The organism is Cellvibrio zantedeschiae (assembly GCF_014652535.1).
Lineage (GTDB): Bacteria > Pseudomonadota > Gammaproteobacteria > Pseudomonadales > Cellvibrionaceae > Cellvibrio > Cellvibrio zantedeschiae.
Window position 1 is genome coordinate 978,538 of sequence record NZ_BMYZ01000001.1, and the last position, 57,671, is coordinate 1,036,208.

The 57,671-nt window shown below is 45.1% G+C and carries 51 protein-coding genes and 1 riboswitch (2 of these 52 only partly in view); of the genes, 35 read left to right on the top strand and 16 right to left on the bottom strand.

What is annotated here, in order from left to right; translation table 11 throughout:
- Both IE104_RS04340 and IE104_RS04345 read left to right on the top strand, forming a co-directional pair.
- A protein-coding gene (locus IE104_RS04340; RefSeq protein ID WP_189416306.1) for a YeaH/YhbH family protein crosses the window boundary here: on the top strand, window positions 1-674 show its 3' portion. The gene continues 601 nt to the left of window position 1, outside the view; only the last 674 of its 1,275 coding nucleotides appear in the window; its start codon lies off the left edge, out of view; it ends in the stop codon at window positions 672-674.
- A complete protein-coding gene (locus tag IE104_RS04345; protein ID WP_189416308.1) occupies window positions 671-2,188 on the top strand; it encodes a SpoVR family protein in 1,518 nt (505 codons plus the stop codon). Before IE104_RS04340 ends, IE104_RS04345 begins: the two co-directional genes overlap by 4 nt.
- Before the next feature lie 42 nt (window positions 2,189-2,230).
- Here the strand turns inward: IE104_RS04345 and trxB are convergent, their stop codons facing one another.
- Window positions 2,231-3,178: a thioredoxin-disulfide reductase gene (trxB, locus tag IE104_RS04350; RefSeq protein ID WP_189416310.1), complete on the bottom strand. Its 948-nt coding sequence runs from the start codon at window positions 3,176-3,178 to the stop codon at window positions 2,231-2,233.
- A 112-nt stretch (window positions 3,179-3,290) separates the two neighbouring features.
- Between trxB and IE104_RS04355 the strand changes: the two genes are divergently transcribed.
- On the top strand, window positions 3,291-3,581 hold the full coding sequence (locus IE104_RS04355; RefSeq protein ID WP_229837607.1) for a DUF1289 domain-containing protein: 291 nt from the start codon (window positions 3,291-3,293) through the stop codon (window positions 3,579-3,581).
- A 3-nt stretch (window positions 3,582-3,584) separates the two neighbouring features.
- On the opposite strand, the gene IE104_RS04360 is transcribed toward IE104_RS04355, so the two are convergent.
- The 3 genes from IE104_RS04360 to IE104_RS04370 are packed head-to-tail and all read right to left on the bottom strand — an operon-like array spanning window position 3,585 to window position 9,102.
- Window positions 3,585-5,345: a putative bifunctional diguanylate cyclase/phosphodiesterase gene (locus IE104_RS04360; protein WP_189416311.1), complete on the bottom strand. Its 1,761-nt coding sequence runs from the start codon at window positions 5,343-5,345 to the stop codon at window positions 3,585-3,587.
- 18 nt (window positions 5,346-5,363) lie between these two features.
- Window positions 5,364-5,822 (bottom strand): response regulator, encoded by a 459-nt coding sequence (locus tag IE104_RS04365; protein ID WP_189416313.1) that lies wholly within the window; start codon window positions 5,820-5,822, stop codon window positions 5,364-5,366.
- Window positions 5,815-9,102, bottom strand: a complete 3,288-nt coding sequence (locus tag IE104_RS04370) for a PAS domain S-box protein (RefSeq protein ID WP_189416314.1) — start codon at window positions 9,100-9,102, stop codon at window positions 5,815-5,817. Before IE104_RS04370 ends, IE104_RS04365 begins: the two co-directional genes overlap by 8 nt.
- A 509-nt stretch (window positions 9,103-9,611) precedes the next feature.
- On the opposite strand from IE104_RS04370, the gene trmJ reads away from it, so the two are divergent.
- The 21 genes from trmJ (at window position 9,612) to IE104_RS04475 (ending at window position 30,822) form a co-directional block, all read left to right on the top strand.
- On the top strand, window positions 9,612-10,445 hold the full coding sequence (gene trmJ, locus IE104_RS04375; RefSeq protein WP_189416316.1) for a tRNA (cytosine(32)/uridine(32)-2'-O)-methyltransferase TrmJ: 834 nt from the start codon (window positions 9,612-9,614) through the stop codon (window positions 10,443-10,445).
- 179 nt (window positions 10,446-10,624) lie between these two features.
- Window positions 10,625-11,113, top strand: coding sequence for a Fe-S cluster assembly transcriptional regulator IscR (gene iscR, locus IE104_RS04380; protein ID WP_189416317.1), 489 nt, complete (start codon window positions 10,625-10,627; stop codon window positions 11,111-11,113).
- A 33-nt stretch (window positions 11,114-11,146) separates the two neighbouring features.
- Window positions 11,147-12,340, top strand: coding sequence for an aminotransferase class V-fold PLP-dependent enzyme (locus IE104_RS04385; protein WP_229837608.1), 1,194 nt, complete (start codon window positions 11,147-11,149; stop codon window positions 12,338-12,340).
- A gap of 9 nt (window positions 12,341-12,349) precedes the next feature.
- On the top strand, window positions 12,350-13,786 hold the full coding sequence (gene sufB, locus IE104_RS04390) for a Fe-S cluster assembly protein SufB (protein ID WP_189416319.1): 1,437 nt from the start codon (window positions 12,350-12,352) through the stop codon (window positions 13,784-13,786).
- A 428-nt stretch (window positions 13,787-14,214) separates the two neighbouring features.
- Window positions 14,215-14,955, top strand: a complete 741-nt coding sequence (sufC, locus tag IE104_RS04395; protein WP_444542199.1) for a Fe-S cluster assembly ATPase SufC — start codon at window positions 14,215-14,217, stop codon at window positions 14,953-14,955.
- 3 nt (window positions 14,956-14,958) lie between these two features.
- The gene (sufD, locus tag IE104_RS04400; RefSeq protein WP_189416321.1) at window positions 14,959-16,260 is read left to right on the top strand and encodes a Fe-S cluster assembly protein SufD; all 1,302 of its coding nucleotides are present in this window, start codon (window positions 14,959-14,961) and stop codon (window positions 16,258-16,260) included.
- Window positions 16,260-17,483, top strand: coding sequence for an aminotransferase class V-fold PLP-dependent enzyme (locus IE104_RS04405; protein WP_189416322.1), 1,224 nt, complete (start codon window positions 16,260-16,262; stop codon window positions 17,481-17,483). Before sufD ends, IE104_RS04405 begins: the two co-directional genes overlap by 1 nt.
- A gap of 56 nt (window positions 17,484-17,539) precedes the next feature.
- On the top strand, window positions 17,540-17,902 hold the full coding sequence (locus tag IE104_RS04410; protein WP_189416323.1) for a HesB/IscA family protein: 363 nt from the start codon (window positions 17,540-17,542) through the stop codon (window positions 17,900-17,902).
- A 29-nt stretch (window positions 17,903-17,931) separates the two neighbouring features.
- Window positions 17,932-18,468: a putative Fe-S cluster assembly protein SufT gene (gene sufT, locus IE104_RS04415; RefSeq protein ID WP_189416324.1), complete on the top strand. Its 537-nt coding sequence runs from the start codon at window positions 17,932-17,934 to the stop codon at window positions 18,466-18,468.
- 66 nt (window positions 18,469-18,534) lie between these two features.
- Window positions 18,535-18,954, top strand: coding sequence for a SufE family protein (locus IE104_RS04420; protein ID WP_189416325.1), 420 nt, complete (start codon window positions 18,535-18,537; stop codon window positions 18,952-18,954).
- A 130-nt stretch (window positions 18,955-19,084) separates the two neighbouring features.
- Complete coding sequence (ndk, locus tag IE104_RS04425; protein WP_189416326.1) at window positions 19,085-19,510, top strand: nucleoside-diphosphate kinase; 426 nt, start codon at window positions 19,085-19,087, stop codon at window positions 19,508-19,510.
- Between the two features lie 30 nt (window positions 19,511-19,540).
- The gene (rlmN, locus tag IE104_RS04430) at window positions 19,541-20,755 is read left to right on the top strand and encodes a dual-specificity RNA methyltransferase RlmN (protein ID WP_189416327.1); all 1,215 of its coding nucleotides are present in this window, start codon (window positions 19,541-19,543) and stop codon (window positions 20,753-20,755) included.
- Between the two features lie 35 nt (window positions 20,756-20,790).
- A complete protein-coding gene (gene pilW / locus IE104_RS04435; RefSeq protein ID WP_189416328.1) occupies window positions 20,791-21,582 on the top strand; it encodes a type IV pilus biogenesis/stability protein PilW in 792 nt (263 codons plus the stop codon).
- Window positions 21,583-21,655: 73 nt separating this feature from the next.
- Window positions 21,656-22,531: a RodZ domain-containing protein gene (locus IE104_RS04440; RefSeq protein WP_268247520.1), complete on the top strand. Its 876-nt coding sequence runs from the start codon at window positions 21,656-21,658 to the stop codon at window positions 22,529-22,531.
- 28 nt (window positions 22,532-22,559) lie between these two features.
- Window positions 22,560-23,684, top strand: a complete 1,125-nt coding sequence (gene ispG / locus IE104_RS04445; protein ID WP_189416330.1) for a flavodoxin-dependent (E)-4-hydroxy-3-methylbut-2-enyl-diphosphate synthase — start codon at window positions 22,560-22,562, stop codon at window positions 23,682-23,684.
- A gap of 30 nt (window positions 23,685-23,714) precedes the next feature.
- Window positions 23,715-24,986: a histidine--tRNA ligase gene (hisS, locus tag IE104_RS04450; protein ID WP_189416331.1), complete on the top strand. Its 1,272-nt coding sequence runs from the start codon at window positions 23,715-23,717 to the stop codon at window positions 24,984-24,986.
- A 35-nt stretch (window positions 24,987-25,021) separates the two neighbouring features.
- Entirely contained in the window at window positions 25,022-25,723 is a 702-nt protein-coding gene (locus tag IE104_RS04455; protein ID WP_189416332.1) for a YfgM family protein, read from the top strand.
- Window positions 25,720-26,931 (top strand): outer membrane protein assembly factor BamB, encoded by a 1,212-nt coding sequence (gene bamB / locus IE104_RS04460; RefSeq protein ID WP_189416333.1) that lies wholly within the window; start codon window positions 25,720-25,722, stop codon window positions 26,929-26,931. Before IE104_RS04455 ends, bamB begins: the two co-directional genes overlap by 4 nt.
- A gap of 163 nt (window positions 26,932-27,094) precedes the next feature.
- The gene (der, locus tag IE104_RS04465; RefSeq protein WP_189416334.1) at window positions 27,095-28,489 is read left to right on the top strand and encodes a ribosome biogenesis GTPase Der; all 1,395 of its coding nucleotides are present in this window, start codon (window positions 27,095-27,097) and stop codon (window positions 28,487-28,489) included.
- A gap of 69 nt (window positions 28,490-28,558) precedes the next feature.
- Entirely contained in the window at window positions 28,559-29,452 is an 894-nt protein-coding gene (locus IE104_RS04470; RefSeq protein ID WP_189416335.1) for an AEC family transporter, read from the top strand.
- 20 nt (window positions 29,453-29,472) lie between these two features.
- On the top strand, window positions 29,473-30,822 hold the full coding sequence (locus IE104_RS04475) for an HD-GYP domain-containing protein (RefSeq protein WP_189416336.1): 1,350 nt from the start codon (window positions 29,473-29,475) through the stop codon (window positions 30,820-30,822).
- 27 nt (window positions 30,823-30,849) lie between these two features.
- Here the strand turns inward: IE104_RS04475 and IE104_RS04480 are convergent, their stop codons facing one another.
- The 4 genes from IE104_RS04480 to xseA form a co-directional block, all read right to left on the bottom strand.
- Complete coding sequence (locus IE104_RS04480) at window positions 30,850-31,656, bottom strand: thiazole synthase (RefSeq protein WP_189416337.1); 807 nt, start codon at window positions 31,654-31,656, stop codon at window positions 30,850-30,852.
- A 2-nt stretch (window positions 31,657-31,658) separates the two neighbouring features.
- On the bottom strand, window positions 31,659-31,862 hold the full coding sequence (thiS, locus tag IE104_RS04485) for a sulfur carrier protein ThiS (RefSeq protein ID WP_189416338.1): 204 nt from the start codon (window positions 31,860-31,862) through the stop codon (window positions 31,659-31,661).
- An 11-nt stretch (window positions 31,863-31,873) separates the two neighbouring features.
- Window positions 31,874-32,965: a glycine oxidase ThiO gene (gene thiO / locus IE104_RS04490; protein WP_189416339.1), complete on the bottom strand. Its 1,092-nt coding sequence runs from the start codon at window positions 32,963-32,965 to the stop codon at window positions 31,874-31,876.
- 54 nt (window positions 32,966-33,019) lie between these two features.
- Window positions 33,020-33,142: riboswitch (TPP riboswitch) on the bottom strand.
- A 39-nt stretch (window positions 33,143-33,181) separates the two neighbouring features.
- On the bottom strand, window positions 33,182-34,567 hold the full coding sequence (gene xseA / locus IE104_RS04495; RefSeq protein WP_373298455.1) for an exodeoxyribonuclease VII large subunit: 1,386 nt from the start codon (window positions 34,565-34,567) through the stop codon (window positions 33,182-33,184).
- 150 nt (window positions 34,568-34,717) lie between these two features.
- Between xseA and guaB the strand changes: the two genes are divergently transcribed.
- The 3 genes from guaB (at window position 34,718) to IE104_RS04510 (ending at window position 38,749) form a co-directional block, all read left to right on the top strand.
- The gene (gene guaB / locus IE104_RS04500) at window positions 34,718-36,193 is read left to right on the top strand and encodes an IMP dehydrogenase (RefSeq protein WP_189416341.1); all 1,476 of its coding nucleotides are present in this window, start codon (window positions 34,718-34,720) and stop codon (window positions 36,191-36,193) included.
- A gap of 89 nt (window positions 36,194-36,282) precedes the next feature.
- Window positions 36,283-37,860 (top strand): glutamine-hydrolyzing GMP synthase, encoded by a 1,578-nt coding sequence (gene guaA / locus IE104_RS04505; RefSeq protein ID WP_189416342.1) that lies wholly within the window; start codon window positions 36,283-36,285, stop codon window positions 37,858-37,860.
- 211 nt (window positions 37,861-38,071) lie between these two features.
- On the top strand, window positions 38,072-38,749 hold the full coding sequence (locus IE104_RS04510) for a hypothetical protein (RefSeq protein WP_189416343.1): 678 nt from the start codon (window positions 38,072-38,074) through the stop codon (window positions 38,747-38,749).
- A gap of 108 nt (window positions 38,750-38,857) precedes the next feature.
- Here the strand turns inward: IE104_RS04510 and IE104_RS04515 are convergent, their stop codons facing one another.
- The 4 genes from IE104_RS04515 to IE104_RS04530 are packed head-to-tail and all read right to left on the bottom strand — an operon-like array spanning window position 38,858 to window position 43,135.
- Window positions 38,858-39,379, bottom strand: a complete 522-nt coding sequence (locus tag IE104_RS04515) for a GNAT family N-acetyltransferase (RefSeq protein ID WP_189416344.1) — start codon at window positions 39,377-39,379, stop codon at window positions 38,858-38,860.
- Window positions 39,380-39,393: 14 nt separating this feature from the next.
- Window positions 39,394-39,855, bottom strand: a complete 462-nt coding sequence (locus IE104_RS04520; protein WP_189416345.1) for an EVE domain-containing protein — start codon at window positions 39,853-39,855, stop codon at window positions 39,394-39,396.
- A gap of 40 nt (window positions 39,856-39,895) precedes the next feature.
- Window positions 39,896-41,065 carry an FAD-dependent monooxygenase gene (locus IE104_RS04525; protein WP_189416346.1) on the bottom strand — a complete coding sequence of 390 codons (1,170 nt, stop codon included), beginning with the start codon at window positions 41,063-41,065 and terminating at the stop codon, window positions 39,896-39,898.
- Window positions 41,066-41,119: 54 nt separating this feature from the next.
- On the bottom strand, window positions 41,120-43,135 hold the full coding sequence (locus IE104_RS04530; protein ID WP_189416347.1) for a VacB/RNase II family 3'-5' exoribonuclease: 2,016 nt from the start codon (window positions 43,133-43,135) through the stop codon (window positions 41,120-41,122).
- Window positions 43,136-43,328: 193 nt separating this feature from the next.
- Here IE104_RS04530 and IE104_RS04535 point away from each other — a divergent pair, with 193 nt between their 5' ends.
- Window positions 43,329-45,044, top strand: coding sequence for a potassium/proton antiporter (locus IE104_RS04535; protein WP_189416348.1), 1,716 nt, complete (start codon window positions 43,329-43,331; stop codon window positions 45,042-45,044).
- A gap of 113 nt (window positions 45,045-45,157) precedes the next feature.
- On the top strand, window positions 45,158-46,801 hold the full coding sequence (locus IE104_RS04540; RefSeq protein ID WP_189416349.1) for a methyl-accepting chemotaxis protein: 1,644 nt from the start codon (window positions 45,158-45,160) through the stop codon (window positions 46,799-46,801).
- Window positions 46,802-46,869: 68 nt separating this feature from the next.
- On the opposite strand, the gene IE104_RS04545 is transcribed toward IE104_RS04540, so the two are convergent.
- Window positions 46,870-47,340 (bottom strand): Lrp/AsnC family transcriptional regulator, encoded by a 471-nt coding sequence (locus IE104_RS04545; RefSeq protein ID WP_189416350.1) that lies wholly within the window; start codon window positions 47,338-47,340, stop codon window positions 46,870-46,872.
- Window positions 47,341-47,666: 326 nt separating this feature from the next.
- On the opposite strand from IE104_RS04545, the gene adk reads away from it, so the two are divergent.
- The 5 genes from adk to IE104_RS04570 all read left to right on the top strand — a co-directional run bounded on the left by adk (window position 47,667) and on the right by IE104_RS04570 (window position 53,064).
- On the top strand, window positions 47,667-48,320 hold the full coding sequence (gene adk / locus IE104_RS04550; protein WP_189416351.1) for an adenylate kinase: 654 nt from the start codon (window positions 47,667-47,669) through the stop codon (window positions 48,318-48,320).
- A gap of 294 nt (window positions 48,321-48,614) precedes the next feature.
- Entirely contained in the window at window positions 48,615-49,322 is a 708-nt protein-coding gene (tsaB, locus tag IE104_RS04555) for a tRNA (adenosine(37)-N6)-threonylcarbamoyltransferase complex dimerization subunit type 1 TsaB (protein ID WP_189416352.1), read from the top strand.
- A 26-nt stretch (window positions 49,323-49,348) separates the two neighbouring features.
- Window positions 49,349-50,674 (top strand): M18 family aminopeptidase, encoded by a 1,326-nt coding sequence (locus IE104_RS04560; RefSeq protein ID WP_189416353.1) that lies wholly within the window; start codon window positions 49,349-49,351, stop codon window positions 50,672-50,674.
- Between the two features lie 238 nt (window positions 50,675-50,912).
- Window positions 50,913-51,950, top strand: a complete 1,038-nt coding sequence (locus IE104_RS04565; protein ID WP_189416354.1) for a cyclic nucleotide-binding domain-containing protein — start codon at window positions 50,913-50,915, stop codon at window positions 51,948-51,950.
- A gap of 106 nt (window positions 51,951-52,056) precedes the next feature.
- Window positions 52,057-53,064, top strand: coding sequence for a tryptophan--tRNA ligase (locus tag IE104_RS04570; RefSeq protein WP_189416355.1), 1,008 nt, complete (start codon window positions 52,057-52,059; stop codon window positions 53,062-53,064).
- A gap of 99 nt (window positions 53,065-53,163) precedes the next feature.
- Here the strand turns inward: IE104_RS04570 and bioA are convergent, their stop codons facing one another.
- The 3 genes from bioA to IE104_RS04585 form a co-directional block, all read right to left on the bottom strand.
- A complete protein-coding gene (gene bioA / locus IE104_RS04575) occupies window positions 53,164-54,450 on the bottom strand; it encodes an adenosylmethionine--8-amino-7-oxononanoate transaminase (protein WP_189416356.1) in 1,287 nt (428 codons plus the stop codon).
- Between the two features lie 170 nt (window positions 54,451-54,620).
- Window positions 54,621-56,192: a methyl-accepting chemotaxis protein gene (locus tag IE104_RS04580; protein ID WP_189416357.1), complete on the bottom strand. Its 1,572-nt coding sequence runs from the start codon at window positions 56,190-56,192 to the stop codon at window positions 54,621-54,623.
- Window positions 56,193-56,310: 118 nt separating this feature from the next.
- Window positions 56,311-57,141, bottom strand: a complete 831-nt coding sequence (locus tag IE104_RS04585; protein WP_189416358.1) for a flagellar brake protein — start codon at window positions 57,139-57,141, stop codon at window positions 56,311-56,313.
- Between the two features lie 340 nt (window positions 57,142-57,481).
- Here IE104_RS04585 and ttcA point away from each other — a divergent pair, with 340 nt between their 5' ends.
- Window positions 57,482-57,671, top strand: partial view of a tRNA 2-thiocytidine(32) synthetase TtcA gene (gene ttcA, locus IE104_RS04590; RefSeq protein WP_189416359.1) — the 5' end (the start) only. 713 nt of this gene lie beyond the right edge of the window; 190 of the gene's 903 nt are visible here — the first part of the coding sequence; its start codon is at window positions 57,482-57,484; the stop codon falls past the right edge of the window.

Consider the following 57,671-nt stretch of genomic DNA (forward strand, 5'->3'; position numbering starts at 1 on the left):
AGTCCAAGCGCGATTTATTGTTGCGGCAAGAAATATTGCATGAGATGACCAAGCTATCTCATGCAATTAAACGTACGCCCTGGTTGGATACTTTTGATTTAAAATACAACTTACAAATTAAACAACCTATCCCGCGCTCAAAAGCCGTTATGTTTTGTATTATGGATGTGTCTGGCTCTATGGATCAGGCCACTAAAGATATCGCCAAACGGTTTTTTATTTTGCTGTACCTGTTTTTGCAACGTAATTACGAAAAAACCGAAATTGTTTTTATTCGTCATCACACCAGCGCCAAAGAAGTGGATGAAGATGAATTTTTTCATTCGCGTGAAACGGGCGGAACAGTCGTTTCCAGTTCACTTAAACTTATGCAAGAAATAATTGAAGACCGCTATTCTCCCAATGAATGGAATATCTACGGTGCCCAGGCATCTGACGGTGACAATTGGGGCGATGATTCTGCTAACTGCAAAGAATTAATGAGTGAACATCTATTGCCGCTTTGCCAATATTATTCTTATATAGAAATCACGCCTCACGATCATCAAGCGCTATGGCGCACCTATGAGGAGGTTCAAAAGGAGCATTCCGATAAATTTTCTTTGCAGCACATTATTGGTATTGAAGATATATATCCTGTCTTTCGTGAGCTTTTTCATAAGAAGGTCGCATGAAACCAACAGATCCCCTTAAAAAGTCCCCGCTGTTTACTTCTTCAGAATGGAACTTTGAATTAATTAGAGAATGCGATCAGGCTATTGGCGAAATTGCACAAGAGTTTGGCCTCGATACTTATCCCAATCAAATTGAAGTTATTAGTTCAGAGCAAATGATGGATGCTTACGCTGCAGTGGGCATGCCGATTGGCTATTATCACTGGTCATATGGGAAACAATTCCTGAGCACAGAAAATTCCTACAAGCGTGGGCAAATGGGTTTGGCTTATGAAATTGTGATTAACTCAAATCCATGCATTGCGTATTTAATGGAAGAAAATACCATGACAATGCAAGCATTGGTCATCGCCCATGCGTGTTATGGTCACAATTCTTTTTTTAAAGGAAATTATTTATTTAAAACCTGGACCGATGCGGACTCCATTATTGATTATTTGGTGTTCGCGAAAAATTACATTAGTAAATGTGAAGAGCGCTATGGCATAGCTGAGGTAGAGGCCATTATAGATTCTTGCCACGCGCTAATGAATTACGGTGTTGATCGTTACAAACGGCCATATCCTATTTCTGCGCACGATGAAGAGCAACGACAAGCGGAGCGGGAAGAATATTTGCAAAAACAAGTAAATGATTTGTGGCGCACAATACCTAAAGCAATTAGCGGAAAAGCAGAGAAAAACGCACCGCGCTTTCCGCCAGAACCGCAAGAAAATATTTTGTATTTTCTGGAAAAAAACTCACCTTTGTTGGAGCCTTGGCAGCGCGAAGTAATTCGCATAGTGCGCAAGATTGCCCAATATTTTTATCCTCAACGCCAAACCCAGGTAATGAATGAGGGCTGGGCGTGTTTTTGGCATTATACCTTGCTCAACGAAATGTATAACCGTGGTTTGGTGACTGACGGTTTTATGTTGGAGTTTTTACAATCGCACACCAGTGTAATTGCGCAGCCCGCGTACGATAGTCCTTATTTTAGCGGTATTAATCCCTATACATTGGGTTTTGCAATGATGATGGATATTCGTCGAATTTGTGAAAATCCTACTGCGGAGGATCGTGATTGGTTTCCGGATATTGCAGGTAGTAATTGGAACGAGACGTTGCATTTTGCAATGCGTAACTTTAAAGATGAAAGTTTTATTTTGCAGTTCTTGTCACCCAAAGTTATGCGCGATTTAAAATTGTTCAGCATTGTGGATGACGATAAAGAAGACAAAATAGAAATATATGCGATCCACGATGAGGACGGATTCAAAAAACTGCGCGAGACTTTGGCAGGACAATATAATCTGGGCAATCGCGAACCCAATATTCAAATTTACAGTGTCAATGTTCGTGGGGATCGTGCATTAACCTTGCATCACACCATGCACAATCGTAAGCCTTTGGCAGATTCAGCGGAAGAAGTGTTGAAGCATTTGCATAGGCTATGGGGATTTGATGTGCATTTACACTCGATGGATGGTGATGAAATTATGCAAAGTTTTCATTGCCCACCTAAACCAGAATAAAAAAAGGCCGCTCTATTGAGCGGCCTTTTTCACACATTACATTTAGAGATCATCCAGATATTTTTCTGCATCCAATGCAGCCATACAGCCTGCACCTGAAGAGGTAATCGCCTGGCGATAAATATGGTCAGCAACATCTCCTGCCGCAAATACGCCGGGAATGTTGGTTGCAGTGGCATTACCATTCAGGCCGCTTTGTACTTTGATGTAGCCGTCTTTCATATCCAGTTGGCCGGCAAAAATATCAGTATTGGGTTTGTGGCCAATCGCGATAAATACGCCCGCAACATCAATTTCCTGGGTTGCGCCATCCTGGGTGCTCTTTAAACGTAAACCAGTTACGCCTGCATCGCTACCCAATACTTCTTCCAATTGATGATTCCAAATGATTTTGATATTGCCATTCGCCGCTTTAGCAAATAATTTATCTTGCAGAATTTTTTCAGACTTCAATTTATCGCGACGGTGAATCAAAGTAACTTCACTGGCAATGTTAGATAAATAAAGTGCTTCTTCAACTGCTGTATTACCACCGCCCACAACAGCAACTTTTTGGCCGCGATAAAAGAAACCGTCACAGGTTGCACAGGCACTTACTCCGCGACCCTGGAACGCCTCTTCAGACGGCAAACCCAAATATTGCGCCGATGCTCCTGTAGCGATAATCAACGCATCACATGTATAAGTGTTCGAACCGATAAGCTTGAAAGGGCGTTCGGTCAGCACAGTTTCATGAATATGATCGAAAATAATTTCGGTATTAAAGCGCTCAGCGTGTTCTTGCATTTGCACCATCAAATCTGGACCTTGCAAATCGTGTACGCCACCTGGCCAGTTTTCAACTTCGGTGGTGGTTGTTAATTGACCACCTTGCTGCATGCCGGTAATGATGACCGGTTTCAGGTTGGCGCGCGCGGCGTAAATAGCGGCGGTATAGCCTGCTGGGCCTGAGCCGAGAATGATTAAACGGTGATGTTGTACGTCGCTCATGGGTATTTCCTTAGGCTGTCTTAAATAGTGTTTTACTAATGTGGGGCATGATAGGCGAATACCAAGGTCGGCGCAAAATTGTCTGTGTTAATACCGGATATTGCGGAAAGCTATGAATATGGATGGTCGCTGTGATCAGCAGCAGATAAACTGGGTGTTTCTTCTATTTGCCTATTTGCCGAGGTTACGAGCTCCAATGTCTCCACCGGGTTCCAAGATTATTGACTCTCCCTGCGTGCGCAATTGTTGTCTGAATGATGATGACATTTGTTTAGGCTGCGGGCGCAGCCTGCAAGAAATTACGCGCTGGAGTACAAGCACCGATGCTGGTAAGGAAGCAATACTTCTCGCTGCAGCTGAACGGCGGCAATTAATCTGGCTGCGCCAACATAATCAGGATTAATAATCAATTCGGAATAATTCGGCTGTCCATCGAAAGTAGGGTTTTCCATGCATCTGGATTATGTGAGCTCAACAATTGTTCGAAAGCCTCGCTGGAAACCGGTTTGGAGAATAAATAACCTTGCAGTAAATCGGCGCCACATTCGCGGCAAAATCTCGCTTGTTCCTTTGTTTCAACGCCTTCTACCACAATTTTTAAATTCAAACTTTTTCCAAACACAATCATTGCTCGCAAAATTCTACTATCGTCGATGTTTTCTGGAACGCCTTGCACGAAGGTTCTATCAATCTTTAATGTACGTGCGGGTAGGGCTTTTAAATAAGCCATAGATGAATAACCGGTACCAAAATCATCTACGGAAATTTCCACACCATAATTTTGTATTTGCTGCAAAAGCTCTGCGGTGGTTGAAAAATTTTCGATCAATATTGATTCGGTAATCTCCAAACCTATGCATGAGCCCGGTAATTCAGTTTTGTCTAAATCAATTTTAATAGCGTTATAAAGTTCTTCATCGGTCAACATTTGTGCGCAAACATTAATACGCACATTAAAGTTGGGCGGAACCATATTATGTTTACGCCATTTGGAGAGTTGTTGGCATACTTTAAGTCTGCTGCGCGAATCTATTTCCACGATAAGACCAATTTCTTCGGCAAGCCCAATAAATTCACTAGGTGGTAAAACTCCGCGAGTGGGATGATCCCAGCGAATCAAACTTTCGGCTCCCGAAATCTCCAGTGTCTTTGCATCTATTATTGGCTGGTAGTAAACGAGGAAATGATCTGTGGGAATTAGCGAACGTAACTCTTTTTCTAACCGAATTCGTTCCTGAACTTGTGCATGTAACGCGGAAGAAAAAAAGTGATAATTGTTTTTGCCATCACGTTTTGCGCGATACATGGCAAGATCAGCTGCTTTTAGCATGTCGCCAGCGCTGTTTCCAGCATCTGGATAGGTGGCAACCCCAATACTGGCAGAGATATATTGCTCGGTATTTTTAATGATAATGGGTCGACGCAGATCTTCCAGAATGCGCTCTGCAAGTTGGATAACTGGTTCCTGTGACTCAAAGTTATGGGCTAATATTGCAAATTCGTCACCACCCAAACGACAGACAATATCGCCGTTGCGCACAACATGGAGTAAGCGACACGCCACTTCTTTTAAAAGCTGGTCACCGGCGTCATGTCCCATGCTGTCATTAATGATTTTAAAATTATCCAAGTCCAAAAAAAGCAACGCAAGTTGATCATTCAAACGATTAGCGCGTGGGATAGCCGTACGCAAACTTTCATCAAAATAATAACGATTAGCTAGTCCGGTTAAGGAATCATTTTCCGCAAGTGTGCGTAACCTCTGATGGCTTTCATAAAGTTCACGTTCTAATAAATGGCGCGTCCGCGCATGTACTATGGCGCGGGTTAAATGCTTATGGGAAATTTCAGATTTAAAAAGCACATCTTGTGCGCCAGCTTCGAGGCATTGTTGTTCCAGCACCTCATCTTCCGTGGCACCCGTGAGAATGATAATGGCAGCGTGATGATTCGGGTTGCGAACCAACATGCGTAGTGTGTCCAGCCCATCCATGTCGGGCAAGCGATAATCTAATAGCACAGCATCAAAATCGTCCGTCTCAAATTCTGCTAATCCACTATTGGCAGAAGATGCTTGTGTGATTTGAATATTCCATTCAGTTTTTTTGAAGGTACGAACGATTGCCAGGCGATCAAGTTCGTTATCATCTATTAATAACAATTTCATCGTGACTCCATGTTTCTACTATTTAGCTATATTTGGCATTTCTACTATGCGCCAATAATGATTAAGCAGGCCGACGACTTGTAAAAAGTCGTTATCCATTCTTTGTTTTAACAAATATCCAGCAACGTGCTCTTTATAAGCGGCCAAAATATCCTCATCTGATTTGGAGGTAGTTAAGACAAAAACTATGGCTTGTGTAAGTGCAGGGTCCGAACGTAATTCTTCCAAAAACTCCAAACCATTCATGCGTGGCATATTGAGATCTAACAAAATAATGTATGGCGAAGGGATTTCTCCCGAGCGCAATAATTCAATCGCTTCAAGTCCATCGCGTGCGCGGTAAATAGGGTTGAGCAATTTAAGCTTATGCAAGGCGCGTTTTAATGCAGTTGCATCTATGTCGTCATCTTCAACCATTAGCAGGCTAACTTCTTTACAATCTGCATCATGTGCAGGCGGATAAACTCGCTCAATCATTTTCTTGTCTCCTGCGTATGTTTTGAGGCCAGCTAAAGCTAAAGCAACTTCCACGTCCAGTGGATTTCAAAGTGACGCGTCCTCCATAGGTCTCAACAATTTTTTTAATTAACGCTAGCCCCATGCCGCTACCTTCTAATTCATCCCGGGGTTTTAATGTTTGGAACATTCCAAATATTCGCGCCTGGAATTTTTCCGGGATTCCCGGTCCGTCGTCGCATATGCTAAATTCAAAAAAATTATCATCTAATACTTTTGCGCCAACTTGGATAATACCTTCTTGCTTGTCATGATGTTTAATCGCGTTGGAAAAGAAATTGCGAATCACTAATTCAAACGGTGTGCTCAGTGTGGTGAAGGTTGGCAGTGAATTCGTTATTTCCAATCTCAGTCCTGGCTTGTTGTTTTGAATTTCAAAAATTTCTTTAACCATTTTGTTGATATCAACTTCCAACATTTGTCCTTCTACTTTTCCTGCACGATAAAATATGAGCAAATCGTCCAGCAATTTTTCCATGCGTTGGATGCGATTACGCAACAATCCGGTATGTTCTATTACTGAATTGGTTTCATTGGCAGCTAGATCTTCTTCGATCCAGGTGGACAGCTGAGCGATTCCGCGTAGAGGGGATTTTAAATCGTGAGATGCTACGTACGCGAAGGTTTCCAGCTCTTTATTGCTGCGCTCAAGCTCATGGTTGCTGAATTCCAATTCAGTTTTTCTCGCGGCAAGAATTTTTGCTGTTTCTATAGTTTCGGTTATATCGCGCTTAATCGCGGATACTCCAATGATGTTGCCATCTGCATCCTTAATGGGGGATAGCGTTATAGAAACGTTGATGATGCGCCCATCTTTGCAGCGTCGTTTAGTTTCAAAATGTTTAATAACAATTCCGCTGCGGACTTGCGCCAACAATGATTCTTCCTCGTGAATTAAATCGGGTGGAAAAACCAAATCTTTGATAGGTTTGCCAATTGCCTCTGCTGCGCTAAACCCGAACATATTGGTTGCGCCTATATTCCAGCTTGTAATTACTCCGGTAGGTGTTTTACTGATAATGGCGTCTTCCGAGAATTCAACGATTGCGGATCGCAAAGCCTCGACATTGTGAACTTTCGCGAGTGCTAACTCTTCGCGTGTGACATCTATATTAGTACCGAGCATCCTCAGCTGGTTTTGTCGCGTTCGTTCAATTTTTGCTTTTGCATGCAGATGTTTAATGGTTCCATCAGGTTGAATGATGCGAAATTTACAATCGTAGGGAGTCAAGTTTTTTATAGAGTCCTGAAAAAGCTTTTCGACAATTGGCAGATCGTTTGGGTGAACACATTGTTTCCACGCCTGGATGTCCCAGGTAAAATAATTTTTGTTACGACCGTACATCTCAAACATGGCATCGTTCCAAATTAATTTTCCTTCCTCGACCATATATTCCCAAACACCAATTTGGTTGATTCGGGTGGTGAGTTCCAATCTCTCGCGGCTTTCGTTCAACGCTATGTCAGCATTTCTACGTTCTGTAATGTCGACAATCGACGCGAGCACTTTCAAGCCATCTTTTGTCTCTACGGGGGCTAGGCCGATTTCCAGTGGGAACTCAGTGCCATCGCGACGCAAGCCAAACAATTCCCTGCCGGCACCCATTCTGCGAGGCGAAGGATTGGCAAAAAAGGAATTTCTGTTATGCGCATGGCTTTTTGCGGCACCACTGGGAATAAGTTTTTCAACAGGCTCGCCCAACAATTCAACGCGGTCGTATCCGAAGATTTTTTCGGCTTGCGCATTAATGATTTCCATAATGCCGTCAGCATTCACCATAACAACGCCGTTGGGCATGGCCTCAACAACTTGTAATAAACGTGTTTCCAAATCTCGTCGCGCGGAAAAATTGTCATGGAAAACAGCCAGTGCGCGTGCCATTTCACCAATCTCTTCTTTGTGATCTAAAAATGGAATGCTTTGATTAGGTTTTTCATCAGCAATTGCGAGCATAGCCCGCCGCAATTTTTGCAGTTGAAAAGTCAGGCTGCGCGTGATCAAGCTGGCAACAGTCAATCCGGCACCGAGGAAAATTGTAACTATCACTATAACCAGCTGCCTTGCCTCTTCTTCAATCTTTGCAACAGATTTATTGATATCTACAATATCTTGCTGCGCTTGTAAACTTATAACTTCAAGCTTCTCATCAATTGATAATACGAACTCCTGTCCATCGTATACCGTGCGGGTTGCATAAAGTTCAACATTTTGTTGTTCAAGTTGCTGCCATGATTCAAGTGAAAAGCTGTTCCAACGTTTTACTTCCAGCGTTAAATTATTAAGCAATTCGTCTAATTTTGGATCGCTTTTTCGTATGATGTTTACATCGGCCACAATACGTTTTTCACTGCTTTTAACGACTTGCGGAATATCTTGCAGATCCTTGGTCGATTTTTGTATAGCAATATTTTTTAAATGACGATTTAAAGCGTCGATTTCGTTTTTAATCCGCTGCGCTGCATTGCTAATTTGCAATGGTTTTTCGTAAAGTTCGTGTGCCAATGCGGATACGGTGTGTATTTGCATAAACGCAATTGAACCTATGGCGATAACAAGAACCGCCATAAACCCAAACCCGGCAACTATACGTTTGAAAAAATTTAATCGGTTAAATGCGTCTATGGCGAATGGGTAAAGATGAGCAATTAAGGCGATGGAAAATAAACTCAGCCCTACTGCCGTATGTGGAGCCATTTTTATTCCCAACCAGACAAATGCGGGAACAATTCCAATGCCGTGCCCCAGGATTGCAATAAATGTAATGGTTAAACAAATCAGGTTTAAAAAAACGATAGGAATAGCAAAAGATTTGATGTCCTGTCTGAACAACAGCATGGATGCACTAATAACAATGAGACACAAAGCAGATGTTGGTGACATCAAGCCCTGGTTCAATTCATTTATATTTGTTTTGGCAAGAAACCAGTAGTTGACGTTAAGGTTTAATTTAGTGATCGCTTCAATCAAGGTAAGACCGCTAATCACGCCGATAATAATTGCGCATGCTCTAACGAGAAAAAATTTATTGTTGAGCAAGCTGATTAAAGTTATTCCGCAGAGAATGACGCAAATGGCTGTGTTATACGCCATTCTGGTAACTGTGGGATGGGATGCGCCGAATGAGTGGGGAACATGCCACGCAAAAATAACACTGACGCCGAGAATACAAAGGGCAGCAGCAATAATGGCAACAAGTGGAATCGCCTTATGTTGGGGTGTAATACGTTCTTGAGCAGTCATGCGGTATCTCAGCTTCCATATTTTGAGATCAAGATCACCTACCAAATACTATCGAGGCATAACCGACAAGCCAAACTGATTTGGCCTCGTGCTATCTCGCCTGCCAAAACAAACGAAGCTTTGCTCCTCCTCCATAGCATTAATAAGTGTATAACCTCTACCTGAATAGTACAGGCCAAAAATACACAAATGTTATTACAGGGCTTTACACGCCGTTGAATGTCATAAATGCATTTCCAATGAGTGTGAATTGTTTTCATAACTTTTTTTTCGGAATTAAAATTTTTAACTGCGATTAGTTTGAACATGCACCTCTGCTGCTGTTAAACCTGCTGTCACGATGCATATATGTCCAACAAACAATGAGCGGTAAATCGAGCCATGTATTTGATGTTTGGCGGGTGAGATTAAGCTAGTTACGGGCTGCTATCAGCTGAAGCAATTTGTTACACTGCGCGCCTTTTTACAGCCGGCCTCCGGCATTACCGAACCGTTTTTGAGACTTTGCTATGTCAACTGCCAACTTCGCCAATATACGTATCGTTTTGGTTAACACGACCCATCCGGGAAATATTGGCGGAACAGCCCGAGCCATGAAAAATATGGGTCTGTCGCGTTTATATCTGGTTGCCCCCAAGGAATATCCTTCGGACAAAGCGGTATGGCGTTCCGCCGGTGCGACAGATGTGCTGGACAATGCGGTGGTGGTTGAAACTCTGGATGAAGCTATTGGCGGCTGTTCATTAGTAGTAGGTACTAGCGCCCGTGAGCGCCGTATTCCCTGGCCGTTGCTTGATCCGCGTGAGTGTGGCGAGAACGTTTGGGTGGAAGCGGGGCAGCATGAAGTGGCGATTGTGTTTGGTCGCGAAGATCGCGGTTTGACCAATGAAGAGCTGCATAAATGTAACTATCACGTCCATATCCCTGCCAACGAAGAATACTCATCCTTGAACCTGGCGACTGCGGTGCAGGTGATTTGCTATGAAGTGCGTATGGCCTTTTTGAAGGCGACTGAAGGTAAAACGCTACCCGGTCATTCTTGGGATATGCCGCCTGCTGATTCCGGGGCTTTGGAAAATTACTATGAGCACCTTGAGGAAACCCTTGCCGGGCTTGGGTTTCTTGATCCGCAAAACCCAAAGCAGACCATGACCCGTCTACGCCGCATGTACAACCGCGTGCGAATGGATCAGATGGAATTGAACATCCTTCGCGGCGTCCTTACCGCTATGCAGAACTACGTTTACTACGCCAATAAAGTGGTTGGAAAACTTGGTATAGCCCCGGGGATCGACGCCCTACGTGAAGCTGCAAAAAGCGAAGATCAGGCACCTAAATCTTAAAGGGCGGGCATATAGCTCCTATGGATAAGGGCTGTTTCTTGGTGAAAGCAGCCTTCCAGCCACCTAAAGATGGGTTCCAGATGAGTCTTTGTCGCATTAAGCGTTGGAAAAGCCTTAATAGTTGAGTAAAATGGTAGGATATAGACCTCAGGCCTAGCCATCTCAACAGGGTTTTTCCTATGCGACTCACCACCAAAGGACGTTATGCGGTCACCGCCATGTTGGATTTGGCTCTCCATACGGATCGTGGGCCGGTAAGTTTGGCGGATATTTCAGCACGGCAGGGGATTTCCCTCTCTTACTTGGAACAGTTGTTTGCGCGTTTGCGCCAATGCAATTTAGTTCAGAGTGTTCGTGGCCCCGGCGGTGGTTATAGGTTGTCGGGTAATACGGCGGATATTTCTGTCGCACAGGTAGTAGATGCAGTAAGCGAGTCTCTGGACGCCACTCGCTGTGAAGGCAAAGGCAATTGCCACGAAGGCGAAGTCTGCCTTACCCACCATTTGTGGGAGAGTTTGAGTGACCAGATCCACCAGTTTTTGAGCAGTATTAGCTTGGCGGATTTAGTGGCACGCGGGGATATCCAAGCGGTGCGTGAGCGCCAAGATAGCCGTTTGCAGCAAGGTATCAAGCCGGAAAACCATATAGCCCTGAGCGAAATTTTGTAGCCTTTGATTTGCGATTAATCCAGAGACCATCGAGTGACTCCTTCAACCTCTTTCCGTAAGCCAATTTATTTGGACTATGCCGCCACCACGCCGGTAGCGCCGGAAGTTGCCGCCAAGATGGCGGAGTGTTTGACGCTGGAAGGTAATTTTGCGAATCCTGCGTCTCGCTCACATTTATTCGGCTGGCAGGCAGAAGAGGTTGTGGAAAGTGCTCGTGCACAAGTCGCTAATTTAATTGGCGCAGACACGCGCGAAATTGTGTGGACAAGTGGTGCAACCGAAGCCAATAACCTTGCATTAAAAGGTGCGGCAGAAATTTATCGCACACAACACAAAACTGGCGGTCACATTATTACCTCCGCCATTGAGCATAAAGCGGTGCTCGACCCGGTCGTCTGGTTGGAAGAGCAGGGTTTTGCCGTAACGCGTTTACCGCCCAATCCGCAGGGCATTATTGAAGTCGATGTTTTAGCTGGTGCCTTACGCGAAGACACTTTTTTGGTAAGCCTGATGCAAGTCAATAATGAGTTGGGTTGCATCAACGATATCAAAACTTTCGCGGCGCTCTGTAAAAGCCGCGGAATTTTAATTCACTGCGATGCCGCGCAAAGTGCAGGCAAAATTGCAGTAAATGTAAAAGAGTTGGGTGTGGATTTGTTGTCGCTCTCTGCACACAAATTCTACGGCCCCAAAGGTGTAGGCGCGCTCTATGTGCGCCGCGCAGGCGATGTAAAAATTGCAGCACAAATCCACGGCGGTGGCCACGAGCGCAATATGCGTTCAGGCACTTTGGCAACGCATCAATGTGTTGGCATGGGCGAAGCAGCCGAGCTTGCGCAACGTAGTCTGATTACAGATGGCGAGCGCATCGCCGGTTTGCGCGATTTGTTGTGGGAAGGAATTGCCGATTTACCAGATATAAAACGCAATGGCTCAAGTACAAATGCCGTCAGCGGAATTTTGAATGTAGCTTTTGCGGCGGATGCAAGTCACGGCTGCGATGGCGAAGCACTTTTACTATCGCTGCGTGATCTCGCTGTATCGAGTGGCTCCGCCTGTAACTCGGCCAGTATGTCACCGAGTTATGTGTTGAAAGCCATTGGTTTGAGCGATGCACAAGCGCAAGCATCGCTGCGTTTTAGTGTAGGGCGTTACACCACGTGCGAAGAAATTGAATTTGCGATTGAACACATTCGTAGTGTCGTCGCCAAGCTGAAAAAAGCTTAAGGTAAAAACATGTCTGAACAAGTCGAACATCTCATCAAGAAAGAATATGCTGCGGGTTTCACCACCGACATAGTTTCTGAAACCTTGCCACCAGGGTTGAATGAAGATGTTATTCGTTTTATTTCCGGCAAAAAAAATGAGCCAGAATGGTTGCTGGAATGGCGATTAAAAGCTTATGAAGCTTGGTTGGAGATGACCGAGCCGGAATGGGCACACGTAAAATATGACGATATAGATTTCCAGGCGGTCTCTTATTATTCCGCACCAAAATCTATGGACGACAAACCCAAAAGTTTGGATGAAGTTGATCCCGAGTTGCTAAAGACATACGAGAAACTGGGCATTCCTTTGCACGAACAAGCCGCATTAGCCGGCGTAGCAATGGACGTGGTGTTCGATTCGGTTTCTGTGGTAACCACCTTCCGCGAAAAATTATTGGAAGCGGGTGTTATTTTCTGCTCGATTAGCGAAGCAGTACATAAATATCCTGAGCTGGTAAAAAAATATATCGGCTCGGTCGTTCCACAAAAAGACAATTACTACGCGGCATTAAACTGTGCTGTATTTTCCGATGGATCATTCGTATACATTCCTAAAGGCGTACGCTGCCCCATGGAGTTGTCTACCTATTTCCGTATCAACGAACAAAATACGGGCCAATTTGAACGTACTTTAATTATTGCTGACGAAGGTTCTCATGTAAGTTACCTCGAAGGTTGTACCGCGCCCATGCGCGACGAAAATCAATTGCACGCTGCGGTAGTGGAACTGATTGCACTCGACAACGCCGAAATTAAATATTCCACTGTACAAAACTGGTACCCCGGCAATGAAGAAGGCAAGGGCGGTATTTACAACTTTGTAACCAAACGCGGCGTGTGCCACACCAACGCCAAAATTTCCTGGACGCAAGTTGAAACAGGTTCAGCGGTGACCTGGAAATATCCAAGTTGCATTTTGCGTGGCGACAACAGCGTGGGCGAATTTTATTCCGTAGCGCTTACCAATAATTACCAACAAGCCGACACCGGCACCAAGATGATTCATATTGGCAAGAACACGCGCTCAACCATTATCTCCAAAGGTATTTCAGCGGGTAAAAGCTCAAACGCCTATCGCGGTTTAGTGCGTATGAACCCCGGCGCAGAAGGCGCACGCAATTACACGCAGTGCGATTCTTTATTAATTGGCGATAAATGCGGCGCACATACTTTCCCCTACATCGAAAGTAAAAACCCAACTGCCGTTATCGAACACGAAGCTACAACTTCAAAAGTGAGCGACGATCAATTATTCCTCTGCCAACAACGCGGATTAGATGCGGAAAAAGCTGTGTCCATGATCGTGAATGGTTTCTGCCGCGAAGTGTTTAAAGAATTGCCAATGGAATTTGCGGTTGAAGCCGGAAAACTGTTGGAAGTGAGTCTTGAGGGCTCGGTAGGTTAACGATTTCGTTTAATACACCAACATCTCGTGCGAGCTCCCCGAGCATTGCAGAAAAGTTGGTGTAAAACAAACAGGATGTTTGTTTTAGTGACGATGCGACATGGATGTCGCACCGGAACGACAGCAAGTTTTCGAAACGCGCACGACTGCATGGATGCAGGAGGTAGAGCAACGCAGGAGCAGTTGCCGGGGATCAGGAGTGAGACGAGTCGCCTTTCTTTTGGTTCCTTTTGTTCATGAAAGCCATCCTTGGCTTTCACCCCGCTGGGGCAGCTTCGCTGTGCAAAATTGCTCTCCTGCAATTTTGTGGACAAGCAACGAAAAGTGACTCGCCAGCAGGCGAAATGAATTTTGAAGTAAAAGCTGGGCTTTTCTCAGCTTAATGAAACTGATTTGAAAATTATCGGATTAAAAACTTTATGTTACGCATTACTGATTTGTTCGCCAAAGTGGAAGAAAAAGACATCCTGAAAGGTTTGAATCTCACTATTAATCCCGGTGAAGTTCACGCCATTATGGGCCCCAATGGTGCGGGTAAAAGTACCCTCGGTAATGTACTCTCTGGTCGCGAAGGTTATGAAGTCACCGGAGGCGCAGTTGAGTTTAACGGTAAAGATTTATTCGAACTAGAAATTGAAGAGCGCGCTCGCGAAGGTTTGTTTTTAGCATTCCAATATCCAGTAGAAATTCCCGGCGTAAGTAACATGGAATTCTTAAAAGCCTCGGTTGACGCAAAGCGCAAGCACCAAGGCCAACCAGAATTATCCGCTGTCGAATTTATGAAACTCGCACGCGAAACCAGCAAGCGTGTAAGTCTCGATGCTGCCTTTTTAAAGCGCGGTGTAAACGAAGGTTTCTCCGGCGGTGAAAAGAAACGTAACGAAATTATGCAAATGATGTTGCTTGAGCCAAAACTTTGCATCCTCGACGAAACTGACTCGGGTTTGGATATTGATGCGCTGCAAGTTGTGGCTAACGGCGTTAACGAAATGCGCTCACCCGATCGCAGTTTTATTGTAGTAACTCACTATCAACGTCTGCTCGACTACATTGTTCCAGATTACGTTCATGTGCTTGCTAATGGCCGCATCGTAAAAACCGGCGGCAAAGAGTTGGCCTTAGAGTTGGAAGAAAAAGGTTACGCATGGCTTGAAGAAGAGGCTGTGTAATTAATGAGTGATTTTCAACAACAAGCTTTAAAACTCGCCGCGCAGCAACAAAGCCCTACGTGGTTGGGTGATTTGCGTGCGCAAGCTGCCAACGATTGGTTTAACGTCAAATGGCCAACGCGCAAAACCGAGCACTGGAAATACACATCACTTGCGTCATTGCAAAAAAATATCCCAAATACTTGGGCGACTACATCTGTATCTGCAGATCTAGCATTAGAATTTATTGCGGTAGATGCTATTCGCTTGGTATTTGTTAACGGTGTATTTGATCAAGCGAGTTCAACTGCATTGCAGGCTGAGGTTGTGCGTTTCTCACAAGCAAATGATGCGCAACAAAAATTAATTGTCCTGCATCTTGGTAAGGTTGTTGAAGGTCCGCAGCATTTATTTGCAACCTTGAATAACGCCTGGGTGGATGATGGGATTTTAGTACATGTTGCGCGCAACCAAACCATAACCAAGCCAATTTATATCGTTCAAGTTTCCACGCCAGAAGCGCAAGCTGTATCTGTTAATCAGCGTGTATTGGTTGTGCTGGAAGATTCCGCGCAAGCAGAAGTCATTGAACACTATATTTCTACAAGCGAAGCCCAAAACAGTTTTGTTAATTCATTGACTGAAATTGTCGTTGGCGATAATGCGCAGCTGCAGCATTACCGTTTAAATCTTGAAGAAGAAAATATCCAACACATTGGCGCAGTACATGTGAATTTACTACGCAACGCGCGCTTGCGCGGCTTTACGCTGGCAATGGGCAGTAAGTTGAAGCGCATTGATTACCAAATTAATCATCGCGGGCAGGGTGCTGAATTAAATCTGCAGGGTGTTTATTTGCCACGAAATAACCAAATGGTGGATTATCACAGTAATGTTCAGCATTGGGTTCCGCACTGTACAACTAGCGAAGTGTTTCGTGGCATTATCGCCGATTCTGCGCAAGCTGTGTTTAATGGTCGCATTTATATCCACAAAGATGCGCAAAAAACGCTGGCAGAATTGAGCAACAAAAATTTGCTCACATCTAACAAAGCTGAAATCAATACCAAGCCTGAATTAGAAATTTATGCGGACGATGTGAAGTGCGCACACGGAGCAACAGTTAGTCAATTAAATGCAACTGCGCTTTATTATTTGCAAAGCCGTGGTGTATCGCGCACAGAAGCTGAAGTCATGATGAGTTTCGGTTTTATCAACGAGCTTTTGGAGCAAATTCCAGAAGTCGCGGTGCACGATTATTTGTTTCCACGATTGGCCGCGCTTTTTGGTCGCGATCAAGCGTTATTTACTGTGGCAGATGAGTAATGTCGTCATTTGATGTAGAACGAGTGCGCGCTGACTTTCCTATCCTTCATCAAGAAGTAAATGGGCAGCCGTTGGTGTACTTGGATAACGCTGCAACCACGCAAAAGCCAAATGCGGTTATTGATGCAATTAGTGATTATTACCGCACTGACAACAGCAATGTGCATCGCGGTGCACATGCGTTAGCAGATCGTGCAACCGTAAAGTTTGAAGCGGCGCGCACCAAGGTTGCAGAATTTATTAATGCGCCTGAAGCCAAACAAATTATTTGGACGCGGGGCACCACTGAAAGCATTAACTTGGTGGCGGCGAGCTGGGGCAAAACGAATTTAAAAGCTGGCGACCGAGTTTTGGTGTCGGCTATGGAGCACCACTCCAATATTGTTCCCTGGCAATTAGTTGCGCAGGCCACTGGTGCAAGTGTTGAAGCCATTCCGGTAGATGCAACCGGCACTATTGATATGGACGCATTTGCCTCCATGTTAAATGCTAATGTAAAAATGGTTTCCGTTGGTCATGTATCTAATGCGATGGGAACCATAAATCCCATCGAAAAAATGATTGCAGCTGCTCATGCAATCGGCGCAAAAGTGTTGATCGATGGCGCACAAGCAGTTAGCCATTGGGCGGTTGATGTCCAAAAACTCGATTGCGATTTTTACGTGTTTTCAGCACACAAATTATTTGGCCCAACTGGTTTGGGTGTGCTCTATGGTAAACGCGAAATTCTAGACGCTATGCCGCCTTATCAAGGTGGCGGCGAGATGATTGAAACCGTGAGTTTTGCCGGCACAACTTTCAATCAGTTGCCTTACAAATTTGAAGCGGGCACGCCGGATATCGCAGGTGTTATTGGTTTTGGCGCGGCGATTGATTATTTAAATAATCTGGATCGCGAAGCCGCATCTGCCCATGAGCAAGCTTTGCTGGCTTATGCAGAAGAAAAAGCGCGTGCGACAGATGACATTGAATTGATTGGCACCTCGGCAAATAAAACCAGCGTAATGAGTTTTATGTTGCGCGGGGCACATCCTGCCGATGTTGGTGTCTTATTAGATAAACAGGGCGTTGCAGTGCGCACGGGAAATCACTGCGCGCAACCGATTATGGATCAGTTCGAAATTCCGGGAACTGTGCGAGCGAGTTTTAGTTTTTATAATACCTTTGCTGAAGTGGATCGCTTATTTGCGGCCATCGAAAAAGCAAAAATGTTTTTGTTGTAATGTCATCGCCAGCGTCTTGCTGGTGAATTGCATATTGGTAAATTAAGAGGTGCATCATGGGCGTAGAAACCTTTAATCCACAACAGGAATCAGTTGTGGTGACCGCTGCGGCAGCTGCGCATTTTAAGCGTCAGCTCACGAATCATGTGGATGCAAAAGCAGTGCGCCTAAGTGTTAAGCAAAGCGGCTGCACAGGTTGGATGTATGTTGTCGATTTGGTGCCAGAAGGCAAAGCCGATGATTTACATTTGGCGCTAGGCGAGGGTGCTGAACTCCTGATTGATCCTGCTGCTTTGCCTGTAGTGAGCGGAACAGAAATTGACTACGTCACCGAAGGTGTAAATCGCCAATTGAAATTCAACAATCCGCGTGTAAAAGATTATTGCGGTTGTGGTGAAAGCTTTAGCGTCGCCAACTAAGTTTACGATTTAATTATTCTGGATTTGTTATGTCTGAAAGACGCATGGTGGTTGCGCTGGCCGATTGTCCGGCACGTCGGGTTCCGGACGGTACGCCCATCACCATTCCGCAAGATACCTTCGTGACCATCACCCAGGCCTTGGGCGGCAATTACACGGTGACCTACCACGGCCAAATGGTGCGCGTGGATGGCACTGATGCTGACAAACTTGGACTTGAAGCTGATACCTTGAGCTTTCCCGAGCCGACCGATGAGCAGATTCATGAGGATCAGGTTTGGCAGGCACTAGGTAGCGTTTTCGATCCTGAAATTCCCGTGGACTTGGTTAATCTTGGTCTGATCTACGGTGTTAAGGTCGATCAAGCTGAAAAGCGTGTCGATATCCGTATGACCCTGACTGCGCCCGCTTGCGGAATGGGGCCGGTATTAGTGGGTGATGTGGAATATCGCGTTCGCAAGGTGCCTAATGTCAAATCGGTTAAGGTGGAGTTGGTGTTCGATCCACCTTGGGCGCGCCATATGATGAGCGAAGAGGCTCAACTCGAAACCGGTATGTTTTTCTAGCAATCAGGCAGGCATAATGCCGCCCGCAACGAAATTCGCCTTGTTTAACCTCGGAAAAAATCCCCAATGACCCAGTTTGGTATAGATGTCAGCGCCGAAGATATAGTCGATACCCTCGGCTTTTTTGACTCTTGGGAAGATAGATACAAATATATTATCGACTTGGGTAAAGAGTTGCCCCCCATGGATGAGAGCCTGCGTACCGATGATCACATAGTGCGTGGCTGCCAAAGTCAGGTATGGTTGGTGGATGAAGTTCGCGACAATCGTCTGTTTTTTCAGGCTGACAGCGATGCTTTTATCGTAAAAGGCTTGCTAGGCGTGGTTCTCGCGGCCTACAACGGTAAGACGGCAGCCGAGATTTTAGCGGTCGATGTAGAGGCTTATTTTGCGAGCCTCGATCTTATGCAACACCTCAGTTCCACCCGCGGCAACGGCCTCAAAGCAATGGTGAAACGGATTCAAGATACCGCTGCAAGTCTTTAATAATCTGTGATTTTTTCCCTTTTGGTGCATATAAAATCCGGTCAAACCCGCGTATAATCGCGGGTTTTGTATTTATGGGCTATGGGGCAAATTCTACCCAAGTCGTTTTGAGTTCATTTTGGAGATCCACATGGCAGTTGAACAAACTCTTTCCATCATCAAACCAGATGCCGTTAGCAGAAATTTGATTGGCGAAATCGTCAGCCGTTTTGAGAAAGCGGGTTTAACAATTGCCGCCCAACGCATGGTGCAATTGAGTCGTGCCCAAGCAGAAGGTTTTTACGCAGAACACAAAGGCCGTCCATTTTTTGATGGTCTGGTTGAATTTATGGTTTCTGGTCCAGTCGTAGTACAAGTTTTGTCGGGCGAAAACGCCATTCTGGCAAACCGCGAATTGATGGGCGCAACTAACCCAGCCAACGCCGCTCCTGGAACCATTCGCAAAGATTTTGCTGAAGCGGTGGATCGCAATTGCGTTCACGGTTCAGATTCACCTGCATCTGCTGCGCGTGAAATTGCTTATTTTTTTGCATCTTCTGATGTGATTGTTCGTTAATTATTTTTTAGTTTTTCAGTAGGAATTACCATGGCCGAGCAAATTATCCCAACTTCTGACACCGCACAGAATAGCGCTGCTGGTACTGAGGTTGCCGCTCTCGATGTTGCTGTCGCTGGGGGCTCGGCCAAGGTAAATCTATTGGGTTTGTCCGAAGAAAAATTAATCGCTTTTTTTGCCACTTTGGGCGAGCCAAAATTTCGCGCTGTGCAAGTTCTTAAATGGATTCACCAGTTAGGTGCGGATAATTTTGAAGACATGAGTAATGTCAGCAAAAGCTTGCGTGCTAAATTAAGTGAATGTGCCGAGATCCGCCCTCCTGAAGTTGTTAAGCAATTAGACTCCGCTGATGGCACACGCAAATTTTTGATTCGCGTTTCTGGCAACAACGTTGTTGAAACAGTGTTTATTCCGGATGGTGATCGCGGTACTTTGTGTGTGTCATCGCAAGTGGGTTGCTCATTGGATTGCAGTTTCTGTGCAACAGGAAAGCAAGGCTTTAATCGCGATTTAACTGCAGCCGAAATTATTGGCCAAGTATGGATTGCTGCAAAATCCTTTGGCCAATTGACCATGAATGGCCCGCGCACTGTTACCAATGTGGTGATGATGGGCATGGGCGAGCCGCTGCTAAATTTTGATAACGTTGTCGATTCCATGAACCTTATGATGCACGACAATGCTTATGGTTTATCCAAGCGTCGTGTAACTTTAAGTACATCGGGCGTAGTACCGCAATTAGATCGCTTGAGCCAATTTACCGATGCGTGTTTGGCGATTTCGTTGCACGCGCCTAACGATGAATTGCGTAACGAGTTGGTGCCTATCAATCGTAAATATCCTATCGCCATGCTGCTGGATTCAGCGACGCGTTACATTAATGCTATGCCTGATACGCATCGCAAAATCACTATCGAATACACCTTGATTGATCAAGTAAATGATCGCCCGCATCACGCGCACGAACTAGCTGTGCTTTTGCGTGATGTTCCCGTGAAAATAAATTTAATTCCGTTTAATCCATTTAATTTGTCCAACTACAAACGTGCTAGCAATAACGCGATTCGTAAGTTTCAGGATATTTTGATGGAAGCGGGTTACATCACCACAGTGCGCACCACGCGTGGTGATGACATAGATGCGGCTTGCGGTCAATTGGCCGGTAGTGTGAACGATATTACCAAGCGCAGTGAGCGCCACAAGGCGCGTTTTGAAGAAGCTCAGCCCGTAAAAATTATTGGATAGTAATGGGTAAAACTTAATACTTTCGGAGTAACACAATGCAGAATAATAAGTTGTTGTTAGGTTTCAAAAGTGTATTGATTTGCGTATTAATGGGTATATTTCTGTTGGGCTGTGTGTCCGAGCAAACTGCAGGTAAAGAAAAAAAGGTTCCACAAGATAAAGGCAAGTCGCTTGAATTACATATTCAAATGGCGCTGGGATATGTAGAAAAGGGCAATCGGGAATCCGCTCGTCATCATTTGAGTAAAGCCTTCGAACTCGACAGCGATTCTGCAGCGGCCACAAACGCTATGGCGATGTTGTATCAGTTGGAAGGCGAACTTCCGCTCGCTGAAGAGCAATTTAAATTAGCAATTAAGCGCGATAAACATTTAACTGTCGCACACAACAACTACGGTATTTTTCTGTTTAACCAAAAGCGTTATCAGGAGGCCTTTACACAGTTTGAATTAGCTGCAGCAGATTTGGCTTATCTCAATCGTTCGCAAGCTTTAACAAACGTTGGGCGTGCAGCATTGAAATTAAATAACAAGGCTCGTGCGCAATCGGCATTTGAGCATGCCTGCATTTTGGATCGTAAAAATGCGGATGCATTTATTGAATTGGCGGATATTAATTTACAAAATCAGGAATACGCTGATGCCAAAAAAAATCTGGATATGTTCGTTTTTTTGGCCAACCATACAGCGCGCAGTTTAATGCTTGGAATCCAGTTGGAAAGAGTCTTTGGCAATAAAGACAAAGAAGCAAGTCTGGCGCTGATTTTGAAAAATAATTTCCCATACTCCAAAGAATATTTGGAGTACAAACAAAAGAATTTTAACTGAGGTTCCTCTTATGGTTAGTGAGGGGATCGATGTGGAAGACCCACAGCCAAACAAGGCATTATCTCCTGGTGAGATGTTACTCCAAGGTCGATTACAGGCAGGGTTGACCCAGGAGCAAGTTGCAAAAGAGTTGTATATGACAGTCTACAAGGTAAAAGCCCTGGAGACTGATGATTACAAGCGTTTGAATTCGGATACTTTTGCGCGTGGCTACATTCGTGCATACGCAAATTTAGTAAAAGTAGATGTAGTTGCAGTTTTGGCAGCCTACGACAGGTTGTTGGATGAGCTTAGGCCGCAACCCGTTGTGCAAAAGCAGGTTGCTGCAACAGAAAATACTCATCGCGGTGCCTGGCAGTTTTTGGCTGTGATTGGAGCGTTTTTTATTGGGCTCTGGTTAATTTCAGTATGGTTTTTTGATAACCATAGTGAAGCGCAGTACGTTATTGCTACTGATAGCTTGTCGTCAGTGGCACCGACGAAAAAATCGGCAGCTGTTTCATCCTTGATTGCAACTAGTGCTTCCAGTGCATCAAGCTCTGTTGCCGTGAGCAGTGAGGCAAAAACGGCCGCGGGCATTGTTGCAGAGAGTGCTAGTTCAGTTAAATCTACTACGCAATTGGTTACACAAGCGTCGAGCGTTGCGCAGTCTACGAGCAGTGCTAGCGCTGTACAAAGCAGTAGTTCTGCCAGCAGCAAAAAGACAAGCTTGGATGAATTAAGTTTTTCTTTTCGCGGTGAGTCCTGGTTGGAAGTAAGTGATTCAAGAGGCGATGTATTGGCGACAGAATTGGAGCCGACTGGCAGTAAGATTCGATTAATAGGTATGGCACCTTTTGATGTGAAATTAGGTAATGCGCCTGTCGTTGATATACAGCTGAATGGTAAAAAAATTGATGTGATTCCCTTGATGGGATCTAACGTATTGATAATGAAGATTGGCAATTAAGTTATTGCGATCTTGCTAGGGTAATTTTATGCATTGTGAATCACCGATTAAGCGCCGCAAGTCGCGTCAGATTATGGTTGGTAATGTCCCAGTGGGTGGCGATGCTCCGATTTCTGTGCAAAGTATGACTAACACGGAAACGACGGATGTAGCTGCTACCGTTGCGCAAATTCAGCGCATCCAATTGGCAGGCGCAGATATTGTTCGCGTATCAGTTCCTTCTATGGATGCAGCGGAAGCCTTCGGTGAAATTCGCAAACAAGTAAACATTCCGTTGGTTGCAGATATTCATTTCGATTACAAAATTGCATTACGTGTTGCTGATTTAGGTGTGGATTGTTTGCGTATCAATCCAGGCAATATTGGTCGTGAAGATCGAGTTCGCGCGGTAGTAGATAAAGCGCGTGATTTAAATATTCCAATTCGCATTGGTGTAAATGCGGGTTCACTCGAAAAAGATTTGCAAAAGAAATACGGTGAGCCGACACCGGATGCCCTGGTTGAATCGGCATTGCGCCATGTTGAAATTCTGGATGCACTAAATTTCCATAATTTTAAAGTGAGCGTAAAAGCATCAGATGTTTTTATGGCTGTTGCGGCCTACCGTAAATTAGCCACTCAAATTGAGCAACCTTTGCATTTGGGTATTACTGAAGCTGGCGTGTTGCGTGCGGGCACGGTTAAATCCGCTGTTGGTTTGGGCGCCTTATTGATGGATGGCATTGGCGATACGATTCGTATTTCGCTTGCTGCTGATCCGGTTGAAGAAATTAAGGTGGGCTGGGATTTGTTACGTAGTTTGAAGCTGCGTAGTAAAGGTGTGAATTTTATCGCTTGCCCGAGTTGCTCGCGTCAAAATTTTGATGTGATCAAAACCATGAATGAACTTGAAGCTCGTGTAGAAGATATAACTACGCCGATTGATGTTGCGGTTATTGGTTGTATCGTAAATGGCCCAGGTGAAGCGAAAGAGGCTGATTTGGGTTTAACCGGCGGCACACCTAACAATTTGGTTTATGTTGATGGCGAACCAAACCATAAAATTGGCAATGAAAATTTAGTGGATAATTTAGAAAAACTTATCCGCGCAAAAGTTGCGCAAAAAGCCATTCAAATGGCTGAAGATGAAAAAAATATTATTGCCCGCGCATAAGCAGGGCAGGATCGACACTGGAATATTATTTTGAAAAAGATTCAAGCTATCCGCGGAATGAATGATTTATTGCCTGGCGATTCGGCCATTTGGCAATACGTAGAAAACACTATTAAAAGCATTTTGCAGCGCTATGCTTATCAGGAAATCCGTTTTCCCATTATGGAATCTACGGATTTGTTTAAACGCTCTATTGGTGAAGTCACCGATATTGTTGAAAAAGAAATGTATACCTTTGAAGACCGCAACGGCGATAGTCTTACTTTGCGCCCCGAAGGCACTGCTTGTTGTGTTCGCGCCTGCGAAGAGCATGGATTGCTTTATAACCAAACCCAGCGCCTTTGGTACATGGGGCCTATGTTCCGCCACGAGCGTCCACAAAAAGGACGTTATCGCCAGTTCCATCAGGTAGGGGTTGAAGCCTTTGGCATGGAAGGGCCAGATATTGACGCAGAAATTTTATTATTAAGTGCTCGTATTTTGCGTGAACTTGGCGCGGCAGATTTTGTCACACTGCAGATTAATTCTATCGGTGATGCTGCATCGCGTAATAGTTACAAGGCCGCTCTTGTAGCGCATCTTGAAGCGCATAAAGATCAGTTGGATGAAGATAGCCAACGTCGCCTTACCACTAATCCAATGCGTATCCTTGATAGTAAAGAGGCAAGCACCCAGGCGCTTTTGAATAATGCCCCTGTATTGTGGGATTATTTGGACGAGGCTTCGCGCGCGCATTTTGAGCAGTTAAAAATTTTGCTGGATGCTGCAGGTATTAAATACGAAGTTAACCAACGACTCGTGCGTGGTCTGGATTATTATGGCAAAACTGCATTTGAATGGGTTACGGATAAATTAGGCGCACAGAGCACTGTTTGTGGCGGTGGACGTTACGACGGCTTGGTCGAACAACTGGGAGGACGAGCAACTCCAGCAGTTGGTTTTGGTATGGGCTTGGAGCGTTTGGTGTTACTGCTTCAGGAAGTTCAGGCAATTCCTGAAGGCATTAATCAAATCGCGGATATTTATTTGGTCGCGGTAGGTGATGTGCAAAAAGAGGCGTTGCATTTAGCGGAGCTCTTACGTAATGAAATCCCCAACTTGCGTTTGATTAATAATTGCGGCGGTGGAAATTTTAAAAATCAACTAAAAAAGGCCGATAAAAGCACTGCTAAAGTAGCTTTGATTTTAGGTGAAGATGAAGTCCAAAAATCAGTGGTTGCCGTAAAGTTCTTGCGCGAAGATCAACCGCAGCAAATTATTGCTTCAAGCGAAATTATTAAATTTTTAAAAAATCTTGTATAAAATTTTAAATTGATGTGAATTATTAGGAGTTCATTGTGAGCGTACATTTAACCGAAGAAGAACAATTAGAAGTATTAAAGCGCTGGTGGAAAGATTACGGCAAAACAGTGATCACCGGAATTGTAGCGGCTGTTGCACTTTATTTTGCGTGGACAACCTGGCAGGAAAAACAACGCAATAAAGCAGAATCTGCATCAGCTCACTATGAAGAATTAATCAAAATTTTAAATGTTGAGCAAGGCAAGACACTTTCTGAGGCCGACAAAGCCAATGCCGAGCACATTGCCAATGAATTGAAAGAGAAGAATGGTAAGACGTTGTATGCTCAAGGTGCTGCATTTTATCTCGCGAAATCAGCAGTTGACGCAGGTAATTTGGATAAAGCAGTTACTGAATTGCAATGGATTCTTGCATCCAAGCCTGACATCGCAACTGCGCAATTAGCGCATGCACGTTTGGCTCGCGTTTATGTTGCTAAGGGCGCTTATCCTGAAGCCTTGGCGCAATTATCTGAAGAGCCGAGCAAAGCATTTGCGTCAGAATATGCTGAAGTGCGTGGCGATATTTTAAAAGCCCAAGGTAATAAAGATGCTGCCGCAACCGCTTATAAAAAGGCACTGGAAACTACTGATCCTCAGCAGCAAGAGCGCGCTATGGTTCTACAAATGAAAGCTGATGAATTGAAATCTGCCGATGTAGCTCCTGCTACGCCAGCCACTCAGGAGAAAGCGCAATGAGGCACTTGAAATGGGGCTTATTGCTCTGTGCCCTTTTGATGTCCAGCTGTTCATGGTTCTCCAAAAAAACTGGCCAAGAGCCAATGGAATTGGAAAGCTTTAAAGAAACCGCCAATCTCAAAGAGGTTTGGAGCACTGGTGTAGGTGACGGCCAAGGCATTGGCTTAACGCAACTCACTCCTGCAATTGATGCTGATAAAATTTATACCGTTGATCACGAAGGTATAGTGACTGCATTGAACCGTCAGAATGGTAAAAAACTTTGGTCAAAAAATGTGAGCAAAGGTTTAACCGGAATCAGCGGTCAAGTTGTGCATTTCTTTAAAGAAAAAGATTTAAATAATGACGTAACTGGCGGCATTAGTTACGCAGATGGTTTGCTTTACATTGGTAATTACGCGGGTGAAGTCATTGCACTTTCTGCAACTAATGGTAAAGAAGTTTGGCGTAAGCAAGTTAAAGGTGAAATTTCATCTGTTCCGCAAAGCAATGGTCAAGTTGTTGCCGTACAAACCATGAACGGAAAATTATTTGTGTTGGATGCAAAATCTGGCGCAGATATGTGGTTTTTTGAAAATCCACCACCGCTTTTAACTCTTCGCGGTTCAGCTGCTCCGGTTGTTATGGATACTGCAATTTATGCTGGTTTTGCAAACGGCCGTTTGATGGCGTTTAACCCAAGCAACGGTTTGATTTTGTGGGAACAACGTATGGCGCTGCCAAAAGGTCGTTCAGAATTAGACCGCATGGTAGATATACATGCTAGTCCGTTGTTAAAAGATGGCATTTTGTATGTGGGCACATACCAAGGTCGTATAGCAGCGGTGGCGCGTGGTACTGGTGGTAATGTGTGGGGAATTGATGGCTCCACCAGCGAAATTCTTGCTGCGTCTGATGACAAATTATTTGTGAGCTTGAGCGATGGTAAAGTCGTGGCATACAGCCTGACTTCAGGTGAACAAGTTTGGCAAAACGAAAAATTGTTGCGTCGCCGTTTGAGTGGGCCACAAGTGTTTGGTGATTATGTTGCGGTAGTAGATTTTGAAGGCTACATGCACGTTTTAAAACAATCTACAGGTGAATTAGCTGCGCGTGATCGCGTTGATCGCAATGGCGCGCGTGCACCTATGTTGACCGATGGAAAAACGCTTTATGTTTATGGCAATGGCGGAAGCCTGATGGCGTTTACCGCTAACGCTAAAAAATAAACGTTTAAACCGGTTATTGATTCGAACCACTTAAGGCCTAACCAATAGGAAAGGCCTTTAAGTGGTTGATTTTTTTGTGGCGTGTTGGTTTTCGTCTAAGTTATTTTATATTTAAACGAATTGGTCGCATGCTTCGCTGATTTAATTAATTGATGTACTCATTATGATTCCTGTAATTGCACTCGTCGGTCGTCCTAACGTCGGAAAATCCACACTCTTCAATCGTCTCACGCGCAGTCGTGATGCGTTGGTTGCAGATTATCCGGGCTTAACACGTGATCGAAAATACGGCGAGGGTACTTTTGAAGAGCGTCGCTTCATCGTGATTGACACAGGTGGTATCAGCGGTGAAGAAGAGGGCATAGACAGCATGATGGCGGGCCAATCTTTGATGGCAATTGAAGAAGCCGACATTGTTTTCTTTATTTTGGATAGCCGCACTGGTGTGCATCCAGCGGATCATATGATCGCAAAACATTTGCGTGTTCATAATAAAAAAACTTATCTCGTTGCGAATAAAATTGATGGTATGGACCCTGATGTTGCGCTCGCACCTTTCTATGAGTTAGGTATGGGCGAAATTTTCGCCACCACCGCCACTCATGGCCGTGGTGTTAAGTCCATGATGGAAGAGGTTCTCGCGGATATCCCAGAGTTTACCGAGGGCGAAGAAGTAGAAGTTGCCAAAGGAATAAAAATGGCCGTTGTTGGCCGCCCTAATGTTGGAAAATCAACGCTGGTAAATCGTTTGCTAGGGGAAGAGCGCGTAGTTGTTTATGATCAACCGGGAACCACGCGTGACAGTATTTATATCAACTACGAGCGCTTTGGAAAAAATTACACCATTATTGATACCGCGGGTGTGCGCCGCCGTAAAAATATTGATTTGATGGTAGAAAAATTTTCTATCGTAAAAACCATGCAAGCTATTAGCGATGCCAATGTGGTGATATTGGTGATGGACGCTAGTGAAGGTGTTGTTGAGCAAGATTTGCATTTGATGGGTTCCACCATTGAAGCAGGCCGTGCGCTGGTAATTGCGTTAAATAAGTGGGATGGTCTGGATGATTCCCATAAGCAATATGTTAAAAATGAAATTGAGCGCCGTTTACGTTTTGTGGATTTTGCGACAATTCATTTTATTTCCGCATTGCATGGTACTGGTGTAGGTAATCTTTATAAATCGATTGAAGAAGCCTACCAATCTGCAACGGATAAATTTTCTACTAATTATTTAACAAGAATTCTTGAAGATGCTGTGCGTGAACATCAACCACCTATGATTCAAGGGCGCCGTATTAAATTGCGTTATGCGCACCCGGGTGGGCACAATCCACCGATTGTTGTAATTCATGGTAATCAAACGGGAGATATTCCCAGCCATTACACCAAATACTTGGAAAAAACCTTCAGGCGCGTAATGGATTTGCACGGTACCCCCATTCGTATTGAGTACCGCACTAGCGAAAACCCTTTTGCGGAGAAGAAAAAGAAAGTTACGCAGCGTGACTTTATTAAAAAGCGCCGTTTGGAAAATGCGCATTCGCGTAAAAAGTAAATCAACCAAAACTCGCAAATCAAATTTGCGAGTTTTATATTTTGCCTGCTCTTTCCCCTCGCTTTTATTATGAGTAATCTTTTAGTCATTCTGGTTTGTCTAACGATTGGCTTGCTTCTGCAAAAAAATCGCCGCTTACCTGATTCCTTTGCGCTATCCCTGAATACATACGTAATCTATGTCGCCTTACCTGCGTTAATCCTGTTTGAAATTCCCCATTTGACTCTGGATTCGCGCGCTCTTCTACCAGTGGCATTTGCATGGCTCATGATGTTTTCAAGCGCTTTGTTTATTTGGTTTGTCGCCAGAAGGGCAGGTTGGTCACGATCCGTTACCGGAGCGCTGATGCTCACTGTGCCTTTGGGCAATACGGGGTTTGTGGGAATTCCTCTAGTTGAAGCCCTCTTGGGAAGTGATGCCGTTCCTTACGCTATTCTTTACGATCAGTTTGGTACCTTTGTAGCTCTGAACACCTTGGGCAGTTTTGTAGCTGCTTATTACAGTGGTGGTGTGGTCTCATGGAAAAAACTCGCTAAAACTATCCTTAGCTTTCCCCCATTTATTGCTTTGGTAGTGGCCTTTGTTACACTTTTTTTACAATTCCCTGACTGGCTTTCAGGTGTATTACAGAGAATCTCATCTACACTTGTACCTGTTGTAATGGTTGCCGTAGGAATGCAATGGCGTTTGCGCCTTGAGCGGGACTTAATTGCGCCATTGACTGTGGGTTTGGTGGCGACTTTATTTCTCACTCCGCTATTGGCTTGGATAATTTTGCATTTAATGGGAATTAATAATCTTGCCGCACAAGTTGTTATTTTGGAGGCGGCTATGCCTGCAATGATTTCAGCAGGTGTGTTGGCGATTAATTACCAATTGGCACCGCGCCTGGCATCAAGCTTGGTGGGTTACAGTTTATTGCTGTCGCTGGCGACAGTTTGGGCATGGAGGCAGTTTATATAATCAGTAATTGTGGGTAATAAATGCTACGACTCATAACTAATAATAAATCACATGCATATGATCCTCTAATTCCCGATGCCTATTTATTACGTTTGGCATCGGTCAGTCAACAATGCGGAATTTTTTCTGAAGATGATATCTACAGTGCGCAAAATGTTCTGCTGGCGCCCAAAAATTCGTTAATTACTCCTGAGCTTGCAGCGGTGATTCTTCCTCACCCTTTGCAAAAGCAGCTGGAACAATCTATTTATCTTGAAGCTGAAATAACGGCCACTCAGTTAGAGCAGAATTTTATTTCTATTTTGCAGCAAGATGAATTATTAATTGCAGTGAATGAGCATCAGGATATTGTATCGATCATTAAACCTTATTTTATTCATTACGAAAAATTTCCTCTGTTAAAACAAAAACTGACAGTGATGGCTTTTGCCATGCCTGAATTGTTTGCACGTACCATTTATTGCACCTGGTTTTCGCTTTTAATTGCAAAAGAGATGCGTTTTAGTGAGCTGGGCTGCCTGGAAGTATTTTTGGCCGCCTTGAGCCATGATATAGGTATGTTGCATCTGGATATTTTTGTTTTAGATAAAAAAAGTTCCTTGTCACCTGAAGATTGGCGTCATATTCAAGAGCATGTATACATTGGCGCATCGCTATTACGTCAAATGCCCAATATGCCGCATACGGTTATTGAAGCAGTCTATGAACATCATGAACGTTGTGATGGTACGGGGTATCCCACAGAGTCAGTGGAAAGTGAATTAAGTTATGCGGGTAAAATTGTAGGTTTAGCCGATTCAATTATCGCGATTTATCACAATCGTTTTAAGAATCAACAACGGTCATGGCGCGATGTCATTCCCGTTATTCAAATGAATGCCCCGGCTTATTTTTTTCGTCACGATGAAATTCTTGCTGTGATTTGGCGCCGCAGTGAAATGCCTTTTAAAAATGTTGTGCAGGGAGATCGTCTACCAGAATTTCTAACCGAGCTTGTGCGTGAAAGAGAATACTTAAATGCCTGGTTTGAGATATTGAAGGAAAGCCTGGTGTCATTGGGCTTTACACATGGTGATCGCCATCTACACGCGTTACAAAATGTCATGTTGCATCTATCAAGCTCCGTAAAAGGCTCTGGTATTTTTGATGCTGATGAAAGCGATTGGTTGCAAAGCTCAGATTTGCAGAGGGATAAGGACGCTTATCGAAAAATTGAAAAAGCCCATGTGCAACAGCAAGAAATAATATTTCATTTGCAGCGACTCAATCGCATGATGCAATTGTATATTGATTCGGATGACTTTAAGCCGATGAAAATTAAAGAGGTGTTAGCAAATGCGCTCGAGCGAATAGATAAGCTTTCCCGTTAAGCGCATTTGCTATTTGTTGACGCCATACTACTGGTGCCAAAAAGGTTGGCCGATAGTAGGTGTGCTTGGGCTAGCGGTTTGGCGCTTTTGCATCAGACCTGCTTGATAGGCTTTTCTTCCAGCATCAATTGCATCTGCAAAAGCTTCTGCCATGAGTGGCGGATTGTGCGCTTTTGCCACGGCGGTATTTAATAAAATTCCATCGAACCCCATCTCCATAGCTTCAGCAGCTTGCGACGGTGCTCCTAAACCTGCATCAATAATCATAGGTACATCTTTAATTCTCTCGCGCAAGGTGCGTAGGTTATAGCGGTTTAATAAACCTTGGCCTGTGCCAATAGGTGCACCCCACGGCATCAACACTTCGCAACCCACATCCAGCAAACGTTTGCAAAGAATTAAATCGTCGGTGCAATAAGGTAAAACTTTGAAGCCTTTTTTAATTAAAATATCGGATGCTTCTACCAGACCAAAAGGATCAGGTTGCAGGTTGTAGTCATCACCAACTACTTCGAGCTTGATCCAATCCGTATCAAAAATTTCGCGTGACATTTCTGCCAGGGTTACAGCCTCTTTTACCGACTTACACCCAGCAGTATTTGGTAATAAACGACAACCACTTTCCTGAATAAACTTCCAGATGGCATCACCGGAACGATCTTCCGGATTTTGCCGCCGTAAACCCAGTGTTACAATTTCCGCGCGTGATTGAATAATGGAGTCACGCATTAATTGTGGCGATGCATAAAGCGCGGTGCCTAATAAAAACCGGCTGGAAAAAGTTTCACCGTAAAGCGTGAAATTTTTTGCAGGTAGTGTGGGTGTGTAAGTCATGGTTAACCGCCTCCAACAGGCTTTACTATATCGATTTGATCGCCATCCTTAAGCTCACGTTCTGTGTAGGTTGAACGAGGAACAAACTCACCATTGATTGCAACGGCAATTTTTACGCCCTCGAATCCCCAGTCTAAGAGCGCATCACTAAGCAAAGTGTTTGTCGCAATTGTTTTAGATTCGTTGTTTAAGCTGATCTTGATCATTTGTATTTCTTTTAATTTAATAGTTCGGTAAAAACGAGTTCAGGTTTTTTTAGGATATGCGCCAAAATATTCTCTACGACCGCAGGCGCTAATAAATACCCGTGCCGAAATAATCCGTTCGCGGTAATTAACCCATTTTGAATTTTCACTCGCGGTAAGTTATCCATATAAGCGGGGCGCAAATTGGTATCCATCTCGATAATTCGCGCTTCGGCAAATGCAGGCGACAAAGTATAAAGTGCACTGCTTAACTCCAGCGAAGATTGCAAGGTAATTGGTGAACGATCTTCGCTTTCAATTTGCGTGGCGCCAATCATAAAACGGTGATTTGGTTTAGGTACAATGTAAAGTTGATAGCGCGGATGCATTAAGCGCACAGGGCGACTCAGTTGAATTTCTTTGGTTTCAACATGCAATGTCTCGCCGCGAACACCGCGCAGTTTAGTGTCTTGTGATTTGGCGCCAAAGCCGCGGCAATCAATTACCAGGTCAAAATTTTCTTCGCTGTTTTCAGTGATAATTTTATGTGCAGCGACATTCACTTTGGTGAATTCACGCAGATTTACGCCAAGCGCAATAATTTCATGTCCAATAGCGGTGAGCAGCTCGCGATTATTTATATGGCCTTCTTCAGCGAGAAAAAGTCCCTGCGCAAAGTTGGGATTTAAATCAGGTTCCAATTCCTGAATTTGTTGTTGGTTAAGACGGTGATAGCTTTTGCACTGCGGAATAACAAATTTCAATTCGCGTTCGAATTGTTCCAGTTCGCTAAGATCTTGCGGGTGCGCAATAACCAAACTGCCGCGTTGAAAAAATAATGAAGCAGGTGCGTTTAATGTCGCCAGCCATTGCGGCCATTGTGTAAGTGCAAATTGGCCCATGCGATACACGCCTTCATCAGAAACAACGGCTTCACTTAGGGGGGCAATCATTCCCGCTGCCGTAAATGCGGCGGCACGATCTGTTTGCGGTTGATTGGGTGTAAAACTTCCTGCTTCAAATAAAGTGACTTTGCAGCCCGACTGCAAAAGTTGCCACGCGAGCAAACGCCCCAGCAAACCAGCGCCGGGAATTGCAATATGATGTGGACTTGAGTTGGTCATTGCGCCTCGGGATGTCGCGTTGAGGCAGGGGATTTAGAACGAGGTCGGGGTAGTGCCCATGAATACCTTGTTCCCTCCGCAGGTCTCAACCTGATCAGGTTCTACGGATTGGGCCGAACCCATCTCAGCCTCCGTATGTCCATTTACAAGGACACCGAGGCGCTCCGACAAGAAAGTCGCCAATATACTGAGCTGGGCGACCTAAAGCAATCTGTCTTACTGGTTAATACTTTCCACCACAGCAACAAACTCGCCTTTGGCGATCTGGGTTTTTACTTTGTCACCCGGCTTGAGTTGCTGACTGCTTGTAATAGGTGTTTGCGATTCTGCTAGTGTTGTTAACGAATAGCCACGCTCAAGTGTTTTGAGGGGGCTCAACGTATTTAACATTCGCACAGCTTCATTAAACCCTTGACGCTTTTGAATAAAAATTTGCGATTGGGCTTTAATCAGATTTTGCCTCGCTAGTTGAAACCTATGAGTAAGTTGTAACAAACGTGTTTGAGGGTGCTGTGCTTTTTGGCGAAGAACTAAGGTGTTGAGTCGGTTTTGCGAATGCGTAAGCGCTTTTTGGATGGCATTTTTCAGACGGATTTCCAAAGTGTCGCAACGCTGTGCTTGCTGTTCCAGCTTATCTTTCGGGTGGCGCAAACGTGAGCGCAGCCACTGGAGTTTCTGTTGCCAGTGGTTGAGGCTCCTTTGCATGGCTTCTTCCAGCAGCACTTCAAAACCAATAAATTTATCTAGCCAATCCTCGCCGTCAGGAGTGATTAATTCGGCTGCTGCCGACGGGGTAGGCGCACGCAAGTCTGCGACAAAATCGGCGATGGTGAAATCTACTTCGTGGCCAACGGCGCTGACAATCGGAAGATCGCTAGCAAAAATCGCACGTGCAACAATTTCTTCATTAAATGGCCATAAATCTTCGAGTGAGCCACCACCTCGCCCCAGAATAACCACATCAAACAAGCCTGCGCGATTGGCGAGGCTAATAGCTTTTACAATTTGTGGCGCAGCTTCTTTGCCTTGCACCGCAACTGGAATTACTGTGACCGGAATGCTCGGAAAGCGTCGCTCAAGCACATTAATAATGTCGCGAATGGCCGCGCCCGTAGGGGAGGTAATCACCGCAATATGTTTGGGTAATAAAGGTACGTTCTTTTTGTATTGCGGATCAAACAAGCCTTCGTGGGCTAACTTTGTTTTAAGTTCATCGAACGCGCGTTGGAGGGCACCCGCGCCGGCTTCTTCCATATGTTCGGCAATAATTTGGTAGTCACCGCGGCCTTCATAGAGGCTGACGCGTGCGCGCACAAGAACATGTTGGCCTTGTTGCGGGCGGAACTTCACCATCATATTGCGGTTACGGAACATGGCGCAGCGCACTTGGGCATCGCTATCTTTTAGCGTGAAATACCAGTGGCCGGATGAGGGCACGGAGACATTGGAAAGTTCTCCTTCGACCCAAAGTAAGGGCAAATGGGTTTCCAACAGCTGCTTGGCACGGCGGTTGAGCTGGCTGACGCTGATGATTTCGCGCTCAGGCAACCCGACTCGCTCAGGGGGCGAATTAAAGAGGTCTGATGTTGTCATAGTCAGCATTTTAGAGGATGCCGGTAAAATCGGATAGCTTGAATTTACCAGGGCGATTACTACTAGCTATTGTGTTTTGGGTTTACCCAACTTGCCTAAGTCGTTATAATTCCGCGTTTATTTTCTCTGGTGTGCCCGTTCGGGTTGAGGTTGGTTGGTATGTTGCGAATTGCTGAAGAAGCCCTCACGTTTGATGATGTCTTGTTGGTGCCCGGTTTTTCCGATGTAACCCCAAAAGACGTATCGCTTAAAACCCAGCTGACGCGCAAAATTCAGTTGAACATCCCCCTTATTTCTGCGGCCATGGATACCGTAACTGAAGCGCGCCTTGCGATTGCTATTGCCCAAGACGGCGGCATTGGCATTATCCATAAAAGCATGTCAATCGAAGAACAGGCTGCAGAAGTGCGCGCTGTTAAGAAGTTTGAAGCTGGCGTGGTTAAAGACCCTATCACTATTGATGCCAGTGCGACGATTCGCGAACTGATCGCTTTAACTCGCAAAAACAATATTTCCGGCGTACCTGTTATGCAAGACGGCAATCTGGTCGGTATTGTTACTGGTCGCGACGTTCGCTTTGAAACCAATCTGGATGCCAGCGTATCCAGCATCATGACTCCAAAGTCTCAACTCGTGACGGTAAAAGAAGGTGTTTCTGCTGAAGAAGTGCGTAATCTTTTGCACAAACACCGCATCGAAAAAGTTCTTGTGGTGAACGACGACTTTGAATTGCGCGGTTTGATTACCGTAAAAGACATCAATAAAGCCGAAAAATACCCCAATGCCTGTAAAGACCCGGAAGGTCGTTTGCGCGTAGGCGCGAGCGTTGGTACCAGCCGCGATACAGATGCGCGCGTGGATGCTTTGGTTGAAGCGGGTGTGGATGTATTGGTAGTTGATACCGCTCACGGTCATTCCAAAAATGTTCTCGACCGCGTAAAAGCGATCAAAACCAAATACCCCGATGTGCAAGTGATTGGTGGCAACATCGCCACGGGCGCTGCTGCGCTCGCCTTGGTTGCTGCAGGTGCAGATGCTGTTAAAGTCGGTATCGGCCCAGGTTCAATTTGTACTACCCGTATCGTAAGTGGTGTGGGTGTTCCGCAAATTTCCGCGATTGCCAACGTAGTTGCTGCGCTTAAAGGTACTGGTGTACCAGCGATTGCTGACGGTGGTATTCGTTATTCTGGCGACATTGCTAAAGCAATCGTTGCAGGTGCTCACGCGGTAATGATGGGCTCTATGTTTGCGGGTACTGAAGAAGCACCGGGCGAAGTTGAGTTGTATCAAGGCCGTACATACAAGGCTTACCGTGGCATGGGTTCACTCGGTGCAATGGCGCAAACCCAGGGTTCATCTGACCGTTACTTCCAGGACGCCAGCGCTGGTGCAGAGAAGTTGGTTCCAGAAGGCATTGAAGGCCGTGTTCCCTATAAAGGCGCTTTGACAGCCATCATTCACCAAATGATGGGCGGCGTACGTTCAGCCATGGGTTACACCGGCTGCCCGGATTTGGAAACCATGCGTACCAAGCCTGAGTTTGTACGTGTGACATCTGCGGGTATGGGTGAGAGTCACGTGCATGATGTTCAGATTACGAAAGAAGCGCCGAATTACCCGATTGGTGGAAGATAATTTTCTTCACACACGGTTGAAGTAAAAACTCGGGTACGCCCGAGTTTTTCGTTTAAAGAATTTCATTTTATTTATTTTCAGGAATCAGCATGACTCACGACATTCACGCACAGCGAATTCTTATTCTGGATTTCGGTTCGCAATACACTCAATTAATTGCACGTCGTGTGCGTGAGATTGGTGTTTTCTCTGAAATCCGCGCCTGGGATATGAGCGATGAAGAAATTCGCGCGTACAATCCAAAAGGTATTATTCTCGCTGGTGGCCCTGAATCTGTTCATGAAGCTAATTCACCGCGAGCGCCGCAAGCTGTGTTTGATTTGGGCGTGCCCGTGTTTGGTATTTGCTACGGCATGCAAACCATGGCTGAACAAATGGGCGGCGCGGTTGAAGGTTCAAATATTCGTGAGTTTGGTTACGCGCAAGTTAAAGTCTTAGGTGATAGTGCGATCTTCAAAGATATTAAAGATCATGTTGATCACGATGGTAGTGCATTATTGGATGTATGGATGAGTCACGGCGATAAAGTGACCAAAATGCCAGCGGGCTTTGAGATTCTTGCATCTACACCATCATGTCCAATTGCAGGTATGTACAACGAAGCTAAAAAATTCTACGGCGTACAATTCCATCCAGAAGTAACTCACACACTCCAAGGCCAGCGCATTTACGAACACTTTATTTTAAATATTTGCGGCTGCGAGCCTTTGTGGACGCCGGCAAATATTGTTGAAGATGCTATCAAAAAAGTTCGCGAACAAGTCGGTACAGACAAAGTATTGCTCGGCCTGTCTGGTGGTGTTGATTCATCCGTAGTTGCTGCGCTTTTGCATAAAGCCATCGGCAAACAACTTACCTGCGTATTTGTTGATAACGGATTGTTGCGTAAAAACGAAGGTGATCAAGTGATGGATATGTTCGCCAAAAATATGGGCGTAACGGTTATCCGTGCTGATGCGCAAGATCAATTCCTAACGAAATTGAAAGGCGAAAACGATCCTGAGAAAAAGCGCAAAATTATTGGTGGCACTTTTATAGATGTGTTCGATGCAGAAGCTACCAAGTTGAAAGATGTTAAATGGCTCGCGCAAGGCACCATTTATCCAGACGTTATCGAATCTGCTGCCGCGAAAACCGGTAAAGCACACGTAATTAAATCGCATCACAACGTAGGTGGTTTGCCGGAAGATATGGCATTCAAACTTGTTGAACCGCTGCGTGAATTGTTTAAAGACGAAGTACGTAAAATTGGTTTGGAATTGGGTTTACCTTACGACATGGTTTACCGTCATCCATTCCCAGGCCCAGGTTTGGGTGTGCGTATTCTCGGCGAAGTGAAAAAAGAATATGCGGATATTCTGCGCGAAGCAGATGCAATCTTTTTAGAAGAATTACACGCGTCCGGTTGGTACCACAAAACCTCACAAGCCTTCGCGGTTTTCTTGCCAGTTAAATCTGTTGGTGTAGTAGGTGATGGCCGCCGTTACTCTTGGGTCATTTCATTGCGTGCCGTAGAAACCATCGATTTTATGACTGCACGCTGGGCGCATTTACCTTACGAGTTGTTAGAGAAAGTGTCTGGCCGAATTATTAACGAAATTTCTGACGTGTCACGCGTTTGTTACGATGTATCGAGCAAACCACCAGCGACGATTGAGTGGGAATAACTTTCCCTGATTTAATCAAATAAAAAAAGCCGATCAAATGATCGGCTTTTTTTATTTGGGTGACCCAATTTTTTTGTATGGTTGATTTTAAACATCAGCTTTCTTAATAATTTTCACATCGGTTGTCGATATTTTTTACAATACGTATAAAAAATGCGACGGGATTATTGTATCTTATTGATTTTAATAAATATTTTAAGTGGTACAAATTATGCAATTAGTTGAATTGCTATCCACATTAATCTTTAAGGAAAATTACATGAAATTATTTAAATTTGCTGCCGGTGTCTTTCTTCTCACTGCTTGCTTGAGTCAAGCCACACATGCAAGCCTAATTTCTTCCGCTACTTCTACCTTCGGTGGCGCCGCTATCGATTTTGAAGGCCAAGTAGAAGGCACAATTATCAGTAATCAATATGCTGGTTCTGGAGTGATCTTCTCTCAGGTAGATAGCGGCACACCTCAGATCGATAACTTGCCTTTTTTATATGGTTACAATGCTAGTTCGGGTACTGGCGTGTTGACAGGTTCAACCAATGGGGGCGCTCCATACCCTACCGTTGCAGGGCTTGTATTATCGTTAGTTAACTCAGGTTCAGGTATTGAATTCTGGCTTGGCGACACTTCTCCTCTTGGTCAATATAGTATCAAGGCTTACAACTCCAGCAATACACTGCTGGAATCTTTTATTGTAAGCTCAGGATCATTTGTTGGCTTTACTAACCTGGCCACTTTGAAATGGGTTAGTGTTGATAGCTCAGTATCTAATGACGCTTTTGCCATTGACGATGTTCGCATCAAGTCTACTGTTAGTGTTGATGAATCTTCTGGTCTTGCGCTAATTGCTTTAGGTCTGTTGGCACTGGGTATGAGACGTTTCCGCAAGTAATATAGTAATTATTATTTGTTCGCTAAAGCCGGTATAGATTACCGGCTTTTTATTACCCGCTGTATTTAGGTTTAGTTATTTGTTTCGTAGAAAATTTTTATATAAAACTTAATCTTCGTTAGGAGTGTCAGGTGTTTCCAGCAAGAGTTGGTAATACCCACAATCCCGCCAATCTCCAAATTTGTAACCCGCTTGTTTGATTGTGCCTGCGTGAATGAATCCTAACTTTTCATGCAGGGCAATGCTGCCAGTATTTTCCATATCGATGATGCCTATCAATGTGTGTAAACCTTGAGCTTTTGCGAGGCGAATTAATTCGAGCATTAATATCTTGCCCAAACCTTTACCCAAATGTGCTGGGTCTAAATAAACTGAATGTTCAACGCTGTATTTGAAACCTGCGCCAGCGCGAAAGGCTCCGTAGGTGGCAAATCCCATAAATTGATCTGTGTCATCAGTTATTCCAATTACGGGAAAATCTAAACGGGTTTTTGCATCAAACCAATTTTTTACGGTTTCTAACGTGCGTGGCTCATAATCGTAAAGCGCAGTGGATGTTGCGATGGAATGGTTGAAAATGGCGAGGATTGCAGATGCGTGAGCGTCATAAGTGCAGTTAATAAATTTCATAAATTATTGTTCCCTCAAACCATTTTTAAAATGTAATCCCATTCTGCCTTTGTGACGGGCTGTGTTGATAAACGGCTTTGTTTTATCAATACCATGTTTTCCAGTTTTGGTTGGGCTTTAATTTCAGCGAGTGGAATAATACGTGGGAAAGTTTGGGTGACTTGAATATCTACGGATACCCAACGCGGATTTTCTTGCGTGGATTTAGGGTCGTAGTAATCGCTTTCTGGATCAAATTGTGTTGGGTCTGGGTAGGCGGTCTTCACCACTTTTGCGGTGCCGACTATACCAACATTTTTGCAGCTGCTGTGGTAAATAAAAACTTCATCGTCAATTGCTACTTGGTCACGTAAAAAGTTTCGTGCCTGGTAATTGCGGATGCCGTCCCAACGACCAATTTTTTTTGGTGCGGCATTGAGATGATCAATTCCGTAAATATGAGGTTCTGCTTTAAATAACCAGTAATGTTTACTCATAATTGGTCCTCATGTGGCTCTGCTTTGGAGATTCTTGATCTCAATAGGGCAATTTGTAAAGTTGCTGCGATTGCTTATTCGTTAGGTTTGATGGAGTCCAACGCATACAGGTATTTCGTATGGCACATGCTACCGGGTTAGACAGATTAGAAATTCTACCTATTTGACGAGACAACTCTACAATTTTTTTTGCTCTTGCAATGCGCAGGTTTTGGAAGTCGGTGAATGCTTGCTCGAGCGTTTTTGATTCCGTAATTTTTTCTGCCAACACCCATGAGTCTTCTATGGCTTGTGCGCCGCCTTGGCCCAAATTTGGTGTTGTGGCATGCGCTGCATCGCCAATCAAAACACAAGCGCCTGAATGCCATTGGTTTAAAATATTCAAATCGTAAAGCTTGTCGCAGCGGATCGATTGCGGTCTGGTTGTGTGGATTATTTCTTGAACTGGATCTGGAAAATTTTTATAAAGATTAGAAAGTTGTTGTCGGCTGCTGTCGCTGTTGTCTTTGGTTGCTGTATTGTTTTTTACGCCTTGGTCCGTATCAGTGATGGTCGCGTACCAATAAACCTGTTCGTTGTTGATTGGCACAAAACCAAATCGTTGCCCGAGCCCCCACACTTCGGTTAGTTGTGTTTGCATTTGGTAGGGAAGTGTTATGGTGGTGATTCCTCGCCAGCAAATCTGTCCCGAATAGTGCAAGGAACTTGTGGGAAAGAGTGTTCTGCGAGTATTGGAATGAATTCCGTCAGCGGCTATTAAAAAATTTCCGGTTGCGGTTGTTTGGTCTTCAAAACAAAGTTCTACTTTATCCGGGTGATTATTTAATGTTCGACAAGTTTTGCTCGTGAAAAGAGTTTCGGGTTCGATAGCATCTAATAGAATTTTTTGAAGTGTTGCACGATGAATGGCAATAGTTGAATTAGGTATTCCGTTATTGGAAAAATGAGCGGGACTGTGTGTTAGCAAACGTCCTTTAATATCGACGAGCTTCATTGACTCAATAGTTTTGCCCGCGTTTGTAATTAAATTAGATAGCCCATACCTTTCTAAAATCGCCATAGCATTTGGTGGGATAAGAATGCCAGCCCCAACGGGCTGTATTTCTTTAGCTGCTTCAAATATTTTTACCGAAATGTTGCGTTGACGCAGCGCAATTGCTGTGCTCAAGCCTGCAATTCCTGCTCCCAGAATAATTCCGTTCATTTCCATAGACGCTACCTGATGCTTTACTACCTGTATGCTAATTCCTTTTTATTTAATTGTTTATAGCCATGCGCTCAAACGGTCGGCCGTTGCTTGATCAACAACTTCAAAAGCTATCTTGCGTTTGGCTACATCAACTTCTTTTACTAACACGTGCACTTTTTCATCTAAACGATAAGTTTTTCCTTCAATGGTCAAGCTTAAGCGACGAGAATCAAATTGCGCTTTTACTTCACCATCGCGCGGGGCGAGTAGCGCGTAACCTTCAATACCTAAGTCATCCAAACGTACGCCTATGCCATTGGAATTAACCAACGCGATGGTCCCTGTGTGCAAGGTATCAATATGTTGCAACATAAATTGGCTTTGCAACCACAGCTCTAAATAACGGCACGCTTGGCGGCTGCTATTAAGTTGCTCTTGCAATTGTGTTGATAGCTCTTGGGTATTAATTTCTATAGCAGGCTCGCCACGTAAAATTCTTTTAATAGCGAGATGATTGTAAAAATCGTTATAGCGACGAATAGGTGAGGTCACCATCGCATAAGCGTTAAAACCCAAACCGAAATGTGGAATGTGCTCAAAGGATAATGAGCCTGCTTGTAACATACGTTGCAATAGCGACAAGAGTGGGCCATTTTTTGGATTGTTGTTTGGATTGACGCGCAACTCTTTAATAAGCTTCTGGAACTTGTCGAGTTTGGTTAACCCGGTTGCGGTTAAACCTGCCTCAATTAGATCGGGGCGATCTTCAGTAATTAAACTAATCGCATCGTTCAAACGCTCGGGACGAAAGCCGACGTGGGTAGAAAAAATTCCATAACCCGGATTTTTTACAAATAACTCACCGGCACAAATGTTAGTCGCCAGCATGGCTTCTTCAATCATGCGATGGGCAACATTGCGTTCGCGTTTATCCACGTGATCAATTTTTTTCTGGTCATTAAGAATAAAAAAGTAATCTGCTTTTTCATCCATTACCAACGCGTGTTCCAACCGGTAATCGGCGCGTACTTGAGCGAACTCCTGAATAACCGTAAGCATGTTGTTGATGTCATCGCTCACGTTGTAGCCGGCATCCGCAAGCGACTTAACATTGTTTAAATGATCGGCCACGGCTTGGTAACTTAATTTATGTTGCGATCGAATTTGTGCTTCCGCAAATTCGTAGTGAGTGATTTCACCATTTTTGGCAATTTGAATTTTGCAAATAAGTGCAGGGCGCTTTTTTTCTGGCACCAGCGAATAGGTGTCGTGAGACAACTCCGGCGGTAGCATGGTGATGGATTGGCCGAGCAAATAGACGGTGCTGGCGCGCTCACGTGCAGCCAATTCCAGCGGGCTACCAATATCAATTTGTTTGCTAGGATCTGCAATGGCGGTAATTAATTCCCAGCCGTTCTCTGTTGCCTTTATGTAAATCGCATCATCCATATCGCGAGTATTTTCGGCATCTATGGTAACGAAGGGCAAATGGGTTAAATCAAGTTCGCCATTTTCAAAAACCAATGGTGACCAATTAATGCTGCTGGCATGATTTTGTGCTGGCACGATCCATTCATTAGGCAGTTGGAATTTCGCTACGGTGTAACGATTTTCTATACCGGGTTCATCCGCAGTGCCCAGGCGGCCAATGATTTTTACCTGGGCTTTGCCATCATTAAAAGGGTGACGAGTGATAGTGCAGCGCACCAGATCATCGACATTCAAACCTTTTCGATCTTGCGGCGGTACAAATAGCCAGCGATTGAAATTATTGACATCGGGTTCGACAAAAAAGTTATTGCCTTTGCTGACGTAGCGCCCCACAAATTCTTTGAAAGGGCTGCTGATCAGCTTTTCCAGTTTCGCTTCCAGCTGATCTTTACTGTTGGTAGTCACCTCAACCTGCACGCGGTCATCAGGTAAAACGCGCAACATTTGCTCGGGGTCGAGGAACGCTTCACGACCATCATCCAAAATCACAAAGCCGAAACGTTTGGTGGTGCTGCGCACTGAACCTTGGGCTATATCTTTTTGGGCGACTAAGGTGGTCTTTAATTGAGCTAATTGTTGCAGGGCGGAATTATTGAGCATGAGGACAACTTAATAGAGAAAATAATGTTGGGAATCATAACAGTATTTAAGGGGCGCCAGAACAAGGCTGGCTTGTCGGCCGGTCTTTTAGACTTGGCACGATTTATCTAAATTGGTTGGGCGCTATAGGCTATGATTGTAGTAATATCTCAGAAGGCTTTGATTAATTGATTGTTTTTACAGGTTTTATTGAATGGAAGTATTAAACCAGCTCATGATGTTTGGCGGTGCGCTGTTTATTATCAGCATTCTTGCCAGCACGCTTTCACCACGCATGGGTATGCCATTGCTGTTGGTGTTTTTGATCATCGGTATGTTGGCCGGTGAAGATGGTTTTTTAGGTATTCAATTCCAAAATGTTAAAGCCGCCTATTTTATGGGCACCCTGGCGCTTGCCGTTATTTTGTTTGACGGTGGTCTGCGTACTGAAATTCATCTCTTCCGGGTCGGTTTGCGGCCGGCACTTTCTCTGGCAACCATAGGTGTTGTTATCACGGTGGGCGTCTGCGGCGCCTTGGCGGCGTGGATTCTTGGTCTCTCCTGGGTGCATGGTTTGCTGCTTGGGGCGATTGTTGGTTCCACCGATGCGGCAGCCGTATTTTCAGTACTGACAATGCAGGGGCTTGCGCTTAAATCCCGCGTGGGTGCGACCCTTGAAATTGAGTCGGGTCTCAATGATCCTATGGCTGTTTTCCTCACCATTATGCTGGTGGAGTTAATGGTCACCAAACAAGCCAATTTTAGTTGGTTGATGCTGGGTGATTTTGTCTGGGAAATGGGTGCGGGTTCGGTGGTTGGTATTGTCGGTGGCCGAATTTTGGCCTATGCCGTAGAGCGTTTGCAGCTTAGCCCGGGTCTTTATCCGCTATTAGCGCTTTTTGGTGGCGTGTTTATTTTTGGTTTGGCGGCGGTTATGCACGCCAGCGGCTTCCTTGCGGTTTACCTCGCAGGCTTGATGGTAGGCAATCGAGTATCGCGTGGGCTCTTTAATATTCAGCGTTTCCATGACGGTATTGCGTGGCTCGCACAAATCAGTCTGTTCCTCATGTTGGGCTTATTGGTTTCGCCACATCGCTTAGTGGAATACGCATCCAGCGCGCTTCTGGTTGGTGTATTGCTGATGTTTGTCGCGCGTCCCTTAGCGGTGTGGTTATGTTTGTTGCCATTTCAATTTTCGTGGCAAGAAAAAACCTTTATCAGTTGGGTAGGGTTGCGCGGCGCGGTTCCAATTGTGCTGGCCATGTTCCCGTGGTTGGCTGGCGTGCCCGAGTGGAATTTCTTTTTTAACATCGCGTTCTTTATTGTATTGATATCTCTCCTGGTGCAGGGCTGGACTGTTGGTCCCATCGCTAAGTGGTTGAAGCTCCATGTCCCCACTGCCAGCTCGCGGGTACAGCGGGTCGAGCTAGGTGTGCCCGGACAAGTCGGGCATGAATTTGTGGGCTACAAGTTGGCCGATGGCAGCCCGGCATTGCGTCGCACTGTAGGCAATTTGAATTTACCCAATAAGGTTCAGCTTGTTTGTTTACTGCGCGAAGGCCAGCCTGTCGCTTTATCGCCAGAGCAGAAATTCCAGGCCGATGACCATATTTTCTTCCTGAGTTTGCCAAGCGAATTGGAATTGCTCGATAAAATGTTGGTTGGCATGCAGGAAAATGAGCGCTTGTCAGCTCAGGCGTTCTTTGGTGAGTTTGTGTTGACGTCGCGAGCAAAGCTGTCAGATTTGAGTATGGTTTACAATTTTCCCGTACCGCCGGAAATGGCCAACTGGAGTATCGCTCGCTATATTCTCAGCAAGTATCGCCAACCGGTGGTGGGCGACCGTGTAACGCTCGGTCAGGTGGAGTTTGTGGTGTTGTCCATGCGCAACCAGCGTTTGTTAAAAGTGAGCTTAAAACTGCATAAATAATTTGAGGGATTTGTGGCGGCGGCAAATGCCTGCATTCATGCAAACTGCGTAATCTGTACTAAGCTTTCAGGGAAGATTTTAATATCCAATAAGAAAGGATGGGAGCGACTCAAATGGCTTGGTACACAAATCTCTCGTTTAGATGGAAGCTTGGAATTCCACTAACAGTTCTGGTGCTCTTATTTTTGTATGTAGGGCTCTATTCAGTTTACTCCAGCGGGCTTCTGGCGAAGAACGCAAAAACTATCGCAAAAGTCAGCTTGCCTGAAATTCAATTATTGATTCAGGCTGATCGCGATATGTATCAAGCGCTCACTGCAGAGCGCGCGCTTTTATCACCAAATTTAACCCAACAACAAATCTCTACGTTCCTTAAAGAGCATGCTGATAATCTCAAGCAGGCGCGTGATCGCACCATCAAATCTATAGAAACATCTGACACCTCAACGCAGGCAGAAAAAGAGCAATTTTTAAGCTATTTGCAAGCTTGGCAAACTATTTCTGAAGCTATTGTGAAAGGCTCTAGCGATGCAGATGAGGCAACGCGCGCGAGTTTAATTGCGCGATCCTTGGGCGAAAGTTTTCAAGCGTTTTCAAAAGCGCGCACATTTCTGGATGAGCTGGAAGAAAAACGTTTAGCGCACGTGGATGAATTTACCGGTGATATCGACGAAACCAGCGACTCCATTGCGCATCAGTTGTTAGTGCTTTTAGTGTTAGGAACGCTAATAACACTCGCGGCGGCCTTTTTCTTGCCAATGCTGGTTACTGTTCCGCTGCAAAAAATTACCGATCGCATAAAAAATATCGCTGCCGGTGATGGCGATTTAACGATTCGTATCCACGTCGACCGCGATGATGAATTGGGTGAGTTGGCGACACACGTAAATCGTTTTATGGATCAACTGCAAAATTTAATTCGCGATGTTCGTAGCAATACCAATGAGGTTTCGGCAGCTGCAGAGGGATTGCTGGAAGTATCGAGCAACAGCCAACGTGCAGCTGATAACCAATGCCATGCAATCACGATGGTAGTTACAGCTGTTAATGAACTCACCATGGCCATTCAGGAAGTTGCGCGTAATACCAGCAACACTGCCCAAAGTACTAAAGACGCCAATCACATTGCCGAGCAGGGGCAAGATCGTATTCGATTGGCGGTCAATCATGTACGAGGTTTGTCGACCCATGTAACCCAAACTGCTGCGGACATGGCCAAGCTGGAAGACGAAGCTAAAAATGTTACCTCTGTGATTGATGTTATTCGTGGCGTTGCTGAGCAGACTAATCTGTTGGCTTTGAATGCTGCTATTGAGGCAGCGCGCGCAGGCGAACAGGGGAGAGGGTTCGCGGTGGTGGCAGATGAAGTACGTACACTTGCAAGTCGAACCCAGCAGTCCACCGCAGACATCCAGGGCATGCTAAGCCAATTGCAACAAGGTGTTCAAAAAGCGGTTGAAGGGATGAATTCCAGTGCCCTTATGACTAACGAAGCGGTGACTTCTGCGAGTGATGTGGTGACTTCACTATCGGGTATAGGTTCTGCAGTGCAGGAGATTACCAATATGGCAATCCAGATTGCCACAGCTGTTGAAGAGCAAAGTAGCGTGACTGCCGAGATAGACAGGAACCTTGTTGAAATTAACGAGTTGGCCATGACCAACTCTGATGGTGCCGCACGTACCGCAGACGCAAGCCAAAAATTGAGCCAGTTATCTGCCAGCCTGCGCGATACTCTGCGACGATTCACTGTTTAAGTAATATAAAAAAGCCCCTTGGTGCTCGCATCAAGGGGCTTTTTCTTTTGGCATGTATTAAGGATGAATTAAATAGGCAGTTGGGTCGTGTACTTGATCTGCTTGAGCGAGAAAGTTGAATGGATACTTCCCACGTTAGGTAGCTTCAGTAGCGTCTTACGCAGCAGTTGCTCATATTCTTCCACGCTGTTTATAACTATCTGCAACACATAGTCTTTATCGCCACTCGTCGAATAGCACTCCACAATTTCAGGAATCGACTGAACCGCAGCTTCGAACGCGCTAAGCGCCTCCTCATCATGATTTTTAGCGGTAACGAAAGCGTGGACTCTGACACCCAAATCAATTTTTTTGGCGTCCAGCAAGGTTACTTTCCCGCGAATGACACCCTCAGTTTCCAGGCGTTTGAGGCGACGCCAGCAAGGCGTATGGGATAAGCCGATCAGATTGCCCAAATCCGCCATAGAGAAATCTGCATTCTCCTGCAAGGCACGCAAAATCTTGCGATCATATTCGTCGAGTTCTACCTTGGAAAACATCGTTGATACCCTTTCAATTGTATTTATTGCGGCGATTGTAGGATGAGGCATCTATTAATACAACAGAAAGAGGATAAATTTAGATGGCGAGTCTGCCTATGTTTAAATATTGCACAGAGTTGTTACCGCTGCCCATGTAGGGTGTGTAGACCACTGTGGATTCGCGCCTAAAACCCGCTTAAGGTTGTGATTGGCCGCTTGGCCGTGTATCGTAACGCCTTTTTTACCAGCACTTTTTTGTGCGCGCGTTGGCATTTATAAGATGGTTCCACAGGTGCGGGAAACCCGGCTGTTGGCGCTCGAATAATTTTGAGGAGCAATCCGTAATGAGAGTGATTTTGTTAGGCGCACCTGGTGCAGGCAAGGGTACCCAGGCGCAGCTGATTATGGAGAAGTTTGGGATTCCCCAGATTTCTACCGGTGATATGTTACGCGCGGCTGTTAAAGCAGGCACCCCATTGGGTCTGCAAGCTAAAGGCATTATGGAAGCTGGTGGTTTGGTTTCAGATGATTTGATTATTGCCCTTGTTAAAGAACGCATTCTTCAAAGCGATTGCAATAATGGATTTTTGTTTGACGGTTTTCCGCGCACTATTCCGCAAGCAGAAGCGCTGCTTGAAGCCGGTGTAAGTATTGACCATGTCATTGAAATTGATGTGGCAGACGAGGAAATCGTTGCACGTTTGAGTGGCCGCCGTGTGCATGAGGCATCTGGTCGCGTTTATCACATTTTGCACAATGCTCCGAAAGTGGAAGGTCACGATGACATCACTGGCGAGCCATTGGTTCAGCGTCTTGATGATCACGAAGAAACTGTTCGTAAGCGTTTAAACGTTTACCACGCACAAACCAAACCGCTCGTTGGTTTCTACCAAAACTTGGCAGCGGAGGGCAACAAAAACGCTCCCGTGTACACTCGTATTAACGGTGTTGGTAGTGTGGATTCAATTCGCAAACAATTGCTTTCTGTATTGAGCTAAAGGAACCACTGAAAAATTACCTTGCTTGTCCTGGCTGCGTTAAATTCAGATAAAAATGCTCATAAATTGCAGGAGCAATAATTTACACAGTGAAACTGCCCAAATGGCGAACCACATGGATGTTGTGAGTGTTTTACTGCGTGTAAACTGCGCTTGTTTATCCGAATTTGCCTTGCCAGTTCTACGCCGCAAACATTTTTCAGTAGTTCCTTAAAGTTTACGAACATGTAAAAATGAATAGGCTCCCAGTGAGCCTATTTTTTTATCGCGATTTTTTGAAAGAACTGATTATTCATGACTAAGATTTTAGCGCTCGATGCTTCTACCGACGCTTGCTCCGTTGCCTTGTCTCTCAACGGTGAGACGACTCATATTTTTGAACTTGCTGCAAAAAGCCACACCCAGCGTTTGCTCCCCATGGTGGATGAAATTTTACGCGCCGCTAATTGCACGCTACACGATTTGGACGCAATTGCATTTGGTCGCGGCCCTGGTTCATTTACAGGTTTGCGTATTTGCATAGGTATTGTTCAAGGCTTGGCTTTCGGTGCCAATTTACCCGTAATTCCTGTTTCAACATTGCAAGCCATGGCGCAAGGTTTTGTTGCACAAAATCAAAACGCAGATTTGCCGTTACTGGTTGCTTTGGATGCACGCATGGATGAAATTTATTGGGGTTTATTTAGCGCTGATAACATTCCGAATTTATTAGGTACAGAGCATGTGATGAAGCCAGCTAAAGTTGGCGAGCAACATCTTATTGCAAATCTGGAAAAACAATTTATTGCTATAGGCCCTGGCTGGCATTACGCCGATTTACAAAATATTGTTCCTGAGGTCCTTATTCAGGATGTACATCCTGATGCGCGTTTCATGCTTCCTATCGCGTTGGATGCTTTTGATAAAGGTGAAACCCAGTCTATTTTTGATGCGCAGCCAGTTTATTTGCGCGATTCAGTTTCCTGGCAAAAACGCCAACGTATTCGTACTCAATCCCTTTGAATTGCAAAAATTGCAGGTAAAAGCACATGTCCCAATTATTGGCGCAAGCAGAATTCAATCAGCAATTATTAAATTTTCTCCAGGCTTCCCCCACACCTTTTCATGCAACGCAAACAATTGCTGAATATTTATCAGCCGCAGGTTTTGTGGAATTGGATGAAGCTGCTGCGTGGGATTTGGAAACAGGCAAACGCTATTTTATTAAACGTAATGATTCATCCATTATTGCGTTTGTATACGGTAAGAAAGAGCTGCTCGATACTGGTATTCGCATGTTGGGTGCACACACAGATAGCCCCTGTTTAAAAGTAAAACCACAACCGGAATTAAATCGAAAAGGCTATATGCAACTCGGTGTGGAAGTTTACGGTGGCGCTTTATTAGCCCCCTGGTTTGATCGCGATTTATCGCTTGCCGGGCGTGTGACTTATAAAACTACAGATAACAAAATTGCCAGCGCATTAATCGATTTTAAATTGCCGGTCGTCATTGTCCCCAGCTTGGCGATTCATTTGGATCGTGAAGTTAACAATAGCCGCAGCATTAACGCGCAGCGGGACATAGTGCCAGTATTGTTGCAGTTTGCGCAGGAACAAACCTTATCGCCAAATTTTAAATCTATTTTACTAGCACAATTAAAACAGCAATCTCCGCACATTACCGCATCGCAAATTCTCGATTTTGAAATCAGCTTGTACGATACCCAGGCTCCGGCTTTGGTGGGCTTGCAACAGGATTTTATTGCGAGCGCGCGGCTCGATAATTTGTTGAGTTGTTTTGTAGGCTTGCAAGCAATTTTGCAGGCGAATGATGATGTATCCAGTTTATTAATTTGCACGGATCACGAAGAAGTTGGCAGCACGTCTTGTTGCGGCGCGAAGGGCCCTATGTTGCAACAATTTTTAGAGCGTTTGATTCCTGATACCGAAACCCGTATTCGCGTAATTGAACATTCGTTAATGATATCTGCCGACAATGCTCACGGCGTACACCCGAATTTTATGGATCGTCACGACGAAAACCATGGTCCGTTATTAAACCGTGGGCCGGTAATCAAAATTAACGCCAATCAACGCTATGCAACTACCAGTGAAACGAGTGGATTCTTTCATTGGTTGTGCGAGCAGCAACAAGTCCCTGTACAGGTTTTTGTTGCGCGAACCGACATGGGTTGCGGCAGTACTATAGGTCCAATTGTCTCCTCTGAAGTTGGTGTAAAAACGATTGATGTGGGCGTTCCTACATTTGCTATGCATTCCATTCGCGAATTGGCGGGTGTGGCTGACGCTCATTACCTCTACCAAGCTGCTACCGCTTTTTACCAATATCCCGAAGCGATTCGCTTTGTTTAAGTGATATTTGCGACAGGCCCTCGAGTTACTGTGCTGGGTCTTAGTCCAATTGTTTGCATTATCCAAGCCCTGAACTTTGCTTTGGGGCTTTTGTCCGAATTGAGTGTGACTTAGCGCTAAGACTGGGTAAGTCGCCACACTGTTTCCAATGATAGCTGGCTATAATTTGCGCATTGAATACAGGGCCTATGCATGACGCAGCGAACACGGCCTTTATCTCCTATTGATAGGCGTCACTATGAATCTTTCACACGAACTCCTGGCGAGATTTTCGCCCTTTAATACCCTTGCCTACGAATACTTATCCAAAGTTATTGAGAAGGCGACTATCAAGGAATATACGAAAGGGACAATTATTTTTAAGCGCGGGCGCGATTTAAGCGAGTCACTTTATTTGGTGGATGGCAATATTGATTTAATTGATTCGCAGTTTGCCGTTACCTCAATTACCAGTGAAGATGAATCCCATAAGGTTCGCCTCAATAGTACGTCCCCAACCAAAGTATCTGCTGTCGCTAAATCTGATGTGGTCATTTTATCCGTTGAGAGTGATTTCTCTGATCTGGTTTTGGCGTGGAGTGAAAGTGGAAGTGAGCACGCAGATGAACAAGTAGGAGATGAATCTGAATTTGAATCGGCGGAGGAAGGCGATTGGATGTCGAGTCTTTTGCAGTCGCCATTCTTTAATAAAATTCCACCCGGCAATATCCGCCAATTATTCTTGCGTTTTAAAACACAAAAGGTTGCCGCCGATGAAGCCATTATTAAAGAGGGCGAGCGCGGCGAATTTTTTTATGTATTAGAAGCTGGCAGTGCAAAAGTGGTTGATAAACAGGGCCATATTTTGGCGGCCTTACGCCCTGGTGATTATTTTGGTGAAGAAGCATTGGTTGGCGATACAACGCGTAATGCAACAGTGCAGATGCTCACACCGGGTAAGTTGATGTGTCTTGAGAAAAGCGATTTTCTAACCTTGTTGCAAGAGCCGGTACGTCGTTTTATTACTTACGATGAGCTCATCGCGGATACGCAAAATCGGTATCAAATAATAGATGTGCGCTTGCCATTAGAACGGCGTTTTCAATCAGTGCCACAGAGCCGCAATATTCCGCTCAGCCAATTGCGTAAAAACCTCCCCAGTCTGGATGCGTCACAAGTCTATGTTGTGACCGACGATGCTGGCCGCCGCGCCGATGTTGCTGCTCAGCTATTAAATCAAGCTGGCTACGAAACCCTCATTTTGCAAGAGGCGAGCCTGCATCAGGCTGCTAATTGATTCTCCAGCCAATTCATTTTTTCCAGCTAACAACAGGCGCTTATCTGTATAATGGCGCCTTTCGTTTTGAATCAATCCATTCCTATTAAAATGTAGAAGTACAAACATGAGCAAGCAACGTGTTCTCACCGGCATTACTACGACCGGAACGCCGCATTTAGGTAACTATGTAGGTGCCATTCGCCCAGCAATTAACGCAAGTGAAAGTGCAGATGTGCAATCTTTTTATTTTCTTGCCGATTTTCATGCGCTGATTAAATGCCATGATCCTGCATTGGTTCACCAATCTACACGTGAAATTGCCGCTACCTGGTTAGCCTTGGGTTTGAATACGGACAACGCAATTTTTTATCGCCAATCAGATGTGCCGGAAATTCCCGAACTCTGTTGGATGCTCACCTGCATGGCGGCCAAAGGTTTGATGAACCGCGCCCATGCTTATAAAGCATCTGTTGATGCAAACCTGGCTGCAGGCGATGACGCGGACTTTGGCATTACTATGGGTTTGTATTCCTACCCCATTTTAATGGCCGCTGACATTTTAATGTTCAACGCCAACAAAGTACCCGTAGGTAAAGACCAAATCCAACATATAGAAATGGCTCGCGATATAGCGGCACGTTTCAATCACCATTACGGCGAGCACTTTGTGTTACCTGAAGCCGTGGTGGATGACAATGTTGCGGTCTTGCAAGGTTTGGATGGCCGCAAGATGAGTAAAAGTTACGGCAACACAATTCCGTTGTTTTTACCTGAAAAACAATTGAAAAAATCCATCAATAAAATTGTGACGAATTTGTTAGAGCCCGGCCAACCAAAAGATGCTGACACTTCAACCGTGTTTCAAATTTGGCAAGCCTTTGCAACCCCGCAACAAACTGCAGATATGCGTCAAGCATTTGCGGAAGGTATTGCCTGGGGTGAGGCCAAAAAACAATTGTTTGAATTGATTAATGCGCAGGTTGGTGAAGCTCGCGAAAAGTATGAAGCGCTGCTTGCTAACCCGGCACACATCGAAGAAATTTTACAGGCAGGTGCAGAGAAAGCGCGCGCACATAGCAAGCCCTTTTTAGAAAAGGTGCGTGCTGCGGTAGGCATTAAAAAAATCCAGTAAATATTCATCCAATAAAAAAGCCCGTTGCTTGGTAAAGGCGACGGGCTTTTTTTATTTATTGCTAAACAGTTTTATACGAAATTTTTGGAAACTCAAAAATTAAGCCATCGGAGCAAGAACGGTTTTTATACCACTTGTTAATTGCCGTAATTCTTGTTCATTGATAATAAACGGCGGCATTAAATACACCAGCTTTCCAAATGGCCGCACCCAAATTCCCAGCTCAACAAATTTAGGTTGTAATTCAGCTACATTAGCAGCCTCTTTTAATTCGACTACACCAATTGCACCTAAAACGCGTACGTCTGCCACCGCCGCGAGCGTGCGGCAGTCTTCCAGCTCTTGTTTTAATTGGGTTTCGATGCGAGCAACTTTTTTCTGCCAATCAGTTTTTATTAACAAATCAATACTGGCATTTGCAGCAGCGCATGCCAGCGGGTTTGCCATAAAGGTTGGGCCGTGCATAAAGACGCTGCTTTTTCCGTTTGAAATGCCATCGCTCACTTTGTCGTTGCAGAGCGTGGCGGCGAGAGTGATATAACCACCGGTTAGTGCTTTTCCAATACACATAATATCCGGGCTGATATTGGCGAATTCGCAGGCAAATAATTTTCCGGTACGGCCGAAGCCGGTTGCGATTTCGTCAGCAATTAGTAACACGTCTAGTTGATTACATAGCTCGCGCACACGCTGTAAAAAAACGGGCGAGTAAAAATGCATTCCACCTGCACCCTGTACAATCGGCTCCAGAATAACCGCTGCAATTTTTTGGCGATTGCGCTGCAATAATTGTGAGAAATTAGCGAAGCTGCGCTCATCAAACTTTTCGTCAAATTTGCAGCTAGGTGCTTCTGCAAATAAATGATGCGTCAGGCTTTGGTGAAATAAATGGTGCATTCCAGAGTGAGGATCGCATACCGACATGGCTCCAAAAGTGTCGCCGTGGTAACCCTGTTTAAGCGCTAAAAAAGTGGTGCGCTGTGCTTGTCCCTGGGAATACCAATATTGAATCGCCATTTTCATGGCGACTTCAACCGCAACTGAACCCGAGTCAGAAAAGAAAACTTTATTGAGCCCGGTTGGTGTAATTTCCACCAGTGTTTTGGCAAGCTTTGCGGCTGGCTCGTGAGTGAAGCCTGCAAACATCACGTGGGCAACCTGATGCAGTTGATCGGTAATTGCTTTATTTATTGCGGGGTGGTTGTAGCCGTGTAAAACGCTCCACCAGGACGACATACCATCGATTAATTTTTTTCCATCTGCGAGTTCAATATGAACACCTTGCGCACGGCGCACGGGGAAAACAGGGGATGGATTGGTGAAAGATGTATAGGGATGCCAAAGATATTCGCGGTCAAATTCGGTTAACTGTGTAGTAGATAGCATAGCGTACTCGTTCAAGAATCGGCTGGTATGCGAAAACGCAAACCCTGTTGTTATTATAGATTTAAGCGAGCGACTAGGTTATGAATTATTGGAATCTGGTGCCAGAAAAAATGTTTTTTTGAAGTTTCATGAGTAACGCCAACGTTTGTCGTTGGCGCTACTCACTGAAATTAATTGAAGCGGGTAATTAAATCCTTTTGTTTTTGTGACAGCTCAGCCATTTCGTGATTGAGGCGATCTGCTTCATTGATTTGCGCTTGGGACTGGTCGGAAATGTGTGAGATTTTATTGGTGTTTTGTTCAATCTCGCGAGCCATGGCAGATTGCTCTTCTGCTGCCGTGGCAATTTGGTGCGACATCAGATCAATCGAGTTAACTGAGCTTGCAATAGCGCTGAGTGCGTTACGAACGTTGCCCATTTCATCCACGCTGCGGTCTGCAAGCGCCCGGCAATTATCCATGTTGGTGCTGGCATCGGCGGTTGCTTTACCAAGGTTCCCAATAATTTCCTGAATATGGCCAGTTGATTCTTGTGTGCGTTGCGCCAAGTGGCGAACTTCATCCGCCACTACCGCGAAACCGCGCCCTTGTTCGCCTGCGCGTGCGGCTTCAATGGCGGCGTTAAGTGCGAGTAGGTTAGTTTGCTCGGCGATGCTGCGAATTACATCCACAACACTCGCAATTTTACTGCTGTCCTCACTTAGCTTGCCCAACACTTGGCCAAGGTCGGCCACTGTGCCAGAGAGGTTAGAAATAGCGTTGTTGGCAACTGAAATTACCTGTTTACCTTGTTCAACCTCGGTAATTGCCATGCTGGTCGCAGAAGAGGTTTTGGTTGCGCCAAGGGCAACTTCTTGTACTGCAATAGACATTTGTTGCATGGCATTCGCGACACTGGCAGTTTCTTGCTGTTGCGCTGCTATTCCCTTGTAAGTTTTTTGCGCTTGCTCATGTGCAGCTTTGGATTTTAAAAACATCTCGTAGGCTGACTCTCCGAAGCGACCCAGAGCCGTACGTAAACGTGCTTTACTTGCAATTTGTGCCAGCAAAATTTCGCCCTGGATATCGCAGCGTCCGGTATAAATGTAAGCCGCTGTCGGATCGTTAATCACTTTGTGCGCTTCGTCCAAGGCATGGGACAAGCTGCTTAAATGCACCTGGTGTGCGCTAAAACCAATAGCTACTGAAGCCAAAGCCAGCCCGAGAATAAATCCAAGCGAAGGTGAGCTGGCTACAAAAGTAATCAGCGTCATCACAACAAAACTGATGAGTGCAACAATAAGCGCGTTGCCCCACTGGCTCCACACTTTTTCCCACAAAGGATAAATGGGCTGGCCTTGTTGGATGCGCGCATAGACGAGTTCTGCGCGCCGAATACGTTCCTGATCCGCTCTTATACGAACAGATTCGTAACCCACTGCTTGCCCGTGGTCGTGAACAGGCGTGACATAGGCATCCACCCAATAGTGATCGCCATTTTTGCAGCGATTTTTGACGATCCCCATCCAGGGCTTATCGGCTTTTAGTGTCTGCCAAAAGCCAGCAAAAACGGGGGCAGGCATATGGGGGTTGCGTAAAATATTGTGGGGTTGGCCGAGTAGCTCGTCGCGAGTGTAGCCAGAGACTTTGCAAAAAGTGTCGTTGCAAAAAAGAATTGTGCCTTTCAAATCCGACGAAGAAACGATTTCCTCGTTGTGGGCAATGTTTACTTCGCGTCCGGTAACAGCGCCGTTGTTCCTCATGGTTATTTTCCTACTTAGTAACGGTTATGCAGTTTGATCCTGAGCTTCATAGGGGTAAGACATAAGCTCAATATGTTAGAGATTAGTCCAAAATATTTGTCTTGCAGTAGGTGTTGGTTTAAGCGCTGCGTAGCTCCGGCATCTCATCCGCGTGCTGCAGGTAAATCAGATTGTTAATAAATTGCTGGAGTTGTTGCGCGCGCTCGTGCGCCAAATCCACAAATTCAAGGCTGATTTGGGTATGGCGATGGGGGGAGCGCAATAGGCGGAAGCTGCGAACACGGGCGCTGCAGCGAATGGTCAGCTCATCGCTCAGGGTTAGTTCGCACAAGGGGAGTAAAGCACCGTGGCGAAGTTGTCCAAGAAGATTGCCGGGGATGCTGGCGCGCAGGCCTCCACTGGAAACATCCAAAACGCTGCCGTAGCTTATGTCTTGCCCGATAGGCCGAACTTTTACGCTCAAGCTTGGTTTATTACTGACGTTGGCACGATCAAGTTGGCGGCGGGGCACATAGCATGGCTGCTCGGGCAACATGATGGCTAAACCCGTAGCACCGTAACTGCTACCCCAAGCCAGGATTGGGGAGCTAAAACTTAATTGTTCGCCATTGCGGTGGTGACGGAGGGTAATACGATCACCTACTTCCAACACATGTTGGCTGGGAAAAAGATCATCTAACCACAAGAGACCGCGTTGGATATCGATTGCCAACACCAGAGTCTGGTAGGCCAGTGAGCTGCCTTCCACTTTCACTTCGATAATCTGGCGTTGGTTGAGCAGCTGCCACAGTGGCAAATATTGGTCTGGAACCAACTCTCTATTGGCTTTGGGAATATGCATTACCTTGGCCATGACACCGGCAGTAGTGGAGTTTGGAGCGATCACCGCAGGTTTTGTCTCCGCGGTTTTACCCGCCAATCTCTGCCACATAGAACGCAAACTTGCCATACATTTACCCTGCTAAAAATTCAAACTGCAAACCAATGCGCTTGCCTCTAATTAGCTAAGAGCAAAGCCTATGCCATGGGCAAGGTGGGCGAAATAAGGACAAAAAGCTTGGCCGATGGATGCTTTTTAGACAAGTTAAGTGCCGTTTGTAAACCTGGGTGGCAAAGCTTTTCCGCTCCCTGAAAATATCAGCGCAGCTATGGCCGTTTGTTTGCCGTTAGGTTCTGCCGCTGGTGTTACTTTGCTCGTCAATTCTGCTGGTGCCCAATGCGCAAAATCCGTACAATGCGCGCCTTTTCGGTGAATGCTGAAGCCCCTGTTTTTGTCAGAGTCCAAACCTATGAAAGAGCTACACGAACGCCAGGATCGTCTGGAATTCAACAAGTTGCAAAAGCGCCTGCGCCGCTTGGTAGGCACTGCGATTGTTGATTACAACATGATTGAAGATGGCGATAAGGTTATGGTTTGCCTTTCGGGTGGAAAAGACTCTTACACCATGTTGGATATTCTGTTGAGCTTGCAGAAAACCG

Coding starts and splice junctions, on each gene's coding strand:
- IE104_RS04345 (WP_189416308.1), top strand. CDS start 671: ATGAAACCAACAGATCCCCTTAAAAAGTCCCCGCTGTTTACTTCTTCA.
- trxB (WP_189416310.1), bottom strand. CDS start 3,178: ATGAGCGACGTACAACATCACCGTTTAATCATTCTCGGCTCAGGCCCA.
- IE104_RS04355 (WP_229837607.1), top strand. CDS start 3,291: ATGAATATGGATGGTCGCTGTGATCAGCAGCAGATAAACTGGGTGTTT.
- IE104_RS04360 (WP_189416311.1), bottom strand. CDS start 5,345: ATGAAATTGTTATTAATAGATGATAACGAACTTGATCGCCTGGCAATC.
- IE104_RS04365 (WP_189416313.1), bottom strand. CDS start 5,822: ATGATTGAGCGAGTTTATCCGCCTGCACATGATGCAGATTGTAAAGAA.
- IE104_RS04370 (WP_189416314.1), bottom strand. CDS start 9,102: ATGACTGCTCAAGAACGTATTACACCCCAACATAAGGCGATTCCACTT.
- trmJ (WP_189416316.1), top strand. CDS start 9,612: ATGTCAACTGCCAACTTCGCCAATATACGTATCGTTTTGGTTAACACG.
- iscR (WP_189416317.1), top strand. CDS start 10,625: ATGCGACTCACCACCAAAGGACGTTATGCGGTCACCGCCATGTTGGAT.
- sufB (WP_189416319.1), top strand. CDS start 12,350: ATGTCTGAACAAGTCGAACATCTCATCAAGAAAGAATATGCTGCGGGT.
- sufD (WP_189416321.1), top strand. CDS start 14,959: ATGAGTGATTTTCAACAACAAGCTTTAAAACTCGCCGCGCAGCAACAA.
- IE104_RS04405 (WP_189416322.1), top strand. CDS start 16,260: ATGTCGTCATTTGATGTAGAACGAGTGCGCGCTGACTTTCCTATCCTT.
- IE104_RS04410 (WP_189416323.1), top strand. CDS start 17,540: ATGGGCGTAGAAACCTTTAATCCACAACAGGAATCAGTTGTGGTGACC.
- sufT (WP_189416324.1), top strand. CDS start 17,932: ATGTCTGAAAGACGCATGGTGGTTGCGCTGGCCGATTGTCCGGCACGT.
- IE104_RS04420 (WP_189416325.1), top strand. CDS start 18,535: ATGACCCAGTTTGGTATAGATGTCAGCGCCGAAGATATAGTCGATACC.
- ndk (WP_189416326.1), top strand. CDS start 19,085: ATGGCAGTTGAACAAACTCTTTCCATCATCAAACCAGATGCCGTTAGC.
- rlmN (WP_189416327.1), top strand. CDS start 19,541: ATGGCCGAGCAAATTATCCCAACTTCTGACACCGCACAGAATAGCGCT.
- pilW (WP_189416328.1), top strand. CDS start 20,791: ATGCAGAATAATAAGTTGTTGTTAGGTTTCAAAAGTGTATTGATTTGC.
- IE104_RS04440 (WP_268247520.1), top strand. CDS start 21,656: ATGTTACTCCAAGGTCGATTACAGGCAGGGTTGACCCAGGAGCAAGTT.
- ispG (WP_189416330.1), top strand. CDS start 22,560: ATGCATTGTGAATCACCGATTAAGCGCCGCAAGTCGCGTCAGATTATG.
- bamB (WP_189416333.1), top strand. CDS start 25,720: ATGAGGCACTTGAAATGGGGCTTATTGCTCTGTGCCCTTTTGATGTCC.
- der (WP_189416334.1), top strand. CDS start 27,095: ATGATTCCTGTAATTGCACTCGTCGGTCGTCCTAACGTCGGAAAATCC.
- IE104_RS04470 (WP_189416335.1), top strand. CDS start 28,559: ATGAGTAATCTTTTAGTCATTCTGGTTTGTCTAACGATTGGCTTGCTT.
- IE104_RS04475 (WP_189416336.1), top strand. CDS start 29,473: ATGCTACGACTCATAACTAATAATAAATCACATGCATATGATCCTCTA.
- IE104_RS04480 (WP_189416337.1), bottom strand. CDS start 31,656: ATGACTTACACACCCACACTACCTGCAAAAAATTTCACGCTTTACGGT.
- thiS (WP_189416338.1), bottom strand. CDS start 31,862: ATGATCAAGATCAGCTTAAACAACGAATCTAAAACAATTGCGACAAAC.
- thiO (WP_189416339.1), bottom strand. CDS start 32,965: ATGACCAACTCAAGTCCACATCATATTGCAATTCCCGGCGCTGGTTTG.
- xseA (WP_373298455.1), bottom strand. CDS start 34,567: ATGCTGACTATGACAACATCAGACCTCTTTAATTCGCCCCCTGAGCGA.
- guaB (WP_189416341.1), top strand. CDS start 34,718: ATGTTGCGAATTGCTGAAGAAGCCCTCACGTTTGATGATGTCTTGTTG.
- guaA (WP_189416342.1), top strand. CDS start 36,283: ATGACTCACGACATTCACGCACAGCGAATTCTTATTCTGGATTTCGGT.
- IE104_RS04510 (WP_189416343.1), top strand. CDS start 38,072: ATGCAATTAGTTGAATTGCTATCCACATTAATCTTTAAGGAAAATTAC.
- IE104_RS04515 (WP_189416344.1), bottom strand. CDS start 39,379: ATGAAATTTATTAACTGCACTTATGACGCTCACGCATCTGCAATCCTC.
- IE104_RS04520 (WP_189416345.1), bottom strand. CDS start 39,855: ATGAGTAAACATTACTGGTTATTTAAAGCAGAACCTCATATTTACGGA.
- IE104_RS04525 (WP_189416346.1), bottom strand. CDS start 41,065: ATGGAAATGAACGGAATTATTCTGGGAGCAGGAATTGCAGGCTTGAGC.
- IE104_RS04530 (WP_189416347.1), bottom strand. CDS start 43,135: ATGCTCAATAATTCCGCCCTGCAACAATTAGCTCAATTAAAGACCACC.
- IE104_RS04535 (WP_189416348.1), top strand. CDS start 43,329: ATGGAAGTATTAAACCAGCTCATGATGTTTGGCGGTGCGCTGTTTATT.
- IE104_RS04540 (WP_189416349.1), top strand. CDS start 45,158: ATGGCTTGGTACACAAATCTCTCGTTTAGATGGAAGCTTGGAATTCCA.
- IE104_RS04545 (WP_189416350.1), bottom strand. CDS start 47,340: ATGTTTTCCAAGGTAGAACTCGACGAATATGATCGCAAGATTTTGCGT.
- adk (WP_189416351.1), top strand. CDS start 47,667: ATGAGAGTGATTTTGTTAGGCGCACCTGGTGCAGGCAAGGGTACCCAG.
- tsaB (WP_189416352.1), top strand. CDS start 48,615: ATGACTAAGATTTTAGCGCTCGATGCTTCTACCGACGCTTGCTCCGTT.
- IE104_RS04560 (WP_189416353.1), top strand. CDS start 49,349: ATGTCCCAATTATTGGCGCAAGCAGAATTCAATCAGCAATTATTAAAT.
- IE104_RS04565 (WP_189416354.1), top strand. CDS start 50,913: ATGAATCTTTCACACGAACTCCTGGCGAGATTTTCGCCCTTTAATACC.
- IE104_RS04570 (WP_189416355.1), top strand. CDS start 52,057: ATGAGCAAGCAACGTGTTCTCACCGGCATTACTACGACCGGAACGCCG.
- bioA (WP_189416356.1), bottom strand. CDS start 54,450: ATGCTATCTACTACACAGTTAACCGAATTTGACCGCGAATATCTTTGG.
- IE104_RS04580 (WP_189416357.1), bottom strand. CDS start 56,192: ATGAGGAACAACGGCGCTGTTACCGGACGCGAAGTAAACATTGCCCAC.
- IE104_RS04585 (WP_189416358.1), bottom strand. CDS start 57,141: ATGGCAAGTTTGCGTTCTATGTGGCAGAGATTGGCGGGTAAAACCGCG.